The sequence below is a fragment of the Mesorhizobium sp. B3-1-7 genome (genome assembly GCF_006439385.1).
Classification (GTDB): Bacteria; Pseudomonadota; Alphaproteobacteria; order Rhizobiales; family Rhizobiaceae; genus Mesorhizobium.
In genome coordinates this window covers 1-55,559 of record NZ_VFTL01000027.1, presented here as the reverse complement: position 1 = coordinate 55,559, position 55,559 = coordinate 1, and the positions used below count along the sequence as shown (strand labels likewise).

Below are 55,559 nucleotides of genomic sequence, written 5' to 3'. Positions count from 1 at the left end.
CCGACCTCAGCCGGGTCGTAGTCCCCAGTTGCGACGATCCAGTTGTCTCTTAGCGTCACCAGGACAAGGCGAGATCCCTTGGGTAGACCGCTGCTTGATCGGCAAGGTCAGCCCCATCCAGGGCGCAAAACTCACCACCGAGTAGCCAATTCCGGCGCTCACGATCGCCTAAGACCGCGATATACTCGCCGTCGCCGGGATAACCGATGAGACCTATTTCTTCGTCTTCTTCCAACTTACGCATCATGGCCGTCTGACGATTAGGGACAGGAACGCCTGGTAACTCGCGCCAAGAGGGACCACCCCAGCCGGATGCCGGGCCGTCAGGAAGTGCCCGCGCGGTCGCACTTTCCTGAAGCCTAGCCTTATTCACCTGAGCGATCGGCTCTTCGAAGCATTTCATTTGCGCAGGCAACCACAGGGATCGTGAAGCCCTGCTGCCTGGCTTGCGACAACCAAACTTCACGGTTTTCCTGCGAGAGTCCTCTCATTGCTGAGCGTGCCGCGGAAGTGATCTCGAACGCGCCGCAAGATGCACATTGGAATTCGACCTTGCGAAGGGAAACCTCGGCCTCCAGGGCCATCCCAGCGCAAACCGGGCAGTTGGACGGAAAATACCGCCTTTCGAACGACAGGACGTTCACGATGCCGGGCTCTCTGTCTGCGGGCGGGCGGCGCTCGATCGGCCGCAGGGCCAATCGAACCCGCTCCGGCGACACGAGAATGACGCCGGGTGCCGTCGGCCGCAACTGGAGTGCATTCGCTTTCCTTCTGATAGCATCGGCGCTGACTAGCCCTTTGTCTTCGGCGCAACGTTTCTGCGCGTAGCGACTTCGATCTGCTTTGCTTCCACTTCGAGCCGGTCCGGCGCGGCGGAGCCCATCAAGGCGTAAGCCGTGCCTCCCGATTGCCAGTAGACTGTCGGAACCCTGCCGTCAGTGGCAGGGGTTGGAGGAACGGCGTCCTCGCCGTTCATTGGAGCCGCGACGAGCGTGATCCGGCCGACGCTGGGCGTGTCGGCTGTCACTACAAGACTTTGCTGCCCGTTCCAGGGCTGCACCTGTACGTCCTTCACCACCCACCCCGAAGGCAAGGTTGGCATGCTGACGTTGACTGCACCGACCAGCCGTTCAATCTTGTCCTGCTTCGGCTCGTTACCCCTGTTCGGACCTGCATTGAGCTGCGCAACTTTCAAGGCGTCTCTCGCGGCCAGGATGAAGCTTTCATCAGCCGTCTTGCCGCCCTGGCGAAGCGGTACGGTCAGTGAGTTGGCCGACCACCCCACCGCAATGAGAGCGACAGCAGCGACCTGCAGCTTTAGGACAGCTATTAGCTTCTTTTGGCGGAACATTCGCTCCAACTGTTTTGCCTTTTCTAAAGTCGCGCGCGGTGGAAGGGTTCGCCGCGGTTGAGCATTGCGCAAAGCTTCCATGCGCTGAGCGTGTGCAAACACTTCGGCCGCCCGCTCCGGCTCCTGCGCGAGCCGCGCTTGCAGGTCGGATCGCTGCGTCGGCAAGAGTTCGCCGTCGAGGAACCGGTTGATCTCTTCGTCTGAAATCCGGCTATTCGGCCACATCACGGCCTCCCACTATTTTCAAGGAACCCGATGCCTGACCCGTTGCATTCTCCACGCTTTGTTTCAAGGCGACGCGGGCCCTGCTCAAGCGGGACATGACTGTCCCGGCGGGCACACCCAGCAAGTCGGCAGCTTCCGAATAGGTGAAGCCCAGCACGCCGACCACATGAAGAATTTCCGCCTGTTCCGCTGGCATGCCAGAAAGTGCCCGTCCTACGTCGGCCAGTTCGGCGCAATGCTCCTGCGCTGGCGGCGACGTGCGATCCGACAGATCGGCGTAAGAGGCCAGGCGCTGACGGTCGGCCGCCATGCGGCTTGCGCCGGACAAAAAAGTATTCCGGACGATAGCGATCAGCCAGGGCAGCAGCGGACGCGAAGTATCGTAGGACTTGGCCAATGACAACGCACGGACAAGCGCCTCTTGAACCAGATCGTCAGCATCCGAGTCATCGCGCGTAAGCACCCGCGCGTAACGCCATAAATCTTCCAGATAGGGTATGACGTCGAAGTTCACGCTCATACCATTCTGCACAGCCTCCGCTCGGGATCGGCCCAGCGGTCAGGGACGCAACCGCTGGGCCAGATGGGAGCGCTTTCCTCCCGAAGTGCAGGCGTCGAATAGCCATGTGTCATCAATGCCTGCTTCGCTCCCCAGTCCCGACAGCGGCCTCTGGAGGCAGCCAGCCACAGTCGAAGCTCACCCTCAACGCTGCATCTACCGAGCGGGGCCGGAAACTATTCCATTGCGGTTTAAATTTCTTCGGCTGCGGACCTGCGGCACATCGTCAGTAATGCAAGTCACATTCACGGCTTGCGTAAGTCGCGCCACCGTCCGCCGGCGGCGTTTCTTCGGTCATGGAATGTCCTACTCTTTGTTCCAGCGCCCGTCGGATCTGGGGTGCTCAAGATCGCTTGCTCGCTCGGGCCGACTGTTATCGCGGATATATGCGGATGCCCTCGGCCACCGAATTGGCGACATGTTCGCGTGTGATGACGCCGACGACAGCGGAAGCCCGCGGGATGCCGCGTCCGCTCACGACTACCGCCATGAAGGCATTCCTGCGCCATATTCGCTCGATGACATCAGAGGCGACCGCGTCCTCGCCCACGACAGTGAAGTCCCGGCTGGCGATGTCGCCGAGGGTCACGCCGGTGCGCGCACCTTCCAGACCGCGCCGCAGCCCGGTATTGACGCGCAAGACGCCAAAGATCTGATCGCCTCGGGTGATCACAACGTGGCGAAGGCGTCCCTCCGTCTCATGCTCGCGCAAGAATTCGTCGAAGCCCTGCTCCGCCGGCAGAACCATGATGTCGGCGTCCATGACCTCGCGGGCATGACGCACAAGGAACATGTTAGCATGCAGCGCTTTGGGGATGGCGCGGCCACGCCGCACCAACTTGAGCGTGTAGATGTTCTCGCGGGACAGCAGCCGTCGCACACCGACGCTGGTGGCAACCGCAAGGATCATCGGCATGACGATGTCGTATTCGCGCGTCATCTCGAAGGTCATGGTGACGGCGGTCATCACCGCCCCGGTACCGCCACCAACCATGGCGCCCATGCCGACCATGGCGAAGGCCGGAATGCTGACCTGAACGGGAACACCGACCGCCTGCAGCAGCGCCGCGAACCCCCCACCAAGGGTCGCACCCATGAACAGCGAAGGCGAGAAGATACCGCCGGACGAGCCCCCGCCAAGACTGATGGAAGTGGCCACCATCTTGCAGACGAACAGTAAGACCAGCAGCCAGACGATGGATGTGTGGCCCGTCAGGATGCTTTCGATCGTGGCGTAACCGACGCCGTCGACATAGTACTGCCCGAGGGTGACGAAGAGCACATACATCAGCATACCAAGCGCCAGCATGCCGATCACATGACGGGTATAGCGGCCGGGAAGCTTGTCGAACCAGTCCTCGGCCAGATGCAGGCCGCGGATGAAGCCCGCTGCCGCCACGCCCATAATCGCACCCAAAGCCGCATAGAGAACCAGTAGGATGACGGCGTTGGCATCGGCGGGCAACGCCTGCAAGGGAGGTACGAGAAAGGCCGGCTGCTGGCCGAAGAACCAGCGACCGACGAAAGTTGCCGTGCCGGTCGCGATCGCCACTGGCAGAAAAGTACTAACGCTCACTTCCGGCATCATCAGCTCGATGGCGAACATTACGCCGCCGATTGGCGTGTTAAAAGTGGCTGCAATGCCGGCGCCGGCGCCGGAGGCGACCAGGGCAATGCGCTGACCGACCGGCATGTTTATGATCTGGCCAAGCGTCGAGCCCAGCGCCGAGCCGATCTGGATAATCGGCCCCTCGCGCCCGACCGACGACCCCGAGCCAATGGCGACGGCCGAGGCAAGCGATTTCACCAGAGCCACGATCGGCCGGATGTTCCCTTCCTTATAATAGATGGCGTCCATCACTTCGGGTACGCCGTGGCCCTTTGCCTCCGGTGCAAAGTTGGACACGAGGAAGGTGACAATCACCGCACCAACCACGGGCGCCAGGATAACGAACGGTCCCCAGCGACTCGGCGCAGTGAAAACGTTGGCGTCGTAGGCAATGGCCAGCGTGCCGTTGAAGAACAGATTGTGCAGCAGCCCGATCAGATCCCGAAAGACCACCGCGCCCAGCCCGGTGACGATGCCAAGTCCCAAAGCGAGCAGCGAAAGAGAAAGTAGGTTCAGCCGCCGACTTTGCTCGTCGGCTGGTGCCGCCTCGACGGGATAGGAAGTCTCAAGCTTCCTGATCGGACTTTGCGAATTGCTTGGCGCAGACATGCCGTTCCTTGTCATTGGGTTCGCCCGCCCGAAGCCGATGGGCAGCCGGCAACTGGGCCGCGTCTTTTGCAGCCGACAAACGTCAGCCAAATCTGCTGGCCTTTTCAGCTACGATCGAATATGTCATGCCATGACATAAAATGACGGGATTGAGAAGAGTGGCAGAGCGCGAACGACCGGCACTCGGCGATTCAGCACACGAAAACCGTGCGGCACGCCGTCGCGGCCGGAGGGACGTTGTGGCCTCGCAAACGATCGATCCCGCGGATGACACTTTCGATCCCGTCGAATCCACGGCTCTTGACGACAGCGTCTATGAAGGACTGGCCGGTTTTCGCGGGGCGATGCGGCGCTTTCTCGCCTTCAGCGAGGCCACGCTGACCGCCGCCGGCGTCACCTCCCAGCAGTATCAGGCGATGCTGGCAATCAGGGTGCATCCGGACCGGGCAATCATGATCCGGGACCTCGCCCGCGATATGCTGCTGCAGCCGAACGGCGCGGTGCAACTGGTCGACCGTCTGGTCAGCGCCGGTCTGGTCGAGCGTAAGCAAGCTCCCACCGACCGTCGCAGCGTCCTTGTGACGATGACCGTCGAAGGCAGCCACCTGCTGGAGAAGCTTGCCGCGGATCACCTGCGCGAAATGCTGCGGCAGGAACCATTGCTAGCAGAATCGCTTCGGCGGCTACGACATCTGGGCCGATGACCCCATGAGCAGCGATCCTCATCAGGAACCAAGCCTGGAACCCTACGCGCCGGTCAATGTGCTCAAACCGGTCGCCCCTGACATTTGGATCGTGGACGGTTCGGAAATCACCCTCGTCTCGATCGGGCTGAAACTGCCATTCACCACCCGGATGACAGTGATTAGACTGAGCGGCGGAGACCTGATCCTTCACTCGCCGGTGGAGTACTCGCCCGAACTGCGTACGGCGCTTGAAGCATTGGGACCGATCCGTTTCCTCGTTGCACCGAATTCATTGCACTATTGGTGGATACCGGACTGGAAGGCGCAATTGCCGGAAGCAAAGATCTTTGCCGTTCCCGGCCTCGAAAAGCGGGCCAAGAGGCCGGTCCAGGTCGACCAGGCGTTGATGGATAGACAGTCTTCCTGGCCGGACGAAATCGATCTTCTCGTCATTAAAGGCGATGTGCTGACGGAGGCCGTGTTCTTCCATCGCCTGTCGAAGACGCTGATCCTGACGGATCTCATTGAGAACTTCGAACTGAACCGCATCCACAGCTGGTTCTTCCGCCTGCTTGTGCGGCTTTCTGGTGCCGCCGATCCCGACGGCAAGGCTCCGATCGATATGCAATTGACTTTCTTCCGCTCAAGTCAGGCTCTGCGAAAGCGGTTCGGCAGATGATTGTCTGGGCGCCGGAACGCATCATCATCGCTCATGGGCGCTGGTATGAGAAAGACGGAGTGAAGGAGCTCAGGCGCGCCTTCCGGTGGGTCTGAATGGTCAGGTGGCGACTTTTGGGGGCTATCACCATCGCGACGGTTGCGGTTCAGGGACGTGGCCGGCATAGGCGCGCCGGTGCCTTACTAACACGTCCAAAAGCAGTTTCCTGCGCCGATGGACATCCGGCCCGGGCGCAATTTTGGCGCGGCCTCGATAGAGGCCTGACGGCGCAACTCCAGCCATTCTTCGACCTCTTCAAGATCCCACACGACGCAGCGCGGCGTGAGATTGAAGCGGCGGGGAATTCGCCCCGCGTCAATCTCATAGATGGTCACCGGCGTATGCATGGCTAGAAATAGGTAATCGGAAGTTATCGACGATCCTCGGTCAATCAGACGGCGCCATGGGATCCATTCGTTCGAGCGTCCGGTCGTTCAGAACGAATTGATGCCAGAGTGCGATCAGCGCATGCAGGCCTGCCAGCCAAAGGATCAGCGTTCCGCCGGTTCGTGCAAATCGGCAATCTCTCCTGGCGCGCCCTGCACCGACGCCGTCAAGCTCGGCAGATCGATCCCAAGAAAGGAGACCGACGCGCCGATCCGGGAGGCGGCATACCAGCCGCTCAACGGCAGCGCGACGAGAAGAACGTAAAGGTGGCTGCGTCCGGCACACGCTGCGAGGTCAAGCCATGGTTTCTGCGGATCTTCGATCCAGGGCATGCCGCCCAGCCATCGGGCCAGTAGACGAGGAATGACCAACAGCAACACGGTAAGCCCTACTGTAAAGTGAACGTAGGAGTCGAGCAAGGTCACATTGCCACGATCAACGATGCCGCCGACAAGGCGTCAGAGGCGGACGCCCGTCGCAGCCCAGGCAACTAGCCGCCCTCGTGATTGGCCACCAGCGGAAGCCCCGCTGATCATGCACGATCGCGACGAGCCGGTCAGCGCAGCAGTCCTTCGCCCTCAAAATCTTCCCAACCGCGCAGCTTGGGGTGAGGATCCTCGTCCCAACTGCTGTCGATTGAGCCTGCCCGTTCGCGCCCTCTCTTTTGCGCGCGCTTCAGGGCTGCCTTTGCGGCGGCGCGTCTCCGGTTCTCGGCCGCCTTCGCCGCGTCTTCTTCGCGCCAGACGGTGACAAGATCGCGATCGAGCAGATCTTCAACGTGACGTGGATCGAACACGTGGAAGGTGATCTTTCTCGCGCGCCCGCGTAGTTTGATGGTTCTGGTCCCGACGCTCTGCAAGCGACCATCTTTCAGCCAACGGTGCCGCTCGCCGGACGAGATGGTAAGGATGTCCTCGACCTCTCGAGGGATTACCGGGAGGTCTTCGATATTCCGCATGGCCTTGGACACGATCGCCGCTGCCGCTTCAACGTCGGCGTCAGAACCCTCCGGCAGCCTCAAGGTGAGCACCCGGGATTCTACGTGGAGCAGTGTTCTCAAGGGCAAGGGAAGACGCGCGCGCATCTCGAGGAAAATGCCTCTTGACCGGACCGACGATCCAAGCGTCGCCGCCGGGGAAAGAGGCCACTCTCCAGCCAACTTCGCGGTCTGGTCGATTTTTCGGCGCTCGGGCATGGCCGTTAAATAGGGACTGCAGGCACCCAACTCAACGCAGGGGAATGACGATCGGTGGCGCCAATGCGGCGGCAGGATTGCGGACAGGAACGTGGATGCGCGCGTTCGAAGCCGATCAAAATGGAGCGAATTGCCCAACAGGGAGTTAGGCAGGCCAGACGGGAGAGACAAGAATGGGTCCCCCGGCCGCCCCTAACAGCAAGGGCTAAATCACGCCAACCACCCCAGCGGCGGAAGGCCTCAGCCCTGCCTTGGCGCGGAACATAGAGGCGTTGGTGGCGAGACGGAACGCGACGCCGCGGCTGCATCCTTGGTGCAACGAACGGCCGTAGCGATCAGCAACTTCGCCGGCAGCATGATGTTCGTCTATATTCCACCTTGTCTTCTTCGGGGCTTGGACCGCACTCAATCGCGGCGCCGCAATCTTCATCGAGCCGTTTGATCCATCGCTTTTCATCCTGGCCATGTTCGCCTCGGTCGACGCGATCTTTCTGTCGACCTTCATTCTGATCAACCAGAACGCATGGCGGCCGAGGACAAGGCCAGGGCAGACCTTGATCTGCGGGTCAGTCTGCTGAATGAACATGAGGCGACCAAGCTCATCAAGTTGGTGGAAGAGATAGCCAAGCGCCTGGATGTAGATACCAAAGGTGACGACGAACTGAAGGAGCTCAAGCGCCACGTGGCACCCGAAGCCGTCCTGGACAAGATCGAAGAGGTGCGGGAGCGGGAGACGCCAGGTTGACCCCGCAGCCTGTGCCGGCCCTTCGGCACTCGCCAATCCGCGCGAGGTTCGCCTTAGCTGCTACTTTGCCATGAAGCAATTACCCGGATGCGCGAACCACAGTTCTCGTCCGAACACCACCGCCGACGGCCTGCCTTAGAAGCATTAACGGAAGGCGGCCACAGTTCGGTCCCAGGCATTCGCGCACGCCGCGGCGATGCTGCCGATCTGCGGAAAACAAGCCCGCGCTAAAACCCTGTGCGGTGACGAACGGCTTCGAGGCTACCGTCGTCAGTCCCCCCCAGGAAAACCCCCTTGGAGAGCATGCGTCTTTGCAAGGCCTCCGAGACGGCGTGCTGGACAGTCTGTCGTCCGGCAGGTGCCGTTGGTTTGCAAAGCTTCCGCCCACAGTATGCAAGCCCTGTGCAATTGAACTCAGGCGCGCTCTGGCCGTACCGTTTCAGCGATCCTGCCGGCAAGTGCTGCAATAACTCGCTCTCCGGTTTCGACAAAGGATGATGGCGCTGAAACTCTGGTCGGTTTTGTCGGCACGCATGGCAATGCGCTTGAATTCCTTGAGTTTGCAGAAGAAATTTTCGATCAGATGACGCCATTTGTACATCTCGGCATCGAGCGGCAGCGACTTTGCACGACGCGAATGCTGAGAAATGACGACCTTGGCGCCGCGCCCATGCAGAACCTGGCCCATAGTGCCTCCTTCCACTCCAAGGAAAATAATGCACCATTAAAGGTCGGGATGAAACACTTAGGTGGGGCACCAAGTCTCTTAACCAACAGGCCGACGGACAGTTCCAGGTTGAACCCACCATAGCGGCTTGCGTTGCAAGCTCAGAGGAAGCCACGCAGGGAGATAACCGATGCCTCGTATTGCGACCTTCAACGTCAATGGTGTCAACGGCCGCCTGCCGGTGCTTCTGAAGTGGCTTGGCGAGACCAGCTATGACGCGGTGTGCCTTCAGGAGCTGAAGACGCCCGACGACAAATTTCCGATCGAGGCGATCCGAGCCGCCGGCTATGGCGCTGTCTGGCACGGCCAGAAATCCTACAACGGGGTAGCTATACTGGCGCGCGGGAGGAATCCGGTCGAGCGCCGCCGCGGCTTGCCGAGCGATCCCGATGATACGCACAGCCGCTATCTCGAGGCCGAGATCGATAACGTCGTCGTCGGCTGCATCTATTTACCCGATGGCAATCCCGCACCAGGCCCAAAGTTCGATTACAAGTTCCGCTGGTTCGAGCGTCTCCTCACCTACAGCAAATCGCTGCTAGGCGAGCGCACCGTGCTTTGCGGTGACTACAATGTCGTCCCCACGGAGATTGACGCCGTAATACCCGCGCGTTGGTTGGGAGATGCCGTTTTCTTCCCGGAAAGCAGGAACGCCTACGCCCGCATGCTGAGCTTGGGCTGGGTGGACGCGATGCGTCGGGTCCATCCAGGCAAGGGCATCTACACCTATTGGAATTTCTCCTATCGCGGAGGCTACGACCGAAGCTCCGGCCTGCGTATGGATCATCTGCTTGTAAGCCCATCACTTGCGGAGACGATTCAAGCTGCAGGTGTCGATGTCGAGACCCGCGGGTGGGAAAGCCGAGCGACCACGCTCCCGCCTGGATCGATGTGGGCGGATAAGCTGGTCTCGCTGATCCATTCCTGCGCGCCCTCCTCCCGGCCTTTGCGCCTTTCTTCAGATCGTGGCACCGCCGGATAGATCACTGTCCCGTTGTCTCGAAGAAAACGCGCCAGCCGTTGGTACGGCTTTCTCGACCCGGCCATGCCCATCAGGTGGAAGACCCTCTCGCCACGCGCAAGAAGATAATCAGCGATAATGCGGCGGTGGCACCGCCACCAGACTGCTTCCGAGCACATTATCGCGCAGCGACGCGGCCGGAGTGCGAGCAGGCGATCCAATCCGCTTCGAAATTCCGCCGAGAGCGCGTAATCCGCGTAGTGTTGCAAGCTTTGGTTTCTTCACGCGCCGTTCGTTTCGGGCGGAACCGCATCACCTTGCCGCGCCGCCCGCCGAGCGGCACCACAATTTCATACGCGATCTGCGCCTCAGCGAGCGACGTGGCCAGGCATTCCCTATCGAACTGCGGGTAGGCGCGGGACCCGGGCACACGCCTCACGTCGACGACGATGCCGATCCTCCCCCTGCCGAAGAATATCGATGAATTCCTCAATTTTGCGGTTCGAATGCCCAACGATGAAGAAGGGTATACGCGAGCAGTTGGTCGACTGCTTAGAATGCATCCTAGATGACGTCGCGGTCCCTCCAGTGTTCCAAGCACCCCAGGGCCAGACCAATCTCCGGACGAGAGCTGAACTAGCCGGATACGGAGGATCGCCGGTCGCCGTGATCCGTCATGCCGCGCGACAGGAAGCTAGAGATTGCTCGAAAGTCGGCTCGCGTAACTTCCTCGTGACCTGGAACGCGGGCCGGAACAATCGAAGAGACCTCCAGTTTGGGCTAGCCCAATAAGCTTGAGGCAGACCACGTCCAATCGAATGGAGCACCCCATGAGACCCCCTCGCTGCATGACGACCGCGGCCGCTGTTCTTATATTCGCGACTTTCCCTGCTCTCGCCCAGACAAACGGAACCCCTGCGCCTACCCCGGCGACCGAACAGCCCAGAGCCGGGCAGTTGCCGGATGTGAACGGGCAAGCGGGCAGCCCGACGCGTGAAATAATCCGCCAGATGATTGACCAAGCCATCCAGGAGAGGATGCAACAGGATCGAAGCTCCGAGGTGGCCAACAATCGTCAAGAAGATGATGACAACGCTCGGGACGATGCAGATCGCCATGGCGACCGTTGGCATAAAAACCGTGATGGCGGTCCGGCCGGTGAGCACAGGATGGCTGCACACCATGGCCCGCGTATGATGCGCGGCGCAGGAATGCGACTGATGTTCGCGTTTTTGGACACGAATGGCGACGGATCATTGTCAGAGAACGAGGTTCAGGACGCTGTCGGGCGGATCTTCTCTGCAATCGACCAGAATGGCGACGGCAAGATCGACATGGATGAGATCCAGTCCTTCTTGCACGGCTCTGGCGGTGAAGAGATGCAGTAGTAGATCTGGCAGCAACCCGGCCAAGACGACTCTTCGAGAGGCAGGCGTGCCAATCTCGTCCTGCCCGATTGAGATGCTTAGGGGTCCACCCGACAAGCATCACGCCCCCACGGCGGATGCAGAATACCCCTATGCAGCGCATTCATCCATAAACCTAAGCGGTAACGACTGCGCTCGTATCGGCTTCAGAAATTGCCGATGCTGCAAATGCTCCGATCTCGGGCGCGTGGACTGACGCCGAACTGCCAGCCGGCAAGTTTCGGTGATGAGGAGGACTAGCGGTCATCCCGATATGTCGCGCTGACGCCGGCCCTGAGAGTCGTCGAGATCAAGCGCCATCGGCAGTCCGGCGCAGCACAATAGAAGCGGCGGAGCCCCCATCAGAAGCGGCGGAGCCCCCATCGGCGATCTTGACGCCGAAACAACCTCTTCCAATATTTTAGGCGCGTCGCATTACGGACTCTAACCTTGTTGGATCGCGTTTGTGGCGCCGCACCGCATCACGACGGGAGTAAGCAGATGGGATCCGAACTCTCTCATAGCCTCGACTGTGCTTCCAATCAGTATACTTACACCTGCGGCGGCGAGGACGAGCGCCGAGACGCCTTCGCGCGTCCCGTTCTTGTCGATGACGAGTTCCTTGGCGCTCGAAGCATATGCTGCGCTATGGACGCCATAGAGTTTCTTGAGGAATGGCCGATTGAGCAGCGTGGCAGCCTGCACTCCCGCGCCAGCGACTGCTGCTGCGCCGCATATGACGGACACAGCCCAGCCGATCTCGCCCGACAAATGTTCGTCGCTTGGGCTCAGGAGGTGGGGGTAGCTGTCGGCCTATCGTTCGACGCCAAGGCCGGCACCAACACCGGCGAGACTGGCCAGCGGTGATCGGTCGGAGGCTCGCCCGCCGCATTGGTGGTGCCAGAGACCGCGCCGGACACACTGCCGAAGACATTGACTGTGGCCCTTTCGTGCCGGTGGTATCCAAAAGAATGTGTTCCGCAGCGTCCATGAGCGACGCGCAGAAGCTGGCGGCAACGCGGGCAGCGGCCGGCGAGGTCAAACGAGCCGGTGCTCGTCGTCGATCAGCTCAAGTCTGGATGGGGCAGCGTCACCCCATCGCCACAGAACGAGATTCAAGTCGCCGATTGCAGCGCCCTTGGCGAAGCTCGGCACGAGCAGGCCATTATAGCCTTGGGCGACCAGCTCACGGGCAAATCGCTGCGTATGCGCCTCGCCATGGTGTCTCATCAGATCGCGCCATGTCGCGTCGGCGAGAGCCGTCGCATCGAGACCCATTGCTGCAAGAGCGGGGGCGTCGCCAGCATCGAAGACGGCCTCGATCTCGGCACGATAAGCGACCAGCGTCGTCGGCTGCAGGTCGCCCACCTGGTTGGCTTCGCGCACAGCTGTCAGGACCGAGGTCGACGCATAGAGCGCCGGCATGCCTTTGGGATTGAAACGCCCTCCATAGAGTTCGGAACCGCGTCCCGACATGGGCTCGCGGGCATACATCGGATTGAGGGCGCGGTAGAGCCGGCCCGAATAGGTGATGGCGGCGATGGTCAGGCGTAAATCCCCGCATCGACCGCGTCGATGAAGTCGAGGAGCTCAGCGGCTCGACCCTCCCGAACGAGCTGCATAGCCGTCTGCCCCGAAAATCCCGGCAGCGGCTCGGACCGATACCAGGCATAGGCTATAAGCGCGGAGCCAAATCGCGGCTCGACCTTGTTCACGATTTCCACCATCTCGCGCAGGCGGCGCTGCGTCTTGTCTGAGCGCACCCGCTCCCGACGCTGGACCGCATCTTTCCCGAGGCCAGCGGTACGCGCGATCTCCTCGCTCGTGGTGCGGAAAGCGTCCGCAATCTTCTTGGGTGCGAACAACCCATCATCCGCATATTGTGCCAGGCCCATCGCAGCACCTCCGTGCATTGCCAGAAACTCTGACGCAATATAGCGTAAATAGCTCTGGCATTTCAAGACCCGCCCGGCTTCTCCTCGCAACAATGGCTATTCCAGCGATCAGACCTCAACGGCTCCACGGCCGACCACGCAGGGTGCGGCAAAATCGGCCGCTTCCAAAGCGGAAAAGAACATTTGGAACTTCACCGGCGCGAAGCAGAAGGACATGGCGGGCACGAAAAAGCCGGTCGATGGCGCTGGCGACCCATGGAGCTGGACTGCTCTGGACAGCGACAGCAAGCTTATCATTTTTTGGCTGGTCGGCGGTTGCGATTGGCGAATATGCGCTGGCCTTCATGGACGACGTTAAAGAACGTGTTGCGCACCGCGTCCAGCTTACGACAGACGGCCACCGCGCCTATCTCAATGCGGACGAGGAAGCCTTTGGTGCCGACATCGATTACGCCATGCTTGTGAAGCAGTACGGCGAACCGGAAAGTAATAAGTCGCCGGAACGCCGTTATAGCCCCGCCGTCTGCACTGGCGCGACCAAGACGCGGATCGGAGGCAATCCCGATTCGGTGCATGTCAGCACGTCGCATATCGAGCGCGCTAACCTCACCATGCGCATGGCAAACCGCCGCTTCACGCGCCTTACCAATGCGTTCTCAAAGAAGTTCGAGAACTGGAGTGCGCCCCTGGGGTGGACAATGATCAGGCCGCTGTTTTGCCGGTCTGCCGGATCGCACCGCACGGGCGCGACATCACCGTTCCCGGCCGCACGCCCAGAAGGTTGGCAGTCTCTGAATATGTGAAACCCAGCACCGCGACCAGATGCAGTATTTCGGCCTGTTCGGCCGACATTCGCGTTAGCGCTCTTTCGTTGTGCGATATGGCCTCGAACACGTCGCACCCGTTGTGCTCACCCTGCTTGCATCATCTACTCATGTCGCTCCAAAACTATTCCAGTGACAGCCAAAAATTGGATGGCGGGCCACTCGGTGGCTCGGCGAGTACGGAATAAAATCCGTTGCTCGACGGTATGCATGAGGAGCCGGCGTCGATCGGCCGGCTGGAAGCACGAATAAGGCGGGTCGCGATGCGGTTGGGCGAGATCATTGCAAACACGTTGACGGCTATCTTGGTGATATGCGGCCTGGTCGTCATTTTCCTTGTTGGCGGCAGGCCGCTATTTCCGAGGCGCCAGGCAAGAATGGTCGTCCTTCTGCCAGCGGATCCGAACACGACATCTTCGGTGCGCGACAAGCGCCAGCAACTGCCGGCCTTCTTCAATCTTGCGCTTGCACCAAGAAAGCCAATGGTCTTGCGATAGGCGTTCCAGGCGAGCGTCTGGGCTGCAGGCATGCAGTACACCCCAAGCCCGCTCCTCGTAAGGTAGCGTTTAGAGCCTGACGAAGGAGTGAGTTGCTAACCCGATCGAGGCTGTTAGTTGCTGGTCATAGGACAGGGACCTGACGATTGCGCTCTTCCTTGCCGCGGCGGCTGTCGTGGGACTTCTGGCTTTGGCAAGGTTTGAACGGCCAATGCGGGGCAACGTCTAGCCCGTGATGAAGCCGTTAGGCACCCACTAAAATGGCCGTGGGTAGAGCGAGAGATGGCGGACTTCAGAAATGCCACATGCCGCGTCTGTCTGGGCGGCGGCAAAATGTTTTCGTGCAGCGGATGGAAAACGTCCAGCGGCACTTGCTGTCCTGGAGGCACTCAGCGTCAGGGCTGCCCTGGACGCTCCGTCCGTTGCAGCGCATGCGAAGGCACCGGATCCGCCGGCTTTCGCCGACGTCGATGTCGCATGGTCAGACTGCAGGTCTATCCGTACTCGAAGGCAAAATCAGCTGAGACCTTCCTGGCCGGTTCAAGCTCTGATGCCCCCCCGTTAGTGCCAACCGCGCCTGGGCAGCATAGCCACAACGGCTTTTGCTTGCCGAATCCCATCCCACCTAGCCATAATTCGGAATGGACGAACTCTCTATTCCCACGCTCGGGCTCATACTCCTGACGGCTTCGCTTGTCGCCATGATCTCAAGGCGGCTGCGCCTCCCATATAGCGTCGGTCTGGTAGCGGCCGGGATAGCGCTCGGCTTTGTCCCGGGTGGAACCGAGTTGCCACTCAGCCGGGATCTGATCTTCACGGTATTTCTGCCGCCGCTGATTTTTCAGGCGGCGCTTGAAATCGAATGGCGCCATTTCCGCGTCAACCTTCCGGTAACTGCCTTGCTTGCCTTTCCGGGGGTGGCGATCGCCGCCGCCGTGGTAGCGCTTGGCATGCATTGGCTGCTCGGATGGAGTTGGACTGGCGCTAGCCTCTTTGGCGTGCTGATCGCGGCCACGGACCCGGTCTCGGTGTTGGCTGCCTTCAAGGAGATGAAGGTGCAACCCCGGCTTGGGCTTCTGGTCGAATCCGAAAGCCTGCTCAACGATGGCGCGGCGGCAGTCGGTTTCGCCATCTTGGTCGCCGTTGCATCAGGCGCTAACGCCACGCTCGTGGCCATCGCCACTTCCTTCGCCTGGATCGTCGCCGGCGGCATTGTGATTGGCGCGGCCGTCGCAGCGGTGCTCCTTCTCATCGCGGGGCGGACGGAGGATCATCTCGTGGAGATCACTCTCACCACGATCGCCGCCTATGGGTCGTTTCTAATCGCCGAGAAATTCGGCATGTCAGGCGTCCTTGCGACGCTCGCTTCCGGCCTTCTGGTTGGTAATGTGGGCTGGAAAGGCGCGATATCGGCCAACGCGCGAAGCCACGTGCTGGCTTTCTGGGGCTATGCCGCATTCCTCGCCAACTCGATCGTGTTCATCCTGATTGGCGGCCATGAGGCGCATCAGCCTCTCGGGATCTTTGCGGGTAGATCGGCGGTCGCCGTCGCACTCATGCTGCTGGGCCGGATCCTCGCCATCTATCCGCTCTGCGCCCTTCTCAACCCGACTTCGCTGAAGGTGGATCTCAAATACCAGCATGTCCTGGTTTGGGGTGGCCTGCGCGGCTCACTCGCGCTTGCCCTGTCGCTTGCGCTGCCCCATGACATAGCTGAACGCGGGGCTATTATTGTCACCGCGTTTGCCGCGGTGGCGTTCTCGATCTTCGTCCAGGGTCTGACAATGCCCAGGCTTATCAAGAAGCTAGGGCTGACGACTGAGCAAGCCGCATAAGAGCGCGCCCCGCTGCCATGAAGAGGTTCCATAACTTCGGCAGCTGGCACTACACGAGCATGCGGGACGGCTATCCCTCCCCTGGGAGAGGACGAGCCTGAATTCTTTTCAATCAGGGACGGCTCGGTGTGCCCCCTAGTGACAAGGCGCCGGAGCAAAGCGGCGGTCTGTCGACGTGCTATTTATTAGGATCAGCGACCCAGAGGCCTGCGAGAAAGCTCATCCAATTCAGCTTCATCGACTATGCCGGCCTGATAGTAGGCTATAATGCGGGAAGCCCTTTGCTCTCGCTTGTCAGCCGTTTCCGGCAAATCCTTCTGCCGGTTGAAGACCCTGCCGAGCAACGCCAGCTCTGTCGGAGTAAATACGTTTCTCCCAAGGGGCATTGTGACCTCCGAGTGCCCATTCCCCTCACTTGACATTGAAAGATCTAAACTTGCCTTAGTCAAGGCAAATTCCTTGTCCGAGGAGCGGCGGCGGCCGATCGTGGATTGCGCTCGAACTTGTGTTTTTACTTCCTGCATATGTTTGCCCGATGGCGTGTGTGCTGCGTGCGCCTGGGTTCTGCCATCTATGGGATCCTATATGCCGTTCTGATGGTGTCGCTGGTGCGCGATCCCGATGGCGAGGAACGTTCGAGACTCTGAACTCAGCACAATCGGTTCAACAGGCCGCCGCAAGTAGTCTCGATCTGGCCTGGACCGAAATTGGGAGGGCGACCTCCTGGCGCGGGGCGGGGTCTAATCGTCTGATCCCGGCGCTCCGCACTGGCGCGCATCGGCAAAGCGAAAAAGTGCGCGCGAGAGGGTTGTCTCTCACGTATGGGGCGGCATATTCCGAGCGGGATTGGCGAACGGTTCGCGTTGGCGCGCGGGCCATGGATCAATCAAGGTTAGGCGACTTGCGAAATTCCGACCGCGTCCGCATCGATTTCCACCGGTACAGCCTCGGCGTCCGAAGCTGTCAATAGGGATCGGAGGATTCGCAGGAATGCACGGTCGAAGCCGGATTCGGCAACAGCTGCTCGCTGACGCCCACGAACTGAAAGAACGAATCGCCAAGCTGGAACGCGATCTGCTTGTTCCTGGAGGTGCCTCCAAGCCAAGGAAGCTCATGGAGATCGGCTATGAAATAAGGAGCCGTAAGTCGCGCCTGCACAGACTGGAACGCTGCATCTCCGCATTACAATTCCGGCAATCGGCGGCCTTGAGATTACCAAGCGTTCCGTCAGCCGTGGTCGACAGCCCCGTAGCACATCGCCTTTAGGAGCCTCATCCCTTGCTACCTTTGTTTCCTCGGAGACAGTTTGGGACATACTTTTCGGCCTGTTAGCGCGGTGCATTTACAAGAAACAGTGAGACAAATCGATCTCAGCCCCGCGGCGATTGCTCGCAAAGGATGCAGCGCTCCGGTCGATCGTGCGGCTGGGGAAGGAACCGGCTGACGAAACGCCGGTCCGGACTCGGCGCCCCGCCCGGAACCTGGATAAGGCTTGAACGTTCTTGCTGTTGGGAGAAACGTTAGAGCCGGCGAAAGACGTGGGGTCTCAAGGCGCTAGAGCGTTACTGACCAACAGAAGAACGCTCGGGGCTGGGCGAACGGCTGGCTGCTGGCTGGACATGCTCAAATATAGCGCCGTTGCGATCGCGGCCGCGCTGATCACCCTGGCCGCTGTAAACCTGACCCCGGAGCCCCGTGCCATCCGTGCCATCGTTCCGCATCGATTCGACGCGGAGGATCCGCAATTCGCGCGAAGCATGAGCAGCTATTCGCAAGGGCAGATGTTCGAACGGAACGCCGTGCAAACCCTTGTCAATGGCGACAAGATTTTTCCGTCGATGCTGCAAGCGATCGGCGCGGCCCAAGGCAGCGTGGACATGGAAACATATATTTATTGGTCGGACTCGGTCGGTTATCAGTTCGCCACGGCCCTGGCCGCAAAAGCCCGGCAAGGCGTTGAGGTTCGACTGCTCGTCGACGGGCTGGGCAGCCTCCCTTTCGACGAGGACCTGATCCACATCATGACGGGCGCCGGGGTGCGATTCCAGCGCTACCGACCCGTCTACTGGTACACGCTTGACCGGGTGAACAACCGGACACATCGGAAGCTGCTCATCGTGGACGGGCGGGTCGCGTTCACCGGCGGGGTCGGTATCGCGGACAACTGGCTCGGCGATGCGCGCAATCCGAACCAGTGGCGTGACACCCATTACCAAATTCAGGGACCTTCGGTCGCCGCTTTCCAGGCGGCCTTCGCCGAGAACTGGCTGGAGACCGTAGGCGAAACGTTGCAAGGAGACAAGTTCTATCCGTCACCCGAACCTACAGGCGCGCTAAGCACCCAGTTGATCCTTTCATCGCAACCGAACGGCTCCGAGGACATGGAGCTGATGATGCTGACTGCCATCGCCGCGGCGAAGCGTCACTTGCGCATCGGCATGGCCTATTTCGTGCCGGACGAAATCGCGCTGCAGCAGATACTAGACGCCAGGAAGAGAGGCGTTGCGGTCGACGTCATCTTTCCCAATTCGCTGACGGATGTGCCCATCGTGCGAAATGGCTCGCGCTACTTCTGGGGCCACCTGCACGAAGCGGGCGTGCGCATCTATGAATTTCAGCCGACGATGTATCACCCCAAACTGCTAATCGTCGACGACGTCTGGGCGAGCTTCGGTTCCACCAATCTGGACGAGCGCTCGTTGCGGCTGAACGACGAAGCCACCCTCAATGTTTACGGCAAGGATTTTGCGCAGACGCAAATCGACTTGTTCGACAAGGACCTGAAGCGGTCGAGGCAGATCAGCCTGGCCGAGTGGCAGGCGCGCCCGATGAGCGAGAAGTTTACCGACTGGCTGGCCAGCAGGCTTCACATACAGCTATAACGCGTCGGCGAAGGCCGAAGCCACTCGCCCGGCAAGCCCAGCTGAGAGCATTGACGCCCGTCTGAACGTGCCGAAGTCAATCTGCAACTGAATTCCGGAGGCCCGCCGGATGAGCGAAGGTTCATCCTTGCTCCACGACTTGCCGATCAGAGCGGTGACCAATTGTTGGCCGGAAGACATTTTTTTGAAAATCCTGCGCAAAGAGAATGCCGGGACTGACTGCAGGCGCCGAGCTCGGAATAGCGGCCCTGGACGACAGAGCAGTCTATCGGTGTCTCGGCTCAAGACGCTCATCGCTCGTCGGCCACACCGAAGCCCGGTCTAAGCCTCCTCCTTCTTTGCTTTCGCAAAGCCGCGGTCCGTTGCCATGAACCGTTCGAGCATCGGCGCAATCAAGCGCGATGGATCGGCAGATGGCCGCCCGGTCTCGCGCCCAAGGACCTCTGCGTATTTCACCAAATCGCGATGCAGGGGCGCCGGCAGCTCCACCGTAATCTTCACTGGCTTGTCGTCGGCGATCGTTGCGAGTTTCAACTTGGCCATGTCAACCTCCGTGTGGTTCAAGAACAAGATCGCGGGTGACGAGGACGCGAACGGGAAACCCCGGCCGGATCGTGAGCGTCGGCGCGATAGCGAGTTGCCGCTGCACGACCTGCTGGCCTACCTGGCTGACGCTATCGGAAGCGCCGCTTCGCAGAGCACGCACGATATCGCTATCTTGATCAGAAGAACCGGCCTGCGCGCCAACGCTCAGAACGGTCGACAACGCCGCGGCCTTGAACAACTCGCCCCAGTGATAGTCGACATCGTCCTCTAGGCCGGCGTAGCCCTGAGCGTCCGCGCCAGGCTGCCGCTCCAGCACGATGGAGCGTCCGTCGGGAAAGATCAGCCTGTTCCAGACAAGCAGCACGCGGCGCTGCCCGGAACCAATTCCGCTATCGTACTGCCCAATAATACGAGTGCCTTGCGGGATCAGCAGCGAGCGGCCAGTGGGACTGTCATAGACATTTTCGGTTACCTGAGCGCTGATCTGCCCGGGAAGGTCCGACCGGATACCCGTGATAAGCGCGGCCGGGATTACGGCACCGGCTTGAAGCACATAGGGTGACGCCGGAGGCATGACGTGATCCAGGGCCAAGGTACGCCGGTCAGCGGCGGCGGACAGGAAGGAAAGCTGGCGATCCTGCGCATTTGGCTGAGCGTTCTGGCTGGCAAGGTCATTAACAGCAGGGGCGGACGCTTCAGCGGTCCTGGGATCTCCTTGCGCTGTCTGGAAGAAGACGCGCGAGGTTCTGGCCGCTTCCTCTTCGGCTCGCCGGCGCTGCTCGGCTTCGTCAATCGCGGGGCTTGCAATTGAGGGCGGCGCGACGGCCTGTCCCTTGTTCTGGGCATCGAGGATCGGCCTGCCGAGATCGCCAGGCAGCGGCGGCCCAAGGATCGGGCCGGCATAGTCGCGCGGCAGGCTTGCCAGTCCGTCCGCGGGCGGCCGATTGGAGGTAGGGTAGAGCTCCTCGCCCTGCTTGAATGTGTCGGTGTCCTGCAGAGCGTAAATCAGCGCGCCGCCGACACCGAGCGAGGCGACGAAGCCGATTCCTGCGAGCATCTTGCGCGACAGACGCGTCACACGCGGCGGATCGGCGCGAAGCCGCATGGGTTCGACGTCCTTATCGTCCTCATTCATGGCTGCAGCGCTCCCCTGTGCATTGCGTTCGGCACCTTCGACGCGGCGCTGACGCTTGGCCTCCGCCACAATCCATGGTCTGTCCCTCCATCGATGCGCACGATCCTTACCGTCTGCTGCCGCTTGCCAGCGCCAAGACGCAGTTCGGCCGCACCAAAAAGGCGGTCGACGATCAGGACGTTTCGATAGACGCGGCTGTTGGTGATTTCAGCCTCGCCGTCCGGACCGATGACGAAAATCGGCGGCATCTCGCCTTGCACGATGCCGCGCGGAAACTCGACATAGACCCTGCGGCCGTCGTCATAGGCGCTCACCGGCTTCCAGGGCGGGCTGTCCCCGGTGAGGCCGTAGCGATAGTTGCGCACTGAAACGTCCGGTATGACCGGCATTGTGGCGATCGTCTGCGGGAGGCCCGCTTTCACAGCCGGATAGGACCACGCAACGGCAGGCATGTAGGGCTTCGCGCCTGAGCGTAGCTCAAGCATATAGCTGCGCCGGTCCGTGGCGATGATGAGGTTCGTTGTGATGTCCGCCCGCGAGGGTTTCACCAGGACGTGGACGCGTCGGCCAATGCCGGACCCGCTTTCGGTGTCGCCGATGATCCAGCGTGCGGTATCGCCGGCGGCGATCGGACCGTCTCCGGTCAGGCTCTCGCCCGGCTCAAGCGCGATGTCCGTTATCTGGCCAGGTGAGGCGTAGACCTGATAGAGCGCTCCTTCGCTCCATGGGTAGATCTGAATCGCGTTGTAGTAGCCCTCACGGCGCGGTTCCACGCGCGCCGCGGCGTTTGCGTTCTCGACACGGGCGGCCGGCGTTTGCCCGATGGCGCCGCCCCGCGTGGGCGCCCAGCCTGGTGGCACGCGAAGAGGTTTCGGCCGTTGATCGGTCGAGGCGGCCGGAGCCGGCGGCAAGGGCGGAACATAGGTGTCGTAGCTGATCTTCGGCGGCTTCTTCGCAGGCGTGGCGCAACCCGCAAGCAGCGTCGTCCCCGAGACCAGCATGGCCGATAGCAGGTATCTTGAGAGAGTCGTGCCGGCAACAAGACGCGATGTCGGGCTCATTGGCTCATCTCCCGCGACCAGTTGATGGCGTTGACGTAAATGCCGAGGGGATTGGCGCGAAGCCGTTCCGCGTCGCTTGGCATCTGCGTCACGATCGTCAGGATCGCGGTCCAGCGCTCGGTGCCTGAAAGCTGACCGTTTTCGTAGTGGTGCTCGATCCAGGCGACACGAAACGAGGCCGGCGAGGCTCTGATGACCGAAGAAACGTCCACCGCGACCTGCTGCTTGCCGACCTTGGAGAAAGGATCCGCAGCGCGAGCATAGTCGTTGAGCGCCGCCGCACCCTGGTCGGTGGTCCAATCATAGGCGCGCAGCCAGTCCTGGCGCAGGATGATCGGGTCAGCGGGGATGGAGCGTACCTGCTCGACAAAGCGGGCGAGATGCCACGCGATCTGCGGATCGGTCGGCTTGTAGTCGGCGGTTGCGGGCTCGATCGCTTGAGCCTGGCCCAGCTTATCGACCTGTACGACCCAGGGCACGACAGTGCCGCGGCCCGACTGCCAGACCAGTGAAGTGGCGAGCCCCGCCGACAGGACGAGCGACCCGAACGCCATGGCGCGCCAGTTCCGTGCCTGCACGCGTGCGGAGCCGAGGCGTTCATCCCATATCTGCTCCGCCTTTTGATAGGGGGTTTCAGGTCGAGGGCTCTTGCCGTAGTGGACGGCGGGGCGCCTAAAGATGTTCATGGGTCATTCGCCTTGAGAAAGAGAAATCGAGGCTCCGCCGCCATGGCTGTCGCCGGCGCGCACTGCGTGGGCGGCGGTCTGGGCGCCATGGGCGAGGCGCTGGGAGCGATGCAAGCGTCTGGCCCATTCGGGCTGTCCTTTAGCGCTGGGTGGCTTGCCCGCGCCGGACGCAGCCGCCGCGGTTGACGCAGCGGCGCCGCCAATCGTTCCCATGCTCGACGAACCGCCGGTGATTCCGGCGGCCGAACCGGCGCCAGAAGCGAAGTTCGACTTAAGAGATTGACCGGCGTTTGCGGCGGCGCGCTTGAGTGGAGAGGCTGCCGCCGAAGCGCCAGCGTGCGCAATGCCGCCCAAGCCGGACGCGATGCCTGCCATGCCAGACTGGCCGGCGGCGCCAAGCATATAGGCGGCCGAGCCGCCGCCAGCGAGTGACGTCCCGCCACGCGCGGCTGACATCGCTCCCGAGAACGCGGCTGTCCCGCCTCGCGCCGCGAGGCTGGCTGCTCCGTAGCCTGCAACTGCGATGCCGCCCGCGGCAAGGCCAGTCCCGACTGCCGCGCCGGCGCCCAGCTGCGGTCCACCCGCGACGAGGCCGTTGGCGATGCCGGGACCGAAGATGCCGAGGCCAAGCAGCGACAGCGCCGCCAGCACGATCGCCATGGCCTGGTCGACAGTGGGGTTCTCGCCGCCGAAGCCTTGGGTGAATTCGCCGAAGAGGGTCGATCCGATGCCGATGACCACGGCAAGCACCAGAACCTTGATGCCGGACGAGATGACGTTGCCGAGCACGCGTTCGGCCATGAAGGCCGTCTTACCGAAGAGGCCGAAGGGGATCAGCACGAAGCCGGCCAGCGTCGCCAGCTTGAACTCGATCAGCGTCACAAAGAGCTGCACCGCCAGGATGAAGAAGGCGAGCAGAACGAGGGCCCAGGCAAAGAGCAGGCAAGCGATCTGAATGAAGTTTTCAAAGAAGGAGACGTAGCCCATCAGACCGGAGATCGCCTCAAGCAATGGTCGTCCGGCGTCGAGGCCGGTTTGCGCCACCTTGCCCGGGTGTAGCAGGTCCTGTGCCGAGAAGCCGGTTCCACTCGCCTTCAGACCAAGACCGGAGAAACTCTCGAAGACGATTTGGGCGAGGCTGTTCCAATTCGAAATCAGGTAGGCGAAGACGCCGACGAAGAGCGTCTTCTTGACGAGCCGCGCGAGGATGTCGTCGTCGGCGCCCCAGCTCCAGAAGAGCGCGGCAAGCGTCACGTCAATGACGATCAGCGTGGTGGCGACGAAGGCGACCTCGCCGCCGAGCAGGCCGAAACCGCTGTCGATATAGCGGGTGAAGGTGGCCAGGAATTGGTCGATGACGCCTGTATTGCCCATGTCTATCGAGCCTCGTGCAGGCCAGCATCCGGCGACCGCGAAGCGGCGGGTTCGCTTATCGAACTCCCCGAGCGCTTTTTCAGACCGAGGAAGCGATCACGCTGTTCGGCCCACAGCCGCGCACATCCGTCGTCACGCAGGGCAGCCTCGCCAAGGGCCTGGCAGCGGCGCAGGCCATCGCGAAGCGGATTCGACACCGAGGCCGCCGGTATGTGCGCGCCCTCCCCCGCCGGCTTGTCTTCCTTCCGGCTCATCTCGAGCGCCGTCGCCGTCATGGCAACGGCGACGAAGACGACGGCCACGATGCGAGCGAGGGTTTTGCCGTCCATGGCGATCGACCTCAGCGGTTGAACATCTGGACCAAGCCGGCCTGGTAGCCGGAACCTGGGGTCAGGAAGCGGCGGCGTTGCTCACGGCCCTGATCGACCGCGGCAGCACGTTCGGCCTCAGTCAGCGCCTGGGCGCGACCATTGGCGGCTAGCAGGGCGGTCAGGTCCGCGAGCTGCTGGCCCTGAAGCGCAAGTAACTGATTGCCAGCTTGCGTCGCCTGCAGCGCACCGGTCGCCGATTGGCTGGCGCCGACCAACGCCGACAACTGCGCGCGGCCGGTGTCGATGTTTCCGACGACGCCCGCCTGGACGCGCATTGCGTCCTGGAGACCGCCCACTGTGTTTTGCCAGCGCGAGCGCGCGTCCGTGACGAGTTGCTGGTCGGAAGCAGAGAGCGAGACGCTGCTGTATTGCTGCTGAAATGCCTTGTCGACCTGCTGGACGTCGAAGGCGATGTTCTGTGCTTCGCCGAGAAGCTGTTGCGTGCGGTGCACCGACTGTTGCAGCTGCTGCAGCGAGGACAAAGGCAGGCTCGCCAGGTTGCGCGCCTGGTTGATCAGCATCTGGGCCTGGTTCTGAAGGGAGGTGATCTGGTTTGTGATCTGCTGCAGCGAACGCGCGGCGGTCAGGACATTCTGAGAATAGTTCGATGGATCAAACACGATGAAGGCATGCGCTGGCGCAGTCATCATCGGCGAGATCGCGACCGGCGTGGCGAGCGTCGCCGCGACCAGAAGAAGGACGCGCCGGCGGCTTTGACGAACAGTCATGGTTTGGAATCCTTTTCAGGTTCGGTGAGGCTGGGAATGAGGTCGGCGGCCCAGCCGACGTCGCGGGCACGCAGCCAGGCCGACAGGAAGCCGTCGCGGCCATGCTCGGCGATGATGCTGCCGATCAGGGCCTGATCGCTCTTCGAGGACGCGGCGCAAAGCGCAAGCCCGACCTCGGACAGGCCGAGCTCGAAGAGACGGTTGCCGCGACGGGACTGGCAGTAATAATCGCGCTTGGGTGTAGCTCGCGCCAGGATCTCGATCTGACGGTCGTTCAGGCCGAAGCGGCGATAGATGGCGGTAATTTGCGGCTCAATCGCGCGTTCATTGGGCAACAGCAGCCGGGTTGGACAGCTTTCGATGATCGCCGGTGCGATAGCCGAATTGTCGATGTCGGAGAGTGACTGGGTGGCGAAGAGGACGCTGGCATTCTTCTTGCGCAGCGTCTTCAGCCATTCGCGCAGCTGACCGGCGAACGCGTCATCGTCGAGGGCAAGCCAGCCTTCGTCGATGATGAGCAGGGTTGGGCGACCGTCGAGCCGGTCGCCGATGCGATGAAACAGATAGGACAGGACGGCCGGCGCGGCCTGCGTGCCCACCAGACCTTCGATTTCGAACGCCTGCACGGATGCCTGGCCGAGGTGTTCGGCCTCAGCGTCGAGCAGCCGGCCGTTCGGGCCACCAACACAGTAAGGACGAAGCGCCTGTTTCAGGTCATTGGCTTGCAGAAGCACGCTGAGCCCGGTGATGGTGCGCTCCTCGACCGGAGCCGAGGCGAGCGAGGTCAGCGCCGCCCAGATATGCTCCTTTGCGTCCGGCGTGATCTGGATACCCTCGCGCGTCAGGATCGCGACGATCCAGTCAGCCGCCCAGGCGCGCTCGTACGTGTCATGAACGCGGGCGAGCGGCTGCAGCGAAACGGAAGCGTCCATGCCTTCGGTGATAAGACCCCCGAGATCGTGCCAGTCGCCGCCCATGGCGAGCGTCGCCGCGCGGATCGAGCCGCCGAAGTCGAAGGCGAAGATCTGAGCGTTGCGGTAGCGGCAGAATTGCAGGGCCATCAACGCCAGCAGCACCGACTTGCCGGCGCCGGTGGGGCCGACGACCAGCGTGTGGCCGACATCGCCGACGTGAAGGACCAACCGGAACGGGGTCGAGCCTTCGGTCTTGCCGTAAAGCAAGGGAGGACTGACCAGATGCTCGTCCCGTTCCGGCCCCGCCCACACGGCAGAGAGGGGGATCATGTGGGCGAGATTGAGCGTCGAGATCGGCGGCTGACGGACATTGGCATAAGCATGCCCGGGCAACGAACCGAGCCAGGCGTCGACGGCGTTGACGGTCTCGACAATCGCCGTGAAGTCGCGGCCCTGGATGACTTTCTCGACGAGCCGCAGTTTCTCGTCGGCCACGCGCGGGTCGCAATCCCATATGGCAACGGTCGCGGTGACATAGGCCATGCCCGCCATGTCGGCGCCGAGCTCCTGCAATGCCGTGTCGGCGTCGGCCGCCTTGTTGGCGGCGTCGGTGTCGAGGAGTGCTGATGCCTCGTTGGTCATCACCTCCTTCAGGATCGAGGCGATGCTCTTGCGCTTGGCGAACCATTGCCGCCGTATCCTGGTCAAAAGGCGGACAGCGTCCACCTTGTCGAGCAGGATCGCGCGGGTCGACCAGCGGTACGGGAAGGCGAGCCTGTTGAGGTCATCAAGCAGGCCGGGTGTCGTGGCGGTCGGGAAGCCGACGATGGTGAGCACGCGAAGATGCTTGTCGCCAAGCCGCGGTTCGAGTCCGCCGGCGAGCGGCTCGTCGGCCAGCAGCGCATCGAGATAGATCGGGGTCTCGGGGACGCGCACCGCATGGCGCTTGGTCGAGATGGTCGAATGCAGATAGGTCAGCGTTTGGCCGTCGTCGAGCCAGTGGCATTCAGGCATGAACCCGTCGAGCAGGGACAGCACGCGCTCGGTCCGGTCGACAAAAGCGCGGACGATCTCGCCCGGATCCGCGCCCGACTGGTCGCGACCCTCATAAAGCCAGCCCTCGGCGCGCGTGGCGTCTGCGGGCGGCGGCAGGAAGAGGAGTGTGAGAAAGTAGCTCGATACGAAATGAACCCCCTCCTCGTCGAAGTCGGCTTTGCGCTCGGCATCGAGCAGGCCGGAGGCCGCATTGGGAAACTGGCTTTCGGGGTAAGAAGCGGCTTCGTGGCGCTGCGCTTCGACGAAGATGCTCCAGCCCGAGCCGAGGCGACGAAAGGCATTGTTGATGCGCGATGCCACCGCGACAAGCTCCGCCGCTACGGCGGAGTCGAGATCGGGTCCGCGAAACCTCGCGGTGCGCTGAAAGCTGCCGTCCTTGTTGAGCACGACCCCGGGGGCGACGAGCGCCGCCCAAGGCAGAAAGTCGGCAAGGCGAGCAGCAGTCCGGCGGTATTCGGCAAGGCTCAGCATAGCGGCGCCCTCAAACCGACAGATGCCCGGGCAGCCGCAGGTGCCGGCGTCCGACTTCGAAAAAAAGCGGATCGCGCCTGGCAGCCCATACCGCCGTAAAATGTCCGATTGCCCATATGAGAAGACCGACCAGCCAGAGCCGCAGTCCAAGACCGACGGCGCCTGCCAGCGTGCCATTCAGGATCGCGATTGCGCGCGGCGCGCCCCCCAGCAGGATCTGCTCGGTCAGCGCCCGGTGCACGGGCACCGTCCACCCCGACACTGCGTCGAGCTGTTCGAAAGCGGTTGTCATCAGATCAACGCTCCGCCGCCGAACGAGAAGAACGAAAGGAAAAAGCTTGACGCCGCGAAGGCGATCGAAAGGCCGAAGACGATCTGGATCAGCCGCCTGAACCCACCCGAACTGTCGCCGAAGGCCAGCGTCAGGCCGGTGACGATGATGATGATGACGGCGATGATCTTGGACACCGGTCCCTCGACCGACTGCAGGATCTTCTCGAGCGGCTGTTCCCACGGCATCGAGGAGCCCGACGCAAAGGCGACCGGCGCGACCATGAGGTTGAAGGCAATGGCGGCGCTGGCCGCGGCCAGGCTGGCGCGGCAGCGCGAAAGCAGGCGGATCATGAAATTTCTCCTGTATTGATCGGTGTGGCTTCAGCAATGCGATAATCGCCATCGGGGCCCAAACCCTCGACCCTGACCAGTTCGATAAGCCGTCGCGCGGCGCCGCGTCCGGCGAGCACGGCGACAAGGCCGATCGTGTCCGCGATCAGCGCACGCGGGACAGTGACGACGGCCTCCTGGATCAGCTGTTCAAGTCGGCGCAGAGCGCCAGTACCGGAGCCCGCATGAAGGGTGCCGATGCCACCGGGATGCCCGGTGCCCCATGCCTTCAAGAGGTCCAGCGCTTCGGCGCCGCGCACCTCCCCGATGGGAATGCGATCGGGCCGCAGGCGCAGCGAGGAACGAACCAGGTCGGAAAGCGTGGCGACGCCATCCTTGGTGCGCATCGCGACAAGGTTGGGCGCGGCGCACTGCAGCTCGCGGGTGTCCTCGATGATGACGACCCGGTCCATCCCTTTCGCCACTTCGGCGAGCAGCGCGTTGGTGAGGGTCGTCTTGCCCGTCGACGTGCCGCCGGCAACGAGGATGTTTGCGCGGCCGGCAACCGCGGCGCGCAACATAGCGGCGTGGGCAGAAGTCATGATGCCCGCCGCGACATAGTCATCGAGCGTGAACACGGCGACCGCGGGCTTGCGGATCGCGAAGGCCGGCGCGGCGACCACGGGCGGCAGCAGGCCTTCGAAACGCTCACCGGTTTGCGGCAACTCGGCCGAGACGCGCGGGGAACGGGAATGGACCTCGGCGCCGACATGATGGGCGACCAGGCGCACAATCCGCTCGCCAGCGGCAGGCGCGAGCATTTCCCCCGTATCGGTCAAACCTTCCGAGAGCCGATCCACCCAGATGCGGCCATCCGGGTTCAGCATGACCTCGACGATCGCGGGATCGTCCAGGAACCGGGCGATGGCGGGTCCAAGCGCGGTGCGCAGCATACGCGAGCTGCGCGCGCGTCCTTCGGTATCGTTGTGCGAGTTTGCCATCCTGTCCCCGTTGGATCGGGAACTCGTCGAGCAATTCCCGGTCGGGGATGAGCAAGAGAGGCCTGGAGCAGCCCGATTCAACAGCTTTCAACGGCCATCGTAGCGCAGCGAGCAAAAACCGGCGAACGGCGGCGCCGAGGTCAGGAAGCTTTGTGGCGGCGTTTCGCCGCGTTCCAAGATCGGCAGAATATAAACTTTCGCAATACTATGTACATGTTTATTGACACATGACTCTCACCGGGTTTATGAAAGGGCATCGATGACCTGGCCGAACGGGCGATCGTTCCTTTCACGGCGCGGAGGATTGTCATGCGGTTCGGATTGGAGAGCTCGGTTTCGCGGCGCCAAACAGGCTTTTCCAAATATGCTCGAGGCGCCACGACCGTCGCAACGCCGCGCCCCTTGACGGCAAAGGGCGGCGAAGCTTCATGAGCATGCTCGACATCTGGCTTGGGATCCTGCAAGGGCTGCGCATAACGGCAGCGGTCACAGCTTATGGCTTGGTCTTCGCAGTGCCCTTCGCGCTTATTTTCGGGGTCGCGCAGTTTCTGACCACCGGCTTGACGCGCTTTCTGGTCACGGCAGTAATCGAATTCTGGCGCAGTTCGGCGGTCGTCGTCCTGCTCTTCGTCTTTTACTACGTTCTGCCGGTCATGGGGGTCACTTTATCGGCAATGACCGTCAGTGCATTGGTGCTCGGCCTCAATAGCGGCGGCTACGCCAGCCAAGCGGTGCGGGCCGGGCTCCAATCTCTTCCTGCCGGCCAACGCGAGGCTGGCATGGCGCTCGGCCTCTCGCGCCCGGCGATCCTGCTTCTGATCGAGCTGCCCCAGGCGTTGGTCGCCATGAGCCCCACATTCGTCAACAACCTCATTCAGCTCGTCAAGGCGACTTCCCTTGTCTCGTTGGTCACGTTGACGGACATGACCTTCCGCGCCAAGGAAATCTCGCAGACCGAGTACGACCCGGTCGCGATTTATTCGGCGCTGCTGCTAGCCTTCTTCGTCGTCTGTTATCCGATCGCGCTCGCCGGCCGCTGGCTCGAGGCGCGGGTCAGTCCCGAAAGAGGAACGCCTCGTGGGATTTAACTTCGGCTTCGCGCTCTCGACCATCCCGACCATTATCGGTGCGATCGGGGCCACCCTGCTCGCCACGGTCTTGAGTTGCCTTGGCGCTTCGGCGCTTGGCTTCACTTTCGAAATGATCCGCCGCGGCGGGGGTGCGCCTGGCCTCGCCGTGCGCTTCCTGATCGACTTCATCCGCTCGACGCCGGTTCTGGCCTGGCTCTATTTCCTGTATTTCGTCATGCCCTTCTACGGGATCCGGCTTGGCGCCATGACGGTGGGCATATTGGGGCTCAGCCTATACTACAGCGGTTATCTGGCCGAGGTGTTCAAGGCGGGCATCGACGCTATTCCGAGGGGCCAGCAGGAAGCAGCCAGAGCCTTGTCGCTCACGCGCCGCGACACGGTCATCTTCGTCATCGCACCCCAAATGCTGCGCAACATCGCCGCGCCCCTGGGCAACTACCTGGTTTCGATCCTTAAGGCGACGCCTTATCTCGCGATCCTGGCGGTGCCGGAAATGCTCGGGCGCGCCTTCGATATCGCTTCCGAAACCTATCGCTACGCTGAGCCGCTGACCGTCGCCGGCGTTCTGTTTCTCGCCCTGGCGCTGATCGTTTCTTATGGAGTGAAGCGCATCGAGAAGTTCCTGCTTGCGAGCGGGCGTCGCTGATGCTCGACCGGCGCGCGCTTCCGACCTCGAGGCATGAATCCCTCCCCCTCGTGCGGATCGACGGCCTCAACAAGTGGTTCGGTGCCCTGCACGTTTTGAAAAACATAGATCTGACCTTACGGCCGGGTGCACGCGTCGTTGTTTGCGGACCGTCCGGGTCCGGCAAGTCGACATTGATTCGCTGCATCAACGGTCTTGAGCGTTTCCAAAAGGGGACGATAGAGTTTGAAGGGAGAAGTCTGGGAAAAAGCGATCGCGATGCCGCGACGGCGCGCCGGCTAACCGGCATGGTGTTCCAAAGCTTCAACCTCTTCCCTCACCTCACCGTGCTTGCCAACTGCACGCTGGCGCTGCGCCGGGTCCTCTTGAAATCGGCGCACGAGGCCGAAGAGATCGCCATGCGGCATCTGACGGCCGTGCACATCCCCGAAAAGGCGCGGGCCTATCCGGCCCAGCTGTCGGGCGGTCAACAACAGCGAGCGGCGATCGCGCGCGCGCTCTGCCTCGATCCCCGCATCATGCTGTTCGATGAACCCACCTCGGCGCTCGACCCGGAAATGATCAAGGAAGTGCTCGACGTCATGATCGCGCTCGCGAAAACCGGCGTGACCATGGTTTGCGTGACGCATGAAATGGGTTTTGCACGCGAAGTCGCCGATGAGATCATTTTCATGGACGAAGGCAGCATCGTCGAGCATGCCTCTTCCAACGACTTTTTCTCTAGAGCCGCTCACCCGCGCACGCGGCTGTTCCTGGATACTATCCTGAGCCATTGAGAACAGATTGCGTATGGACCGGCGTGCCGGCAATGGACGTGCACGAACGCCAACAGGGCGATCGGCAGGTGCGGAATCGCCGAGCAGGTTACCAGTCCGGCGCGAACGCGTAGCCGGAAGAGCGGACGGTCCGGATCACATCGCCTCCCACGCATGCCCGAAGCCTTTTGCGCAACCTGGCAATATGAACGTCAACACCCCGTATATCGGTTGCGGCGGCGTGTTCAGGCCATGCGGTCGCGACCAGTTCCTCCCGGCTGAAGACCTTGCCAGGTTGCGCCAGAAGGCTGCGCAAAAGCTTGAACTCGATCGGCGGCATAACGATCTCTTTTTGCTTGAAGAATGTCCGGTGGGTCTGTCGCTCCAGCCGGAAATCGCCCTGCACCAGATCGCCTGTCTTGGTTTCGCGCGAAAGCTTCGCGACACCTGCTTTGCCATGCAGCCAGGTCAGAAGCTGCTCGGGCGCAAACGGCCGCGAAAATATCTCGTCGACGCCAGCCTTGATAAGGTCCAGGTGCAGTTTGCCGGAACGAGGCGCGACGAGACCTGCAAGAGGCGTTGCTCTTGTCGCTTCGGACGACTTCAGCGACAGGCATTGCTTGGCGATTGCGCGGTCGCCCGGATGACAGTCCAGGATAACGGCAAGCGGCGTTTCGGCCACGATGGCAGGCGCAATCTCCTTGTCTGCCGTGATGAGGCGGGTTTCGAAGCCGGCGACTGAAAGGATGTGCCCGAAAACCAGAAAGAAATCCGGGTCCTTCGAAGAGATCAGGACCAGCGGCGTCATGAGTCCATCAACCGAATTCGGTGCATCATAGGGCTGACTACCGCGCAAATGGGCGCGATGACAATATCCCCTGGCGTGCGAACCTTTAGCTGCCGGTGGCAATCAGCCTAGATTTTATCCGCAAGTATGACGCCGCTGATGCCATAAGCGCGGCGCGTCTGCTCAATGGCCTCAGGCGTGACATCGATCAGCAGCGCGATGATGTCTCCATCCGGATGCTTGAGAGCGTTGCCGAGTTCGAAAAGCGACCAGCCGAGCGCGCGCAGGCGTTTCGGCCAGAATGTCTCGCACACCACGCTGATCTGTCGAATCCCCAGACTCTGCGCCGTCTCAAGAAGACCGCACAGCACGATGCCGGCGATCGGCGACGACGCTCCGTGCGTGCGAAGCGATGGGACGACAAAAAACCGCGTCCATTCGAAAATTTCGGCCGCTCTCGGAGGCGTGCCGCCGGCGAGAACCGGGAAGACCTCGCTCATCAGATGCGGCTCCAGCGTCGGAACAAGACGGGAGCCGCCGACGATCTTGCCGTTGGTATCGAGCGCCAGCACATAAAGCGCATGCTCGTTGTCGAAGGCGTCGATCTCGATGTTGATGGGCCGGGCGACGGCGCGCCATCGTCTCTGCTTGACGTAAATGTCGTACCGGATGCGGAAATAGCGCTCCAGCACTCTTCTATACTGCTTCCTGTTTTCCCAAGTGACCAGATGAATACGGACCATGTCGCCTCCAAAATTGGAGGTCGTAGGAAAACGCGCTTCGTGCCCGTATAATGGTATTCAGGTATTGCTAAATCTGGATTTCCTGTCGTCGCAGAGCTTTGACGATGGCGTGGGACACGTTGATGGCGTCGAGCTTTCCTCGAATGTTGCGTTGATGGCTCTCGACCGTGTTTCTGGTAACGCCGAGGATGCAAGCGATGTCTTCCGTGGATTTGCCTTGTGCGCTCCACTCCAGAAGCTCGCGCTCGCGCGCCGTCAACGGCGTGGGCTGATCTCCCCCGCCAGGTGTTCCTAACGCTGAAAGGCTTCGGAACGTATGTACGCACAGCGTCTCGATGAAGGGCATGGCGCTCGGCGGTAATTCAATCCGGTCACTCGCGGCGGTGACGACGCCGGGACCTGACAGCGGGACGTGTACCGGGACGCAGATGCCTTCTTTCATCCCGAACTCCGCCGCCTCGTCCATCACCAATCTTGCGCGTTTAAACAGTCTTGCGGCTGGAAGGTCGCCCCACAGGAAGGGCTGTGGCGAGTGCCGGCACTGAGCAACGCAAGGATCATGCAAGAAATGATCCTCCGAGACATATCGAAGATACCATTCGGGAGGCCAGCCGTCCCCCAGGATCTCGCGTTGCCAGTCCGCGTCGTGCGGCCCCGGCAGGCCGGTGATCAGAAAATTGCGCAATCCATACCGCCCCATAACGGAGCGAAACTCCTGGAGGATTGCATCAGTCGACCGCGCAGTGTCGATCCTTGAGATTGCTGCGTAAAGGTCAGCAACACCTTCGCTCTCCATTGGCAGACCTCGACAAAAGCCAAGCCGCACGCCGCGCCACAACTTATGCGCGTCTCCACGATCTTCAATGGGAGCTAGAGCGAATGTACACTGCAGGAGTCAATTAGACGGCTAAAGTCGACAAAAGTGGAAATGTGCTCAATATCTCGAAAGAACACCTGAGCCTTCATTCTGTCGACTTCGCAGCCCCTTGTTTCGTCACACGCACAGCTCGCCGATTCGATGGAGCGGCCGCGATCAACTCTTGCGGCTCGACATCCAAGGCCTTCGCCAGGATCTCGACTGTATCCAGCGTGGCGTTGCGCCGACCGGCCTCAACGCTGCTGATATAGGCTCGCGTGCGGCCCGAAACGAAAGACAACTGCTCCTGAGACAGTCTTCTTTCTCTGCGTAGCCGCTGCACGTTCAAACCAAAAACGCCGCGCAGTTTCATCGAACAACGGATGCTACGACGCGCACTATGGTGCGACACACTATAGTGCACATTCCGCATTGACAGCTGCACCGTTCGCTGTTTGAAACAACGAGCGAATTCATCGTTTCCTGACGCAGGAATAGCCATGCCGAGCCGGCCGTTTCGCAACCTCGCGCACAACATGTCCGCGCATTCTTCGGGAGAGATCAGCCGTCCCGGGATGAACAAAAGCCGGGTCCTTAAATTCGTCTGCATCCGATGCGGCGCTCCCTACCCCGCCGATGTCACCATCGACTCCAAGGGGTGCGCGCGGTGCCAGAACACCGCGCCGGCAAATCTTCGGCCGGTTTATCCGGACCCGCATCCTGATCCCTTGGACGGCGCCACCCCCTCGCGCTCGCTATGGCGTTTTGCGCATAGTCTGCCTTGCACAGCCGCGGATGCAGTGAGCCTTGGCGAGGGTTTGACACCGTTGCTTGCGGCGCCACGCATCGGCGCGTTCCTCGGTGTGCCCAACCTCGCAATCAAGGACGAAGGCCGAAACCCGACGTGGTCGCATAAGGACCGCTTTTCGACGGTCGCGGTCAGCGTGGCGCGCGCACGTGGCGCGAAGATCGTCGCGACCGCCTCCTCCGGCAACGCCGGCGCTTCGTTGGCGGCCTACGCTTCCAGAGCCGGGCTGAAGTGCGTTGTCACGACTTTCGCCGGGTCGGCCGGCGCGATGCTGGCTCAGATCCGAAAATATGGCGCGACGGTGCTGCCCTTGGTCAACAAAATGGACCGATGGTCCGTGCTGGAACAGGCGGCTGCCCGCTATGACTGGTTCATCGCCTCGCCCTATCACGGTCCGGTCGTCGGCAGCCATCCACTCGGCATCGAGGGCTACAAGACGATTGCCTACGAGATCGTCGAGCAATCGGATGGCACGGCGCCAGACTGGTGCGTCCTGCCGGTCTGCTATGGCGATGCATTGTCGGGCGTGTGGGCGGGCTTTTGCGAGTTGTACGCGCAAGGGACGATCACGCAGCTGCCCCGTCTCGTCGCCGCGGAGGTGCACGGGTCATTGGCGGACGCGCTTGCCAGCGGCGCCGATGCCTTGAGTGAACGCAAAATGCTCTTCGACAGCCTCGCCGTATCGATCGGCACGCCGCGCAGCACCTTTCAGGCTCTGAAGGCTCTGCGCGAATCCGGCGGACACGCCGTCCCCGTCGACAATCACGGCCTGATCGCGATGCAGGAACGTCTTGCGCGGGACGAAGGGATCTTTGCCGAACTGGCGTCTGTCACGCCGCTGATCGCCATATCGACGTTGAAGAATCAAGGTATCATCGCAGCCACAGACCGCGTCGTGGCCGTTGTGACCGCCAGCGGTCTCAAGGACCTCGATCGGTCCACTGGATCGAACGAACACGATCAGATCTTCCAGACGACGGAAGACGCCTGGCGCTGGCTCGACAAAAGCGGGCTGGATCTCGTTTCATAGATTCTCCACCGCACCAATAGCCGATGGCACCTCACTTGCTGTCTGCGTTTTCAGCACATCGTCGAGACTACGGCGCAGCCAAAGAAAACGCGTCCATTGCGCCTCTGCGGCCGGTGCGATTGTCGTCAGCGTCCTCGGCTCGGACAAGTCCTTGCAGGGCCAGCCAGGCAGGGTCGAAAGCCAGTCGTCATTGTAGACAGTCTCGGCATGGCGATGGCCTTCGTCAGGCATGATGACCGCTACTTGCGCGTCCGGCAGGGTCGTTGCAACCCATTGCGCCACCAACGCGGCGGCGCCGCTGGTCGGCCCCATGAATATACCGTGCTCGCGCAGCAAACGGTGCGCGCTCAGATACGCCGGATAGGCGCCAACCCAGTGGATCTCGTCGACAAGCTCATGCCTGACGTTTTTCGGCAGAACGCTGTTGCCCAAGCCCCGCAGCATGCGTTTGCCGACGGGCTGCCCGAACAGAATGCTGCGATGGGTGTCGACGGCAAACACCGTCAGATGGGGAAAGACCGTTCGCAGAAAGGACGCGGTGCCGCATAGCGAACCGCCAGTGCCGACGCAGCCGACCAGGCAGTCAACCCTGCCCACCGCCCGGATGAACAGTTCAGCTAGCCGCGCGTAGGCGAGCCAATTTCCCGGACTGTCGTATTGGCGGGTCCAGAAGCCGTCCGGCTCCTTGGCCAGGATTTCCTGCAGGCGCTCAAGCCGGCCAGGCTGATTGCCGTCACCGCGCGGATCGTCAAGTGCAATGACCGTGGCGCCGATGCGCTCCAGCCGGGCTTTGTATTTGGCATCGATAAGCGTTGAAGCGGTGACGAGGGTAAGGCGATAGTCACGCGCCGCCGCGAGCAGCGCCACCGCCATGCCGAAGGTGCCGGACGTCGTCTCGACAATGTGGGACCCCGCCTTCAGTTCGCCATTCGACGCTGCCCTATCCAGGATGTAGCGGGCCGGCATCAGCTTCATCAATGGAAAAGCCGCCGCCACCAAATTTGGCGCCAGGCGAGCAAGGCGTGGGGTCTCAAGATCCCTGAAATAGTCCACTCCGAGGGTCACCATGTCCAGCCCTCCGCATTGACCAGATGGACCTCGACTTCCTTGAAGCCGGCGCGCCTTATCTGTTGCGCGACCAAAGCTGCCCGTCGCTTCAGATTCAATGCGAAAAGATCGAAAATCAGACCAAACAACGAGCCGCTATGGGCGACTTGCACCCCGCACGCTCCAGCCCGCCTGGCGATTTCGGCGATCTCGTCGAAACCCTCTTTCGGCAAGTGCCGTTGACTGATCAAGGCGCTGGCCGAGGCGGCACGTCCAAGAAGATTCGGATCCTGAAGGTAGACCGCCCGCGCCACCAGCGCCCGAAGCACGCCGAATTCCTGGATTTCGGCGCTGTCGTAACGCGCCGGCGGCAGCTGCAATGTGTCGACCGGGACGCCGCCATTCGCCTTGAACCCGACCAGTAGCAGCGGCGGCAGCGAGCCGCCGAAATTCTCGATCACCGTGCCCTCGCGTTGCGCGAACAGGACCGCATGCTCATCGAATGCGATCGCGTCGCTGGCGCGCTCGGCGGCAACGGCGAGACGCCCGATGCTCGAGGGCCGCAACTGGACCTTGTGGGCCGCGGCTACAGCGCGAATGGAAGCGACGACGTCCGCGGTCGATGAGCCGTAGCCGTGCCCCACGGGAATCGAGCTTTGAAGTGTCAGCACGCCACCGCCGGTTACCTTCAAGAAATCGAGCGTGAGCCGCGCGGCTGACGACGCCTTGACCTTATGATCAGGGTGGACAATGACCGCATCGCCGTCGGTTCTGGCAAAGGTGGCCTCGGACCTCAAACCGGCGACCGGCAGCGTAACGAGCCCGCGATGAAGGCGCCCGCCATCATCCTTGAAGACGCCCTGGATGAGTTCGCCGTGATGCGCTATCGCCGCTCCCGTCCCGATCGAAGACCGCAGCGTTTCACGGCTCATAAAATCGCCGGCGCCAGCCATTTTCAGTGCTCCCCCACGCTCTCTCGCAGCGGAGGAGGATGGCGCCGACGGCTGACACCCGCCCTCAAGGAATTCCGGTATTGACGGCTTCCTGTCGAACGAGCCAGCCGGAGGCGATGTGGGATCGATCGTCAGGCGGCGGAGCCGAGGTGCCTCAGCGGCCGGCCAACCGAAACCGCTTGAGCCGCGGCCATAATACCTTGCGCGTCGATCCCGTAATGCCGGTAGAGATCCGCGATCGTGCCGGTCTGGCCGAAATGCTCGACGCCCAAAGCGCGCGTACGGTGGCCATGGACCGACCCCAGCCAAGCGAGCGTCGCGGGGTGCCCGTCCAAGAGCGTAACGATGGCGCAGGAAGCCGGAAGGCCGGCCAGAAGGCGCTCGACATGACTTGAGGCGCGCGGATGGCCGTATTGGCGCGCCCGGGCCGCGGCTGACCAGCCGGCGTTCAGCCGATCGGCCGAGGTCACGGCCAGAAGCCCGACATCGCGCCGATCGCCGGCCATCAAGCCCAGCGCCTGTACCGCTTCCGGCGCGACTGCCCCGGAGTAAGCTATCACCAGGTCGGCGTTCGGGCCGGGCAGGCGCAGCCAGTAGGCGCCATCGACGATGTCGCGCGCCAGCTTGCTTTCCATCGGGCGTGTCGGCTGCTCGATCGAGCGCGTCGAGAGCCTCAGGTAGACCGAACCCCCGGTTTGATCACGCAGCCAGGTATGGTCGTCAGGCTCGGCTTCGCCGGTACGCTGCATATACTCGAATGCCCAACGCAGGATGATTGCCAGTTCATCGACATAGGCCGGCTCGAACATCGCGAGACCGTCCTGCGCCATGCCGATCAGCGGCGTGGCGATCGACTGATGCGCTCCGCCTTCGGGAGCCAGCGTCACGCCGGAGGGCGTCGCGGCCAGGATAAAGCGGGCGTCCTGGTAACAGGCATAATTGAGCGCATCGAGGCCCCGCTCGATGAAGGGGTCATAGAGGGTTCCGACCGGAAGCAGTCGCTCGCCGTGAAGCGAGTGCGACAGGCCGAGCGCCGAAAGCATCGTGAAAAGGTTCATCTCGGAGATGCCCAGCTCGATATGCTGTCCGGACGGCGCAAACGTCCAGTTGAAGGTGGAGGGGATGCGCTCCTCGCGGAAAATGTCCGCCTGATCGCCGCGCGCGAACAGACCCCGCTTGTTTACCCAGGCGCCGAGATTGGTCGAGACGGTGACGTCGGGGGATGTCGTGACGACACGGCTTGCAAAATCGCTGTCCGACTTTGCGATCTCGTGCATCAAAAGCCCGAAACCTTGTTGTGTCGACATGGACGGCTGAGCGCCGAAGCTGATGCGCGCTGGCACCGGAATAGCTGTGGCATTGTGACGACGCGGGGCTGCCTGCGCGAAAGGCGACGACGCGAGGAAGGATCGTATCGCAGCCTCGTCGTAGGCGAGGCCCTCGAACATGTCCCATTCGCGGCCCTCGCCCACTCCCATACCTTGGCGCAGGGCTTCGACTTGCGCCGGTGTCATCAATCCGGCGTGGTTGTCTTTGTGGCCGGCGAGCGGCAGGCCGAAGCCCTTGATCGTATAGGCGATGAAGCAGGTCGGGCGATCATGCCCGCGCGCTTCTTCGAAGGCATCGATGATGGTCTCAAGATCGTGGCCGCCGAGGTTTGCCATCAATACGGCAAGCTCATCGTCGCTGCGCTTCTCGATCAGGCGGCTGACCGGTCCCTGATCGCCCAGACCGTCCAGCAGGCGCCTGCGCCATGCAGCGCCGCCCTGGAAGGTCAGCGCGGAATAGAGCTGATTGGGACATGCGTCGATCCAGGCCCGCAGCTTTTCGCCGCCCTCCTCCTCGAAGGCGGCCTGTTGCAATGTCCCGTGTTTGAGGATCACCACATCCCAGCCGAAGTTGCGAAAGATGGTTTCGAAACGCTGCCACAGGCCTTCGCGCACCACCGCGTCCAGGCTCTGCCTGTTGTAGTCGACGATCCACCAGGTGTTGCGCAGGCCGTGCTTCCAGCCCTCGAGAAGCGCCTCGAAGATATTGCCTTCATCCATTTCGGCGTCGCCGAGCAGAGCGACCATCCGGCCTTCCGGCTGATCGGTCTTCCACCCTTTTGCGCTGACATAATCTTGGACCAGGGAGGAGAACAGGCTCTGCGCGACTCCCAGTCCAACCGACCCGGTCGAGAAATCGACATCGTCGATATCCTTGGTTCGGGACGGATAGGACTGCGCGCCGCGATAGCCACGAAAATTCTGCAGCTGCTCGAGCGTCTGCTTGCCGAACAAATACTGGATGGCATGGAAAACCGGGCTGGCATGCGGCTTGACGGCGACGCGGTCCTGCGGCCTCAGGATCTTGAAGTAGAGCGCCGTCATCAAGGTCGAGGCGGACGCCGAAGACGCCTGGTGGCCGCCGACCTTGAGGCCGTCCGTCGACTCGCGAAGATGATTGGCGTGATGGATCATCCAGACGGCCAGCCAGAGGACCTTGCGCTCAAGCTCGGAAAGGATCGTCATCGTCGGCTCCTGTGAAATCGCGCCTCAACGATACCCGCGTCGACCGTCCGAATGTGGCTATTCTTGCGCAAAGCGATTGATGATATTGGCTCATCCAGCCAATTGCTGCCCATAGATGAGGGAAACATGCCAAATCCGGCGCTTGACGCAATCGACCTGAAGATCATCGCCGCGCTGCAGAAGAACGCCAAGGCGACTTCGAACGACCTCGCCGAAGCCGTCGGTCTTTCGCCCTCGCCTTGCGCCCGGCGCGTCAGGCTCCTGGAGAACGCCGGCGTCATCAAGGGCTACACCGTGGTGGTCGACCAGAAGAAGCTCGGCCTGCCGATCAGCGCTTTCGCGTCGATCAAGCTTGAACGGCAGCGCGAGGACGATCTCGACCGGTTCTCGCAAGCCGTGCTGCGCTGGCCGGAGGTGGTCGACTGTTATCTGATGACCGGCCAGCGCGACTACCTGATGCGCATCGTGGTGCGCGACCTTGAAGCCTATGAGCGGTTCATCAAGGACAAGCTGACGCGGCTGGACAATATCGCTTCGATCGAAAGCAGTTTCGCCCTGGGTCAGGTCAAGCGCTCGGAAGTGCTGCCAATCTGATCGAGCGAGTATTCCGCGACGGCCATCGCGGCAGCAGCCGGTCTGCGTGACCTTGCGCTGATCGAGGGCGGATGCGCCTCAAGATCGGCGGTCCCTGGCCGCATCCTCGATCAATCTCGCCAGCAACTGGCGGAATCGTTGGTCAGACTTATCGCCAATGCTTCCTATATCTTCCGCCACCATGCCGGGCGCAGAAACTGACGCCTCCCCACTTATCGAAACGCTGACCTTGAAGGCCCTTGCGTGGTTTTTCTCCACTGCTCCACTCCCGTAGATTCGGAATTCAACAGACGGAGCAATGGCGCTATCCTCGGGGCGTGGGATGGGTTCTATATCGATGGTCACCTCTCCCGCCACGTCTGCCTTGGCCGCTTCCAACGACGCAACGACGACCTCCGTTAGCCAAGCTCTGGCTTGGGCGCCAAAGTCCACCTTTGGAGTATGCCCATCCGCGCTCTCGTCCTGCCGACGGCGAGCTTTCTTGCCCCGCTCAAGGGCCTCTTTGAACTTGGACATTTCTGGCCGCCTCCGACCTGTCATCGCATGAGATACCGCAGATCCGGCCGCAGCTCTCCAATTTAAAGAACGCACACGATCGCTCGATGTTGCGCCTGGACGAAATTGGTGCTTTGGGCACGCATACCTGATGGCGCTCGTCAGGCTAGCTTACTGAGTGCAAGGCTGGACCCCGGTTCTGATGGCCTTTCGCAAGCGCACGTCGGCATCGAAGTGGGCGGAGGTCTTAAATGTGATTTGGGCCGCGTGGTTACTCGCCTTCGCTTCCAAGAAGGATGAACTAAGCGCCGCAAGTTAAGCGGCTTCTCACTACGCTGCCTTTCGAACAGCAGCCCTGAATGGATGGTCGATGGTGAAGGCGTCCGGCCGGATTCCCCGCTCGATCTGCGTCCATGTGACAGGATGGGCAATAGGAAAGCCGGGCCGCGCTCGTGGCGAGAACGTACCGACTGCAGTATTGCCGCGCCCGTTGCGAAGATAGTCGAGGAAGATGCGACCCCGTCGGGCTGCTGGATCGGCTGACAAGAGGTAACGGTCCGGCTTAGCATCGATGAGGCACTGGGCAAGCGATTTAGCCAGTTGCCGCGCCCTGTCGTGGGTCACACCCGAAGCCAGCGGAGCCGTCAGGTGAATGCCTTTGCCCCCGGTGACCTTCGGCCAGCTCCGCAACCCAGCAGCTTCCATGATGTGACGTACCGACAGCGCCGTCTCGATCACCGCATCCCATGGCACGCCTTCGCCAGGATCGAGGTCGAGCACGAGCTGGTCAGCATGCTCGATATCGTCAATCGTAGCGTTCCAAGGATGTAGCTCGACGGCATCCATTTCGACCAACCCAAGCAGCCCGTCGAGACCATCTACCCAGACCCGAACACCTTCGCCGCCCTCGCGCTTCTGAACGCGTAGCTGGTGCACCGGTCCTGGTATCGGGGGCAGCGGTCCCTTGTGATAGAAGGTGGCCCCCTGCGCATGACGTACCAGCTTCAGTGGTCTTCGTCCCAGATGGATCAGGGCTCGGTCAGCCACCGCCGCCAGTAGCCCATCAGCTCTTCCCTGGAAGGTGCAACAGCATCGGGTAACAGCTGGAGAATGTTCTCGCGAGGAACGCCATGTTGGCCCTCCAACCTGCGCTTGGAGGGGGACGGCGGCTTCGCCGGGATCACCTGGAGATCCTCGCGCAATCCCTTGAACACGGTCTCGCGCAAGATGCCTCGGTCTGTCACGCCACTGAATTGCACCTCCGCCAGCACCTCCGGCCGGACCCACGTTGCCTTGGGTTTTTTGATGGGCTCCGAGAGAGGTGATTTGCTGATGATGAGCGGATCAAGCCGCTCGCGAACCCGCCGGGCTGCCTCCAGCGTATAGCGAGCAGCCGCTCGCCCTGCCATCTGCCGATATAGAGCGAAGCAATGCGGCGTGGCTGCGCGCCAAGCTTTTCAACGAAAGCGACAATCGGGAACGTGTCGCTCTTGACGCACTTCACCTTGAGCCAGCTCGCTTGGACGCCGGAGCGATAGGGAGAGTCAGCCCGCTTTGAGACGATGCCCTCCAGGCCCATGCGGCAGGCATGGTCGAAAACTTCACTGCCGCTGATTTCCAGATGTTCGGCATAGGTCAGCGTTGGAGCCGTTTCCTGCAGGAGCCTGTGCAGAGCAGCTTTGCGCTCAATCAGCGGCTGCTGTCGAAGGTCGCGGCCGTTGAGGTACAAAAGATCGAACGCAAAGAACATGAGCTTCGGCGAGTTCGGATTTCCCAGTTCCCGCTCGAGCGCTTGAAAGTCCGGCAGGCCGGTGTTGCCGAGAACCACAGCTTCTCCGTCAATGATCGCGGATCGGACCGGCAGGTTCGCCGCCGTCTGGACGAGCCGTTTGTACCGATGCGACCAGTCATAGCCGCGACGCGTGAAAGCACGTGCCCCGCCACCTTCAACGATAAGCTCAGTCCGGTAGCCATCGTATTTGATTTCGTGCAGCCAGTCCGTGTCGGCAGGAGCGTTCTCGACCAGCGTCGGTGACTGAAATTCGATGAAGGCGCGGTGACCGGTCGATTTACGCATGCACTCGAACTCCTGAACCGGGATTCAAACCGGGCCGGAGCAATCGGTTCCGAAGAGTTTAGCAAAATTGAATATGATCGCGGCCGCCGGCGCGGTCGGCTGCTGCTTCTGAAGCTTTTAGAAACCTTGTAGCAATGATCGTGCGCTGAGCCTTATTCGCTCAACGGTCAATCCAGCGGTGAGCCGCCAAAGAGGGCTCGAGTAGGAAGACCGAACGGTGAAAAGCGCGCCTGACCGAGAGTCTGCTGATCTGCATCGTCTGCGGGGTTGGGGCCTGGAAAATTGAAGACTCCAAATATTCGGCCCGGTCACCTCGCCTCCCATTGTTTGAGAGGCGGCAATATTTTGTACATATTTTGTATATCTATATTGACGCATTGGCTGCCCTCAACGTAGCGTTGAACGGCTGGGGCCGAACCCCTGCGCGCAACTCAATCTCATGGGAGGACTGCACGATGAAATTTCGAGCCCGATCGGCCGCCATTGGCCTGGCCTGTATCGCCTATGCCGCGATTGTTGGATCCGTGCTGCCGGCCACGGCGGAAACGACAAAGGAACGCATCTTGAGAGAGGGCAGGATTGTGATCGGTATCCACAACCGTTCGCCATGGGGCTACAAGAAGGAAGGAACCGGCGAGTTGCTCGGCTGGCATCCGGACCTGCTCAGAGCAGCGTTCGCCGATCTCGGCGTCAAGCAGATCGACTTCGAGGTCACCGAGTTCGGTGCGTTGATCCCTGGCTTGATGGCCGGGCGTTTCGATGCCGTGGCGTCCGGCTTGTCGATAACGCCGCCGCGATGCCAGCAGGTCGCCTTCGGCGCTCCCGATCTGAGGCAGGACGACGCGGCGATCGTACTCGCCGGCAACCCCAAGGCGATCCATAGCTATGCGGATCTTGCCAAGAAATCCGACACCATCATGGGCGGCGGCCGCGGCAGCAATGTCATCCAGAACGCCATCGCCGAGGGCGTCCCTCAGGATCGGATCCTGCAGTTTCCCGATGTCGAGACCAACATCGCGGCACTGCGCGCCGGCCGTATCGACGCCGCGGTATTTTCTTCCCCGACGGCAATCGGGCTGCTGGCCGGCAAAAAGAGCCCCGATCTGGAGCGCGCCAACCCATTCACGACCGACGAGAAGTCTATCAGCTACGTCGCGATCGCGTTCAGGAAGGATGATGGTGACCTGCGCGACCTTTACAACCAAGGGCTGGCCAAGGTGATGTCGAACGGCACGATTGCCAGCATCATGGCGAAGTACGGATTTGGCCCCACCGAAAACGTGCCGCCAGGATTGACGACCTCGCAGTTGTGCGGAGCCGCCAACTGACTGGATCAGCAGCAGAAGCGGTCCAGCACCAACAGGACCGGGTGACGCCGCGCGAGCTCGCGCGGCGGCCTCTGTGCGCCGACAGGCCCTCACATCACTGTCGTTCAGGATCGCTGGATGGCGCGATGTCTTCGGGGATTTCTTGCCGCAAGCTCGGCCCCTTGGCCAGGCGCCTGCCAAGCGCGGAAACGAAAGCTTCATAACGCTCGCTTGCCTTGGCGCGCGCTGCCTGGGCCATCGGCTCAGGCAAGGCCGGAGTGGTGGCCAGCCAGAAGCGAATGAATACCGCGTGCGTTTCAACCGAGATGCCGACATCGCGCTCCAACCGCGCGATCCGGCGATCGATCCGGTCGAGACGCCTGGAGATCGCCGCCTCGCGTTGCGCGTCGGCATCCGGAGAGAGGAAGGAGGCGATCGCCGCTTCAGCGATGAGCGACTGCGAGCGATCGCGCCGGGCGGCATATTCGACCAGCAATGCCATCACGGCAGGGTCGAGATACACGGAAATCTGGACCTTTTTCTTTCTTGCCGTCACAACCTTCACAGCTCCATGCCGTCGTCCGGATCGAGCGCGATCTGACGCGCCACGCCCCGAACAAGGCGAGCCATGCGGCTGCTGCTCGCGGCGAGATCATCCGCCTCGTCAGGCGCTTCGATCTCGAATTCGTTGACGGGCGGCAGCTCCGCCGCAGCCGGCAGAAGTGGATCGAGCTCGGGCTGACGTCGCAATTCGGACTCGGTCGATTCGCCATGGACTTTCGCCACGGCAATTGCGGCTGCCGCACCCGGTTGCGGAAGCGGCAACGGAATCGTCGTCCAATCGTCAGGCTCCGCCACGGCTCGACCCGTGATAGCCGGTGGCGGCATGATGCGCTCCCGCAACCGCGGGTCTTCGAAATAGCGCGCCTTCTTCGCCCGGATCGGCGGCGTCCCCGCCAGCATGACGATCTCGTCGCCTGCCGGCAGTTGCATGATCTCGCCGGGTGTCAGCAATGGCCGCGCCGTCTCCGAGCGCGAGACCATGAGATGACCGAGCCATGGCGAGAGCCGGTGACCGGCATAGTTCTTCATCGCCTTCAGCTCGGTTGCCATACCAAGGGCGTCCGAGACGCGCTTGGCGGTGCGCTCGTCATTGGTCGCGAAGCTGACCCTTACATGACAGTTGTCCAGAATAGAGTTGTTCGGGCCGTAGGCCTTCTCGATCTGGTTGAGGGACTGCGCGATCAGGAAGCTTTTCAACCCATAGCCGGCCATGAAAGCGAGCGCGGATTCGAAGAAGTCGAGCCGTCCGAGCGCCGGGAACTCGTCCAGCATCAGAAGCAATCGATGCCGATCCGCCCTCGCCTGCAGATCCTCGGTCAGACGGCGGCCGATCTGGTTGAGGATGAGACGGATCAGCGGCTTGGTGCGGCTGATGTCGGATGGTGGAACGACGAGATAGAGCGTCGCCGGACGAGGATCGGCGACCAGGTCGGCGATGCGCCAGCCGCATGCGCGCGTCACCTCCGCCACCACCGGATCGCGATAGAGCCCAAGGAAGGACATGGCGGTCGAGAGCACGCCGGAGCGTTCATTGTCCGACTTGTTCAACAACTCACGGGCTGCGCTGGCGATGACCGGGTGCGGACCACCCTCCCCAAGATGCGGAGTCGTCATCATCGCGGCCAGGGTTGATTCGATCGGCCGCTTCGGATCGGACAGGAATGCCGCGACGCCAGCAAGCGTCTTGTCCGGTCCGGCATAGAGCACATGCAGGATCGCGCCGACCAGCAGCGCGTGGCTCGTCTTTTCCCAATGATTGCGCCTTTCGAGTGAGCCTTCGGGGTCGACCAGGATGTCGGCGATGTTTTGCACATCGCGGACTTCCCATTCACCGCGGCGAACCTCGAGCAAAGGGTTGTATGCATCCGATCTTGCATTGGTCGGATCAAACAGCAGAACCCGGCCGTGGCGGGCGCGGAAGCCGGCGGTCAGACCCCAGTTCTCGCCCTTGATGTCATGGACGATTGCCGAGCCAGGCCAGGTCAGCAGCGACGGCACAACAAGCCCGACACCCTTTCCCGAACGCGTCGGCGCAAAGCAAAGCACATGCTCGGGCCCGTCGTGGCGCAGATAATGAGTTCCATAGCGCCCCAGCACCACGCCGTCGGGGGCAAGCAGGCCTGCCGCCTGCACCTCGCTTCTTTCGGCCCAGCGCGCGGAGCCATAGGTCGCGACCTCCCTCGCCTCGCGGGCACGCCATAGCGACATGCCGATCGCTACGGCGATCGCGATGAAGCCGCCCGAGGCGGCAATCAGACCGCCGCGCGCGAAGATGGCTGGTGCGTAGGCGTCGTAGAAATACCACCACCAGAAGATGGCGGGCGGATAATAGACTGGCATGCCGCCAATGACGAACCAAGGCGCTCCCAGCCGTTCCTGATAGCCCAGCTGCCAGGCGGACCATTGCGTCGAGGCCCAGATCGTGAAGAGCACGATCAAGATGACCACGACAATCTGTCCCCAAAGGACTTTCGTTCCCGACATTCGCTTCTCCTTGTGGCGAGAGGTCAGCAAGGTTGGCGCGAGATTCAACAGCGGGCTCACGCCGATCGCGTCGCGTCGTACTGTCGGCAAGGAAGACAGGGAATCGGGAAGCCCAAGAGCCCGGGCGCGAGCGAGGGCGCCGTCCTCCTGGATTGCGCATTTGAGCATCAAACATCATACGCGATTGCGTATATCCGATCTCTATACGGAGTTGCGTATACGGTAGATTTATACGCGATCACGTATATTGCCAAGTCATACGCGATCGCGTATATATGCTCAGGAGACTATCATGACCGAACAGATCGCTCGTAACGAAAAGCAACTCGGCGCCATTCTGCGTCGCGCCCGCAGGCAAGCCGACCTCACGCAAGAGACGCTTGGCAGCCGGATCCACCTGCGTCAGGCCACCGTGTCTCGCCTTGAAGCCGGCGAGCCGGCAGTGCAGCTCAGTACGTTGATGGCTGCGCTCTCCGCCCTCGACCTTGAACTCGTCGTTCGCCCGCGCAGCAAAAGCAGCGCGACCGAGATCGCGGACCTGTTCTGATGGCGCGGCGACCGGCTCACACGCCGCTCAATGTCTTCGTGAACGGTCGGCTGGTGGGCGTGCTGCGCAGGCAATCCACCGGCGCCGTGGACTTTCAATATGCCCGCGAATGGCTGGACTGGCAAAGCACTTTCCCTGTCTCGCTTTCGCTTCCCTTGCGGGAGGACCGCTATATCGGCGCGCCTGTAGTCAATGTCTTCGACAACCTGCTTCCCGACAATGACGCCATCCGCAAGCGTATTGCTGAACGCGTCGGGGCGGATGGCACCGACGCCTACAGCATGCTTGCCGCCCTGGGCCATGACTGCGTCGGCGCATTGCAATTCCTGCCTGATGGCGTCGATCCCGGCAGTCCTGGTAGCAGCGACGGCAAGCCGGCCAGCAAAAAGGATATCGCCGGGATAATCGCAAACCTCGCGGTCGCCCCACTTGGCCTCGGCGAGGATGAAGATTTCCGCATCTCGATCGCGGGCGCCCAGGAAAAGACGGCGCTGCTACGCAAGGACGGACGCTGGTACAAGCCGGTCGGCACGGCGGCGACCACCCACATCCTGAAACCGCAGATCGGCAGGTTGCCGAATGGCATCGATCTCTCCAACAGCGTTGAGAACGAATATCTGTGCCTTAAGCTGATCGACGCGTTCGGCGTTCCCGCCGCCAGAACTGAGATCGCCGACTTCGGGGAGCGCCGTACGCTGATCGTCGAGCGGTTCGATCGGTTGTGGGCCAGGGATGGCCGTCTCATGCGCCTACCACAGGAGGATATGTGTCAAGCACTGTCGGTCCCGCCGACACGCAAGTACCAGTCAGAGGGCGGTCCCGGCATGCCGTCGATTATCGAGCTTCTTAAGGGCAGTGACCGGCCCGAAGACGACATCTCGCTGTTTTTGCGTGCTTGCATAATATTCTGGCTCATTGGCGCGACCGACGGCCACGCCAAGAATTTCAGCATTTTTCTCGGGCCCGGCGGGCGGTTTCGGATGACGCCGCTCTATGACGTGCTGACCGCGCAGCCCAGCCTTGATGCTGGTCAGATCCCTCGCAAGAAATTCAAGCTGGCGATGTCTGCCGGCAAGAGCCGGCATTATTCCATACATGAAATTGTGCCCCGCCATTTCATGCAGACCGCCGACGTTTCCGGCGTGGGGACGTCCCTGATGCGCAAGGTCCTCGAAGACATCTCCGAAAATGCCGAGAGGCGGACCGAGGCCGTGATTTCTTCGTTGCCACGTCACTTTCCCGCGCAGCTCGTCGAGTCGGTCAGATCGGCGATAATCAGGCGCGCGATCATCCTCGCCGAGACACGCTGATCAAGCTCAGAGGGCGGCCGGACAAGAATTCTGGGCTGCCCGACCGCACATCCGATATCGACATCCCCTGCGGCGCAGCTAAGACTGCCTCTTCTCGGACCCACGGCATCGCTAACTTCCGAAATCTTGGCGCAGCTTCGCCCCTTTCGCCAGGCTGTCTCGCACCGTGATGAAGGCCTGGTAGCGTTCGCCCGCCTCCTGCGCGCGCAGGCGCATAAGTGGACGGGCAAGCCGGCGCGATCGACCAGCGCGGCCCGAGGTGCGGCCGAACGCCAAGTCTCCATGCCGCGATTGTGTCGCCGTCGAAGTCGTCAACACCACGCTCAGGAAAACCGTGGGGATCTGCTCCCAAAGGATTTGGCGGCGGACATGGCAGGATCCATTCTTTCAGCTGCTAGAGACCTAGCCCGCGCTTGCGGGCAAAGCTCCAATCGACACCGCCGTGGCCGCGAGTGCTGCCGCTGACATGCTGGCCAAGGTGCTTCTCGAGCGAAGGCGTCCAGGGCACGAGCTGGAACCCGAGGCCATCATCGATCATGGCGAAACGGCCGGACGCGAGCGCAAAGCGCTGGCTGTAGGTGCCGGACACGGATTCGCCACTTGCCGCACGGTTGAAGGTGCGCCCGGATTGGGTCCCGATCCTGCCGCCCAGCGCATTGAGTTCCCTTCGGCGCAGCGTGTCGATCAAGTTGCCGGCAAAGACGGTCCCGCCCGGCTGCCGCTCAGCCAGCCCTAGTCCGATCAGATGCTCGACGCGCCGATCGAGCGCCTGGCGCACCTCGGCGCCGAAGCCGCCGTCGGAAAGAGCCGCCGCAGGACGGGCAAGCGCCTGCCGGTCGAGCCAGGTTGCCCCCTCAGCAACCACCTGTCTGTCGACATCGAGGTCGGAGCGCACGGCAAGCGCCAGCCGCGGGCGTCCCTGAGCGTCCTCGAATTTGCGCAGTTCGACGATCGCACCCGGCGCACCGTCGCCCGCCGCCTCGAGATCGGCGAGCCGCACGTGATGGCAACGACCGTCGACGCCATCGATGATTGCATAGGCACTGCCGCTCAGTTCGTCATCCAGTCCGCGCTCGATCAGACGGCCGCTAATCGTCTCGCCGATGGTCTCTGCGGCCAGCACATAGCTGGCGCTCGCGCGTTCGATGCCGCGGGCTGAGAATGCGCGATGCAGGCGTTTGATGATATCGGCGCGCTCACCCATCTGGCGCAGCGTCGCCTCGGCTCTCTCGCTGAGGATCCATTGGCCAGGACCGAGTTGCTCGGCGAGGCCCAGCGTTTCCAGCCTGCGTAGCCGCCCGATCTTTGGCGCGATAAATTCGTCAGGCTGGCGATCGGCACGCGGTGCTAGATCGATGACGCCGTTGTCGCGTGCGTCGCGGAGCAACTGGCGGTCCAGCCCGGTCCACCGCTCGGCCTCGACCTGGCGCTCGACATGCCGGCGGACCTCAAGATCCGACCGGGGGCCAAGCTCCTGCGTGACGAGCTCGCTGGCGCGATCGCGCATGCCGCGGCTGATGTAGTCGCGCGAGATCACCAGGTCCTGACCGTCGTCGGCCCGTCCGCGCAGGATGACGTGAACATGCGGATTGTCGGTGTTCCAATGGTCGACCGCGATCCAGTCGAGCGACGTGCCGAGATCCTTCTGCATGCGACCCATGAGATCACGGGTGAAGGATTTCAGGTCGGCCATCTCGGGGGCATCCTCGGGCGAGACGATGAAGCGGAAATGATGCCGGTCGTCCTTGCAGCGATCGACGAAATCCGGGATCGACGCATCGTCGACCTCCGGTCCGAACATGCGGGCTTTCGCGTCGTCGCGTGTGACCCCCTCGCGCTGCAGATAGTTGAGGTGGGTCGCCAGCGGCGCGCCACGTTTCGAATGGCGAACCACGCGGGTCTTGATCGTGACGAGGCGGGAGCGGCCGGTGAGGAAGCGATTGGCCTGAAGGCTCGCTGCCCTGCCCCGCCCGAACCGCGAACTGTTGCCTGTCCCGATCCGGCCTGATCGCGACACGCTGCCGCCAGCCTTTTGCGCCGCCGCAAGCGCCTGGGCGACGAAGGGCCGCGACGATTGGGCTCGCGTCGAGCGAATGCGGCCCGGACGGATGCGGAACTCGTGCTCATCGGACACGGCACCCCTCCCCACCTTGCCATTTGCGCAGCGAATACAATGATTTGCATGTTCCCAGCACATTGCCCCGAGCCGCTGCAATGTGCGGGAAGCGGCAAAAAACCCAGCAAATGCAACCAACCGACCGCAGCACAATGTGCGCCCTTTTATCTTGCCATCCCTCGGTTGTTGCCTCGGGCCCTATGCGCCTCAAAGGCTGCGACGTCCAAAGAGATGCCGCGGGGCGATTTGACGGACACTTCGTCATCGCTGCGATGTCCGCACGTCGGACCCAGCGAACAGTTGGCGCGGCTGCGAACTGGCCGCGAAAAGTTCGCGCACCAACGGTGACGATGAGACCTCGACGGAAGCGTGTTCTCCGGACGAAAGACCGGAACCGGCCAGGGACCCGGACCGCACTATGAACAGCGGCGCGGCCTTCCGGGTGATGGCCTTGCTATGGCTGGCGGTGAGCGCGCCGGGCGCATCACCGCCGCCCGACAAAGGGCGAAGCTTTGCAACATAGGTCCGGGTTTCAGCCGGCAGCGGGCGGCCCCTCAAAGAAGCTTCGTATCGCCGCGGCCCCGCATTGTAGGCGGCGAGAAAGCCCGGTGAACCGTATCGATCATAGAGCTCGCGAAGATAGGCGGTGCCGGCAAGGATGTTGTCGTGCGGATCATAGGGATCGCTGCCGAGTTGGTGACGAAAGCGCAGCTCGGCCCAGGTTTCGGGCATGATCTGCATCAGACCCACTGCACCCTTTCGCGACACGGCGCGTGGGTCGCGGGCGCTCTCGAGGTGCATGACTGCCCGTATCCAGAGCTGAGGAACGCGGAAGCGATGCGACGCCTCGGCGATATGCGCGGCATAAGGATCGTCCGCCGATTTGTGGGAGACCGGCGCGGATTGTGCGGCGGCCCCCGTGATCGCGTGGCAGAGGATCAGGGTGCCAGCGACAAGCCAACGTGCTTGCCTCCGACTAGGCAAGCAACTGACGGGACGGCGTTCGTGCGCGCAATTCGGCGCCGACGGCCCGCTCATCGAGCGCGCTCCGGCCGCCATCTCGGCCGGATCCAGCGCAGCGACCAGGAACCGTCGTCGGATCGGAAGAGACCGGCGCGAAAGCGTCGACCAAACAGCGGATCCTCCAGTCGACAAGACAGATAGTCGCCAGCCGTCTGCCCGGTTTCCTTCCAGGCCGCGCCGACCTCGGGGCCGCTGCCATCGCCGATGTGGATGCGGAAATCCGGCGCATTGCCGTTGGACGTCCTGATCGGGACAAGCACCAGCTCGACGTCCACGAGCAGTGTTCGAATGCGTCCGGAGTAACCGCATTCCGTTTCCTGGAAGACGCCGATCTCGGCCATGGACTATCTCCTTCCTCTTGTTGGCTGTGCTGAATTTCAGTTCGCCGGAGCGAGCCAGGTGTAGTGGTCATCGCCCCTCTCGTCGGTCCAAAGCGGCATCGCGCGCCCGACGATCGAACCCACCGGGAAAGGGCCGAAATAGCGGCCGTCGAGGCTGTCCTGGACCTTCCGGTTCATGACGAAGATTTCGTCGGCGGCGATGATGCGGCAGCCCTGCCAGTCAGGCAGCGCCCGCCCCTTGCGGTCGCGCTCGAGCGCAGCACCCATCGCAAGTCCGTCCACCGTGATGACGCGACCGATGCGGCAGACTTGCTGTCCTGGAAGCCCTTCAATGTGCTTCAGCATCGGCACACCGCGCGGAAGATAACCGCGCTTGGCGGCAAACCGAGCGACGGTCACTGGCGGTTCAACGACGGCGAGCGCGCCAGCCGTCGCAACGGCCATTTTCCTGATCGCATAGAGCCCGATCGGCGCACTGGCCGACGCGTTCCATAGCAGCAGCGTCGGCATCTCCACGGCAGCCGGAGCGACCGTCGCGACGACGGCCGCAAGCATCGCGACCATGCAAGCGGCGCGGCTCACGATGTCGCTCGCCTGCGCAACAGAAAGGCGCGGTGCTGCTCGAGCGAATAGGCATACGGCGTTCCGCCGGCAGCCAGTCGGTTGTGGATCTGACGCCAGTAGTCAGGGGCGGCGTCGACCGGATCGAGGCCAAGAGCCTCGATCGCATCGATCAGCTGGAGAACCCGCTCGACCTTGTCCCACCCTGCGATCTTGAGCAGGATCTCGCCGCCTGGCCGGATGTAAGGCAGCGTCTGATAAGGTTCAGCGGGCAAGACGGCGCGCACGATGTCGATGCGCGAAACGATGGTGCCAAAGTCATTCGCCGCCCAGCGGAGGAACGCAAAGACACTGCCCGACGCAAATCCGACGACGCGGCGCCGCTTGTCGATAATCGTCTCGTGAGCAGGGCGACCGAAGCGGATGCGATGTTCGATCCGCTTGTCGATCCAGATCAGCTCGACCGTAGTGAGGCCGCCCCGCGGCGTCGATTGGGGAGACGGCGTCATGTGCCGTCTCCCTCGCGCCGCCTAACGCACCGCCGCTTCTGCTCCCCGCCGCCAGTCCGCGGCTTGCGCGCAAGACCGTTAGATTGAGAGTTAGACTCTAAGTTAAGAGCGCGATTTCCCATTTCGGGCCCGTCCTTTAAGGCCGATGGCGGTTCCTGAAAGCACGAGGATGCGGTTCCCGATGGCACGATGGTTCGGGTTCCCGATGGCACGATCCTGTCAACAGGCCTCGGCGCCGGTTCGAAAGCCAGCAACACGCGGCCGCTGGCTTCGACCTCCGTGAACAGAAGGTACCCGGGAAGCGGTTGGCGGCGCACGATGTCGCGCAGCTCGAAGGCGAAGCGCTTGAGCGGCGAGAGGCTGCCGGACTTCCGATGCAGATGCCGGATGTCGAAACGCCAGCCGGCGCGCTGCCTCCCGCCATGCTTGCGCACCAGCCGGTAGAGCCACCGCTCCAGCCCGCCCGTCAGCCCGAAATAGGCGCGATCTATGGTCAGGATCAGCGCGTCGTCCATGACGGCGCGATAGAACCAATCGGGCAGGATCAGTTCGACGCCAAGCGGGCGGCCGTCTCGGCCGGAGCGCTCCTGCCATTCATTGATCCACGAGAAGCGATGGCGACGGCCTTCAGAGGGCTGGCGAATGGAGGTGACGACGCTTGTCGACTGCAGGCGATCAAGCGCCGCCTTGAGGCGCAGGTAGTCTCGCTTCGAGACGCCGCGGCCGATGAACGTAAGCATTTCGTATGGCGTCGCGGCCATCAGGCGCGAGGTGCGCAATCCGGCATCCCGAGCGCTGACGATCTGGCTCGCGGCCCAGATCAGGATATCGGCATCCCAGATCGTCGCCATGCCGTGATCGGGCATCGCTTCGACACGGATCGCCACATCGCCTGCCCGAAAGTCGATCGGCGCGACGCGCCTGGATTTGGCGAGGGAGAAGAAGGGATAGGCCATGAGGTCCTGCGCATCGCGTGGCGCGACAACACCGGGCAGCGCCTGGAACAGGTCGAGCTGTTCGCGCTCCAGTGGTGGGCGTGGTCGTGCCGACAAGGGTGAGATCAGCGGGCTCAGCGCCTTTCGCGCCCGGCATAGGGGATCAGGCGGGCGGCCTGAGGCTTGGCGGGCAGCACCGAGCCATGCGGATCGGATGTCGATGTCATCGCGCCGCGCTGAACCCAGAGCTGGAGGTCGTCGACTGAGTAGACGACGCGGCCGCCGAGTTTGCGGTAGGCAGGCCCGGTGCCGTAGGTACGATGTTTCTCAAGCGTACGCGCCGAGAGGCTGAGGAAATGCGCGGCTTCCGAAGTGCGCAGGTAGCGCGGCGGCAGTGGCGCGGCGTCGGCGTTCATGAGGTGTCTCCTTCCGGCCGTTGCGGTTGAACGGCGATCGAGGGCCAGGATGGAGGAGCAAGGGGACGGTGATCAGGTGTGCAATTGAGGGGCGCTATTTCGCACCGCTACGAGGCCTTCGGGAGTGGCGGCGGCGCCTCCAGCGAGCGGCGGTACGCTCAACCATCTTCGCGCCATCGTGCAGCGCATCCGGTAACAGAAACTGATCGGACGGACCGGCGCGGCGGAAGGCTTTCGCGGCATCAGGAGACGCCTCGCCCGATACCGGGCGAGGCGTCTGCCGATTCACTCGCCGTTGCGGCGGTTGGGGCGGGACCAGATGAGGCTATGGCCCTCACCTTCCTCGTCGGCGAAGAGGTTGGCGTAGATCGGAGCGGTGAAGCTCGGATCGTCGAGCTTGAGCCCGAGATAATCGCGACCCTCGTTGGAGCGCTTGGACCAGGCGGCGCCGATCTCGGCCTTGCCGACCACGACGCGGTGGCTTGGTGCGTTCTC

At 62.2% G+C, this 55,559-nt stretch carries 56 protein-coding genes and 6 pseudogenes; 18 read left to right on the top strand and 44 right to left on the bottom strand.

What is annotated here, in order from left to right:
* Positions 1 to 55: 55 nt before the first annotated feature.
* From FJ417_RS21895 to FJ417_RS21880, 4 genes are all read right to left on the bottom strand, one after another.
* Positions 56 to 247, bottom strand: a complete 192-nt coding sequence (locus FJ417_RS21895; RefSeq protein ID WP_140784880.1) for a hypothetical protein — start codon at positions 245 to 247, stop codon at positions 56 to 58.
* Between the two features lie 543 nt (positions 248 to 790).
* Positions 791 to 1,576: a hypothetical protein gene (locus tag FJ417_RS21890; RefSeq protein ID WP_140784879.1), complete on the bottom strand. Its 786-nt coding sequence runs from the start codon at positions 1,574 to 1,576 to the stop codon at positions 791 to 793.
* Complete coding sequence (locus FJ417_RS21885; protein ID WP_140784878.1) at positions 1,563 to 2,096, bottom strand: sigma-70 family RNA polymerase sigma factor; 534 nt, start codon at positions 2,094 to 2,096, stop codon at positions 1,563 to 1,565. The genes FJ417_RS21890 and FJ417_RS21885 overlap by 14 nt, the downstream gene beginning before the upstream one ends.
* 412 nt (positions 2,097 to 2,508) lie before the next feature.
* A complete protein-coding gene (locus tag FJ417_RS21880) occupies positions 2,509 to 4,368 on the bottom strand; it encodes a chloride channel protein (protein ID WP_246682886.1) in 1,860 nt (619 codons plus the stop codon).
* A gap of 224 nt (positions 4,369 to 4,592) precedes the next feature.
* Here FJ417_RS21880 and FJ417_RS21875 point away from each other — a divergent pair, with 224 nt between their 5' ends.
* Positions 4,593 to 5,057, top strand: coding sequence for a MarR family transcriptional regulator (locus FJ417_RS21875; RefSeq protein ID WP_246682887.1), 465 nt, complete (start codon positions 4,593 to 4,595; stop codon positions 5,055 to 5,057).
* A gap of 4 nt (positions 5,058 to 5,061) precedes the next feature.
* Positions 5,062 to 5,718 (top strand): DUF4336 domain-containing protein, encoded by a 657-nt coding sequence (locus FJ417_RS21870; RefSeq protein ID WP_246687510.1) that lies wholly within the window; start codon positions 5,062 to 5,064, stop codon positions 5,716 to 5,718.
* Between the two features lie 182 nt (positions 5,719 to 5,900).
* Here the strand turns inward: FJ417_RS21870 and FJ417_RS21865 are convergent, their stop codons facing one another.
* The 3 genes from FJ417_RS21865 to FJ417_RS21855 all read right to left on the bottom strand — a co-directional run bounded on the left by FJ417_RS21865 (position 5,901) and on the right by FJ417_RS21855 (position 7,339).
* Positions 5,901 to 6,092, bottom strand: a complete 192-nt coding sequence (locus FJ417_RS21865; protein ID WP_246687509.1) for an AlpA family phage regulatory protein — start codon at positions 6,090 to 6,092, stop codon at positions 5,901 to 5,903.
* Positions 6,093 to 6,248: 156 nt separating this feature from the next.
* Positions 6,249 to 6,563, bottom strand: a complete 315-nt coding sequence (locus tag FJ417_RS21860; protein ID WP_140784876.1) for a hypothetical protein — start codon at positions 6,561 to 6,563, stop codon at positions 6,249 to 6,251.
* 137 nt (positions 6,564 to 6,700) lie between these two features.
* Positions 6,701 to 7,339 (bottom strand): hypothetical protein, encoded by a 639-nt coding sequence (locus tag FJ417_RS21855; protein WP_140784875.1) that lies wholly within the window; start codon positions 7,337 to 7,339, stop codon positions 6,701 to 6,703.
* A 368-nt stretch (positions 7,340 to 7,707) separates the two neighbouring features.
* On the opposite strand from FJ417_RS21855, the gene FJ417_RS33955 reads away from it, so the two are divergent.
* A complete protein-coding gene (locus FJ417_RS33955; RefSeq protein WP_348639950.1) occupies positions 7,708 to 7,917 on the top strand; it encodes a DUF1003 domain-containing protein in 210 nt (69 codons plus the stop codon).
* Positions 7,863 to 8,084, top strand: coding sequence for a hypothetical protein (locus FJ417_RS33950; RefSeq protein WP_348639947.1), 222 nt, complete (start codon positions 7,863 to 7,865; stop codon positions 8,082 to 8,084). The genes FJ417_RS33955 and FJ417_RS33950 overlap by 55 nt, the downstream gene beginning before the upstream one ends.
* Before the next feature lie 439 nt (positions 8,085 to 8,523).
* Here FJ417_RS33950 and FJ417_RS21840 read toward each other — a convergent pair.
* Positions 8,524 to 8,703: pseudogene (locus tag FJ417_RS21840) on the bottom strand (hypothetical protein); the annotation flags it as partial.
* A 238-nt stretch (positions 8,704 to 8,941) separates the two neighbouring features.
* Between FJ417_RS21840 and xth the strand changes: the two are divergent.
* Positions 8,942 to 9,714: pseudogene (xth, locus tag FJ417_RS21835) on the top strand (exodeoxyribonuclease III).
* 192 nt (positions 9,715 to 9,906) lie between these two features.
* Here the strand turns inward: xth and FJ417_RS33835 are convergent.
* Together FJ417_RS33835 and FJ417_RS33830 are read right to left on the bottom strand one after the other, a co-directional pair.
* A pseudogene (locus FJ417_RS33835) lies at positions 9,907 to 10,041 on the bottom strand (DUF488 domain-containing protein); the annotation flags it as partial.
* A gap of 74 nt (positions 10,042 to 10,115) precedes the next feature.
* A pseudogene (locus tag FJ417_RS33830) lies at positions 10,116 to 10,202 on the bottom strand (hypothetical protein); the annotation flags it as partial.
* Between the two features lie 418 nt (positions 10,203 to 10,620).
* Between FJ417_RS33830 and FJ417_RS21825 the strand changes: the two are divergent.
* Together FJ417_RS21825 and FJ417_RS21820 are read left to right on the top strand one after the other, a co-directional pair.
* Positions 10,621 to 11,160, top strand: coding sequence for an EF-hand domain-containing protein (locus FJ417_RS21825; RefSeq protein ID WP_246682892.1), 540 nt, complete (start codon positions 10,621 to 10,623; stop codon positions 11,158 to 11,160).
* Between the two features lie 519 nt (positions 11,161 to 11,679).
* Positions 11,680 to 12,045 carry a DUF982 domain-containing protein gene (locus FJ417_RS21820; protein WP_140784872.1) on the top strand — a complete coding sequence of 122 codons (366 nt, stop codon included), beginning with the start codon at positions 11,680 to 11,682 and terminating at the stop codon, positions 12,043 to 12,045.
* A gap of 171 nt (positions 12,046 to 12,216) precedes the next feature.
* Here the strand turns inward: FJ417_RS21820 and FJ417_RS21815 are convergent, their stop codons facing one another.
* Positions 12,217 to 12,711, bottom strand: coding sequence for an RES family NAD+ phosphorylase (locus FJ417_RS21815; RefSeq protein ID WP_140784871.1), 495 nt, complete (start codon positions 12,709 to 12,711; stop codon positions 12,217 to 12,219).
* A gap of 11 nt (positions 12,712 to 12,722) precedes the next feature.
* Positions 12,723 to 13,073, bottom strand: a complete 351-nt coding sequence (locus FJ417_RS21810) for an antitoxin Xre/MbcA/ParS toxin-binding domain-containing protein (protein WP_140784870.1) — start codon at positions 13,071 to 13,073, stop codon at positions 12,723 to 12,725.
* 151 nt (positions 13,074 to 13,224) lie between these two features.
* On the opposite strand from FJ417_RS21810, the pseudogene FJ417_RS33605 reads away from it, so the two are divergent.
* Positions 13,225 to 13,747, top strand: a pseudogene (locus FJ417_RS33605) (IS1 family transposase); the annotation flags it as partial.
* Positions 13,748 to 13,775: 28 nt separating this feature from the next.
* Here the strand turns inward: FJ417_RS33605 and FJ417_RS21800 are convergent.
* Entirely contained in the window at positions 13,776 to 13,925 is a 150-nt protein-coding gene (locus tag FJ417_RS21800; RefSeq protein WP_140784868.1) for a sigma factor-like helix-turn-helix DNA-binding protein, read from the bottom strand.
* Between the two features lie 96 nt (positions 13,926 to 14,021).
* Entirely contained in the window at positions 14,022 to 14,426 is a 405-nt protein-coding gene (locus FJ417_RS21795; protein WP_140784867.1) for a hypothetical protein, read from the bottom strand.
* A gap of 609 nt (positions 14,427 to 15,035) precedes the next feature.
* Between FJ417_RS21795 and FJ417_RS21790 the strand changes: the two genes are divergently transcribed.
* Both FJ417_RS21790 and FJ417_RS21780 read left to right on the top strand, forming a co-directional pair.
* Positions 15,036 to 16,229 carry a cation:proton antiporter gene (locus FJ417_RS21790; protein ID WP_140784866.1) on the top strand — a complete coding sequence of 398 codons (1,194 nt, stop codon included), beginning with the start codon at positions 15,036 to 15,038 and terminating at the stop codon, positions 16,227 to 16,229.
* Between the two features lie 1,619 nt (positions 16,230 to 17,848).
* Positions 17,849 to 19,111 carry a phospholipase D-like domain-containing protein gene (locus FJ417_RS21780; protein WP_140784865.1) on the top strand — a complete coding sequence of 421 codons (1,263 nt, stop codon included), beginning with the start codon at positions 17,849 to 17,851 and terminating at the stop codon, positions 19,109 to 19,111.
* A gap of 321 nt (positions 19,112 to 19,432) precedes the next feature.
* On the opposite strand, the gene FJ417_RS21775 is transcribed toward FJ417_RS21780, so the two are convergent.
* Genes FJ417_RS21775 through trbB form a run of 11 tightly spaced genes read right to left on the bottom strand, consistent with a single transcriptional unit; the run spans position 19,433 to position 29,057 of the window.
* Complete coding sequence (locus tag FJ417_RS21775) at positions 19,433 to 19,654, bottom strand: DUF2274 domain-containing protein (RefSeq protein WP_140784864.1); 222 nt, start codon at positions 19,652 to 19,654, stop codon at positions 19,433 to 19,435.
* 1 nt (position 19,655) lies between these two features.
* Complete coding sequence (locus FJ417_RS21770; protein WP_140784863.1) at positions 19,656 to 20,792, bottom strand: TrbI/VirB10 family protein; 1,137 nt, start codon at positions 20,790 to 20,792, stop codon at positions 19,656 to 19,658.
* Positions 20,789 to 21,853 (bottom strand): P-type conjugative transfer protein TrbG, encoded by a 1,065-nt coding sequence (trbG, locus tag FJ417_RS21765; RefSeq protein ID WP_140784862.1) that lies wholly within the window; start codon positions 21,851 to 21,853, stop codon positions 20,789 to 20,791. Before trbG ends, FJ417_RS21770 begins: the two co-directional genes overlap by 4 nt.
* Positions 21,850 to 22,539 (bottom strand): conjugal transfer protein TrbF, encoded by a 690-nt coding sequence (gene trbF / locus FJ417_RS21760; RefSeq protein WP_140784861.1) that lies wholly within the window; start codon positions 22,537 to 22,539, stop codon positions 21,850 to 21,852. Before trbF ends, trbG begins: the two co-directional genes overlap by 4 nt.
* A 3-nt stretch (positions 22,540 to 22,542) precedes the next feature.
* Positions 22,543 to 23,913 (bottom strand): P-type conjugative transfer protein TrbL, encoded by a 1,371-nt coding sequence (gene trbL / locus FJ417_RS21755; RefSeq protein ID WP_140784860.1) that lies wholly within the window; start codon positions 23,911 to 23,913, stop codon positions 22,543 to 22,545.
* Positions 23,914 to 23,915: 2 nt separating this feature from the next.
* Complete coding sequence (gene trbK-alt / locus FJ417_RS21750) at positions 23,916 to 24,242, bottom strand: putative entry exclusion protein TrbK-alt (RefSeq protein ID WP_140784859.1); 327 nt, start codon at positions 24,240 to 24,242, stop codon at positions 23,916 to 23,918.
* Between the two features lie 11 nt (positions 24,243 to 24,253).
* Positions 24,254 to 25,012: a P-type conjugative transfer protein TrbJ gene (gene trbJ / locus FJ417_RS21745; protein WP_140784858.1), complete on the bottom strand. Its 759-nt coding sequence runs from the start codon at positions 25,010 to 25,012 to the stop codon at positions 24,254 to 24,256.
* Positions 25,009 to 27,453 carry a conjugal transfer protein TrbE gene (gene trbE, locus FJ417_RS21740; protein WP_140784857.1) on the bottom strand — a complete coding sequence of 815 codons (2,445 nt, stop codon included), beginning with the start codon at positions 27,451 to 27,453 and terminating at the stop codon, positions 25,009 to 25,011. Before trbE ends, trbJ begins: the two co-directional genes overlap by 4 nt.
* Before the next feature lie 10 nt (positions 27,454 to 27,463).
* A complete protein-coding gene (locus tag FJ417_RS21735) occupies positions 27,464 to 27,745 on the bottom strand; it encodes a VirB3 family type IV secretion system protein (protein WP_140784856.1) in 282 nt (93 codons plus the stop codon).
* A complete protein-coding gene (locus FJ417_RS21730; protein ID WP_140784855.1) occupies positions 27,745 to 28,077 on the bottom strand; it encodes a TrbC/VirB2 family protein in 333 nt (110 codons plus the stop codon). The genes FJ417_RS21735 and FJ417_RS21730 overlap by 1 nt, the downstream gene beginning before the upstream one ends.
* Entirely contained in the window at positions 28,074 to 29,057 is a 984-nt protein-coding gene (trbB, locus tag FJ417_RS21725; protein ID WP_140784854.1) for a P-type conjugative transfer ATPase TrbB, read from the bottom strand. The genes FJ417_RS21730 and trbB overlap by 4 nt, the downstream gene beginning before the upstream one ends.
* 428 nt (positions 29,058 to 29,485) lie before the next feature.
* Here trbB and FJ417_RS21720 point away from each other — a divergent pair, with 428 nt between their 5' ends.
* The 3 genes from FJ417_RS21720 to FJ417_RS21710 are packed head-to-tail and all read left to right on the top strand — an operon-like array spanning position 29,486 to position 31,570.
* Positions 29,486 to 30,145, top strand: a complete 660-nt coding sequence (locus tag FJ417_RS21720; protein ID WP_140784853.1) for an amino acid ABC transporter permease — start codon at positions 29,486 to 29,488, stop codon at positions 30,143 to 30,145.
* Positions 30,135 to 30,794, top strand: coding sequence for an ABC transporter permease subunit (locus FJ417_RS21715; RefSeq protein WP_140784852.1), 660 nt, complete (start codon positions 30,135 to 30,137; stop codon positions 30,792 to 30,794). Before FJ417_RS21720 ends, FJ417_RS21715 begins: the two co-directional genes overlap by 11 nt.
* Positions 30,794 to 31,570, top strand: coding sequence for an amino acid ABC transporter ATP-binding protein (locus FJ417_RS21710; protein WP_140708204.1), 777 nt, complete (start codon positions 30,794 to 30,796; stop codon positions 31,568 to 31,570). The genes FJ417_RS21715 and FJ417_RS21710 overlap by 1 nt, the downstream gene beginning before the upstream one ends.
* An 88-nt stretch (positions 31,571 to 31,658) precedes the next feature.
* Here the strand turns inward: FJ417_RS21710 and FJ417_RS21705 are convergent, their stop codons facing one another.
* From FJ417_RS21705 to FJ417_RS21690, 4 genes are all read right to left on the bottom strand, one after another.
* Positions 31,659 to 32,357, bottom strand: coding sequence for a response regulator transcription factor (locus FJ417_RS21705; protein WP_140784851.1), 699 nt, complete (start codon positions 32,355 to 32,357; stop codon positions 31,659 to 31,661).
* Between the two features lie 107 nt (positions 32,358 to 32,464).
* Positions 32,465 to 33,028 (bottom strand): acyl-homoserine-lactone synthase, encoded by a 564-nt coding sequence (locus FJ417_RS21700; protein ID WP_246682893.1) that lies wholly within the window; start codon positions 33,026 to 33,028, stop codon positions 32,465 to 32,467.
* Between the two features lie 118 nt (positions 33,029 to 33,146).
* Complete coding sequence (locus FJ417_RS21695) at positions 33,147 to 33,875, bottom strand: LuxR family transcriptional regulator (protein WP_140708208.1); 729 nt, start codon at positions 33,873 to 33,875, stop codon at positions 33,147 to 33,149.
* 166 nt (positions 33,876 to 34,041) lie between these two features.
* Positions 34,042 to 34,308: a helix-turn-helix transcriptional regulator gene (locus tag FJ417_RS21690; RefSeq protein ID WP_140708210.1), complete on the bottom strand. Its 267-nt coding sequence runs from the start codon at positions 34,306 to 34,308 to the stop codon at positions 34,042 to 34,044.
* A gap of 202 nt (positions 34,309 to 34,510) precedes the next feature.
* Between FJ417_RS21690 and FJ417_RS21685 the strand changes: the two genes are divergently transcribed.
* Positions 34,511 to 35,773: a threonine synthase gene (locus tag FJ417_RS21685; protein ID WP_140784910.1), complete on the top strand. Its 1,263-nt coding sequence runs from the start codon at positions 34,511 to 34,513 to the stop codon at positions 35,771 to 35,773.
* Here FJ417_RS21685 and FJ417_RS21680 read toward each other — a convergent pair.
* The 3 genes from FJ417_RS21680 to FJ417_RS21670 all read right to left on the bottom strand — a co-directional run bounded on the left by FJ417_RS21680 (position 35,768) and on the right by FJ417_RS21670 (position 40,286).
* Positions 35,768 to 36,841 (bottom strand): PLP-dependent cysteine synthase family protein, encoded by a 1,074-nt coding sequence (locus FJ417_RS21680; RefSeq protein ID WP_140784849.1) that lies wholly within the window; start codon positions 36,839 to 36,841, stop codon positions 35,768 to 35,770. The two genes, FJ417_RS21685 and FJ417_RS21680, sit on opposite strands and share 6 nt — an antisense overlap.
* The gene (locus FJ417_RS21675; protein WP_140708214.1) at positions 36,835 to 37,773 is read right to left on the bottom strand and encodes a kinase; all 939 of its coding nucleotides are present in this window, start codon (positions 37,771 to 37,773) and stop codon (positions 36,835 to 36,837) included. The genes FJ417_RS21680 and FJ417_RS21675 overlap by 7 nt, the downstream gene beginning before the upstream one ends.
* 131 nt (positions 37,774 to 37,904) lie before the next feature.
* Entirely contained in the window at positions 37,905 to 40,286 is a 2,382-nt protein-coding gene (locus FJ417_RS21670) for a transketolase (protein ID WP_140784848.1), read from the bottom strand.
* A 126-nt stretch (positions 40,287 to 40,412) separates the two neighbouring features.
* On the opposite strand from FJ417_RS21670, the gene FJ417_RS21665 reads away from it, so the two are divergent.
* A complete protein-coding gene (locus FJ417_RS21665; RefSeq protein WP_041002492.1) occupies positions 40,413 to 40,880 on the top strand; it encodes an Lrp/AsnC family transcriptional regulator in 468 nt (155 codons plus the stop codon).
* 78 nt (positions 40,881 to 40,958) lie between these two features.
* On the opposite strand, the gene FJ417_RS21660 is transcribed toward FJ417_RS21665, so the two are convergent.
* A complete protein-coding gene (locus FJ417_RS21660; RefSeq protein WP_140784847.1) occupies positions 40,959 to 41,396 on the bottom strand; it encodes a hypothetical protein in 438 nt (145 codons plus the stop codon).
* A 309-nt stretch (positions 41,397 to 41,705) separates the two neighbouring features.
* A pseudogene (ligD, locus tag FJ417_RS21655) lies at positions 41,706 to 43,452 on the bottom strand (DNA ligase D).
* Positions 43,453 to 43,829: 377 nt separating this feature from the next.
* Between ligD and ehuB the strand changes: the two are divergent.
* Entirely contained in the window at positions 43,830 to 44,780 is a 951-nt protein-coding gene (gene ehuB, locus FJ417_RS21650; protein WP_246682894.1) for an ectoine/hydroxyectoine ABC transporter substrate-binding protein EhuB, read from the top strand.
* Between the two features lie 94 nt (positions 44,781 to 44,874).
* Here ehuB and FJ417_RS21645 read toward each other — a convergent pair whose 3' ends face one another.
* A complete protein-coding gene (locus FJ417_RS21645) occupies positions 44,875 to 45,315 on the bottom strand; it encodes a CopG family transcriptional regulator (protein ID WP_140784846.1) in 441 nt (146 codons plus the stop codon).
* A 5-nt stretch (positions 45,316 to 45,320) separates the two neighbouring features.
* Positions 45,321 to 47,306 (bottom strand): conjugal transfer protein TraG, encoded by a 1,986-nt coding sequence (locus FJ417_RS21640; RefSeq protein ID WP_140784845.1) that lies wholly within the window; start codon positions 47,304 to 47,306, stop codon positions 45,321 to 45,323.
* 292 nt (positions 47,307 to 47,598) lie between these two features.
* Here FJ417_RS21640 and FJ417_RS21635 point away from each other — a divergent pair, with 292 nt between their 5' ends.
* Both FJ417_RS21635 and FJ417_RS21630 read left to right on the top strand, forming a co-directional pair.
* Positions 47,599 to 47,853: a helix-turn-helix transcriptional regulator gene (locus FJ417_RS21635; protein WP_140645573.1), complete on the top strand. Its 255-nt coding sequence runs from the start codon at positions 47,599 to 47,601 to the stop codon at positions 47,851 to 47,853.
* Positions 47,853 to 49,163 carry a type II toxin-antitoxin system HipA family toxin gene (locus FJ417_RS21630; RefSeq protein ID WP_140784844.1) on the top strand — a complete coding sequence of 437 codons (1,311 nt, stop codon included), beginning with the start codon at positions 47,853 to 47,855 and terminating at the stop codon, positions 49,161 to 49,163. The genes FJ417_RS21635 and FJ417_RS21630 overlap by 1 nt, the downstream gene beginning before the upstream one ends.
* A 394-nt stretch (positions 49,164 to 49,557) precedes the next feature.
* Here the strand turns inward: FJ417_RS21630 and FJ417_RS21625 are convergent, their stop codons facing one another.
* The 8 genes from FJ417_RS21625 to FJ417_RS21590 all read right to left on the bottom strand — a co-directional run.
* The gene (locus FJ417_RS21625; protein WP_181183271.1) at positions 49,558 to 51,297 is read right to left on the bottom strand and encodes a VirD2 family relaxase/mobilization nuclease; all 1,740 of its coding nucleotides are present in this window, start codon (positions 51,295 to 51,297) and stop codon (positions 49,558 to 49,560) included.
* Between the two features lie 243 nt (positions 51,298 to 51,540).
* Positions 51,541 to 52,317: a lytic transglycosylase domain-containing protein gene (locus FJ417_RS21620; RefSeq protein WP_140784842.1), complete on the bottom strand. Its 777-nt coding sequence runs from the start codon at positions 52,315 to 52,317 to the stop codon at positions 51,541 to 51,543.
* Positions 52,314 to 52,643 (bottom strand): DUF736 family protein, encoded by a 330-nt coding sequence (locus FJ417_RS21615; RefSeq protein WP_140784841.1) that lies wholly within the window; start codon positions 52,641 to 52,643, stop codon positions 52,314 to 52,316. Before FJ417_RS21615 ends, FJ417_RS21620 begins: the two co-directional genes overlap by 4 nt.
* A 36-nt stretch (positions 52,644 to 52,679) precedes the next feature.
* The gene (locus tag FJ417_RS21610) at positions 52,680 to 53,225 is read right to left on the bottom strand and encodes a S26 family signal peptidase (protein WP_181183270.1); all 546 of its coding nucleotides are present in this window, start codon (positions 53,223 to 53,225) and stop codon (positions 52,680 to 52,682) included.
* Positions 53,222 to 53,713 (bottom strand): DUF2840 domain-containing protein, encoded by a 492-nt coding sequence (locus FJ417_RS21605; RefSeq protein WP_140784840.1) that lies wholly within the window; start codon positions 53,711 to 53,713, stop codon positions 53,222 to 53,224. Before FJ417_RS21605 ends, FJ417_RS21610 begins: the two co-directional genes overlap by 4 nt.
* Positions 53,710 to 54,765: a replication initiator protein A gene (locus FJ417_RS21600; protein ID WP_140784839.1), complete on the bottom strand. Its 1,056-nt coding sequence runs from the start codon at positions 54,763 to 54,765 to the stop codon at positions 53,710 to 53,712. The genes FJ417_RS21605 and FJ417_RS21600 overlap by 4 nt, the downstream gene beginning before the upstream one ends.
* 17 nt (positions 54,766 to 54,782) lie before the next feature.
* The gene (locus FJ417_RS21595) at positions 54,783 to 55,064 is read right to left on the bottom strand and encodes a helix-turn-helix domain-containing protein (RefSeq protein ID WP_140784838.1); all 282 of its coding nucleotides are present in this window, start codon (positions 55,062 to 55,064) and stop codon (positions 54,783 to 54,785) included.
* Between the two features lie 285 nt (positions 55,065 to 55,349).
* On the bottom strand, positions 55,350 to 55,559 hold a 210-nt coding region (locus tag FJ417_RS21590), incomplete at its 5' end, for a DUF736 family protein (protein ID WP_140784837.1).

Coding starts and splice junctions, on each gene's coding strand:
- FJ417_RS21695 (WP_140708208.1), bottom strand. CDS start 33,875: ATGGAGAGCGAAGGTGTTGCTGACCTTTACGCAGCAATCTCAAGGATC.
- FJ417_RS21630 (WP_140784844.1), top strand. CDS start 47,853: ATGGCGCGGCGACCGGCTCACACGCCGCTCAATGTCTTCGTGAACGGT.
- FJ417_RS21635 (WP_140645573.1), top strand. CDS start 47,599: ATGACCGAACAGATCGCTCGTAACGAAAAGCAACTCGGCGCCATTCTG.
- FJ417_RS21885 (WP_140784878.1), bottom strand. CDS start 2,096: ATGAGCGTGAACTTCGACGTCATACCCTATCTGGAAGATTTATGGCGT.
- FJ417_RS21790 (WP_140784866.1), top strand. CDS start 15,036: ATGGACGAACTCTCTATTCCCACGCTCGGGCTCATACTCCTGACGGCT.
- FJ417_RS21775 (WP_140784864.1), bottom strand. CDS start 19,654: ATGGCCAAGTTGAAACTCGCAACGATCGCCGACGACAAGCCAGTGAAG.
- trbJ (WP_140784858.1), bottom strand. CDS start 25,012: ATGACTGTTCGTCAAAGCCGCCGGCGCGTCCTTCTTCTGGTCGCGGCG.
- FJ417_RS21595 (WP_140784838.1), bottom strand. CDS start 55,064: ATGAACGCCGACGCCGCGCCACTGCCGCCGCGCTACCTGCGCACTTCG.
- FJ417_RS21685 (WP_140784910.1), top strand. CDS start 34,511: ATGAACAAAAGCCGGGTCCTTAAATTCGTCTGCATCCGATGCGGCGCT.
- FJ417_RS21780 (WP_140784865.1), top strand. CDS start 17,849: ATGCTCAAATATAGCGCCGTTGCGATCGCGGCCGCGCTGATCACCCTG.
- FJ417_RS21615 (WP_140784841.1), bottom strand. CDS start 52,643: ATGGCCGAGATCGGCGTCTTCCAGGAAACGGAATGCGGTTACTCCGGA.
- trbB (WP_140784854.1), bottom strand. CDS start 29,057: ATGGCAAACTCGCACAACGATACCGAAGGACGCGCGCGCAGCTCGCGT.
- FJ417_RS21890 (WP_140784879.1), bottom strand. CDS start 1,576: ATGTGGCCGAATAGCCGGATTTCAGACGAAGAGATCAACCGGTTCCTC.
- FJ417_RS21675 (WP_140708214.1), bottom strand. CDS start 37,773: ATGGCTGGCGCCGGCGATTTTATGAGCCGTGAAACGCTGCGGTCTTCG.
- FJ417_RS21720 (WP_140784853.1), top strand. CDS start 29,486: ATGAGCATGCTCGACATCTGGCTTGGGATCCTGCAAGGGCTGCGCATA.
- FJ417_RS33950 (WP_348639947.1), top strand. CDS start 7,863: ATGGCGGCCGAGGACAAGGCCAGGGCAGACCTTGATCTGCGGGTCAGT.
- FJ417_RS21870 (WP_246687510.1), top strand. CDS start 5,062: ATGAGCAGCGATCCTCATCAGGAACCAAGCCTGGAACCCTACGCGCCG.
- FJ417_RS21730 (WP_140784855.1), bottom strand. CDS start 28,077: ATGATCCGCCTGCTTTCGCGCTGCCGCGCCAGCCTGGCCGCGGCCAGC.
- FJ417_RS21605 (WP_140784840.1), bottom strand. CDS start 53,713: ATGACGCCGTCTCCCCAATCGACGCCGCGGGGCGGCCTCACTACGGTC.
- FJ417_RS21795 (WP_140784867.1), bottom strand. CDS start 14,426: ATGCCTGCAGCCCAGACGCTCGCCTGGAACGCCTATCGCAAGACCATT.
- FJ417_RS21665 (WP_041002492.1), top strand. CDS start 40,413: ATGCCAAATCCGGCGCTTGACGCAATCGACCTGAAGATCATCGCCGCG.
- trbK-alt (WP_140784859.1), bottom strand. CDS start 24,242: ATGGACGGCAAAACCCTCGCTCGCATCGTGGCCGTCGTCTTCGTCGCC.
- FJ417_RS21820 (WP_140784872.1), top strand. CDS start 11,680: ATGGGATCCGAACTCTCTCATAGCCTCGACTGTGCTTCCAATCAGTAT.
- FJ417_RS21825 (WP_246682892.1), top strand. CDS start 10,621: ATGACGACCGCGGCCGCTGTTCTTATATTCGCGACTTTCCCTGCTCTC.
- trbL (WP_140784860.1), bottom strand. CDS start 23,913: ATGGGCAATACAGGCGTCATCGACCAATTCCTGGCCACCTTCACCCGC.
- FJ417_RS21660 (WP_140784847.1), bottom strand. CDS start 41,396: ATGTCCAAGTTCAAAGAGGCCCTTGAGCGGGGCAAGAAAGCTCGCCGT.
- FJ417_RS21640 (WP_140784845.1), bottom strand. CDS start 47,306: ATGTCGGGAACGAAAGTCCTTTGGGGACAGATTGTCGTGGTCATCTTG.
- FJ417_RS21770 (WP_140784863.1), bottom strand. CDS start 20,792: ATGAATGAGGACGATAAGGACGTCGAACCCATGCGGCTTCGCGCCGAT.
- FJ417_RS21880 (WP_246682886.1), bottom strand. CDS start 4,368: ATGACAAGGAACGGCATGTCTGCGCCAAGCAATTCGCAAAGTCCGATC.
- trbG (WP_140784862.1), bottom strand. CDS start 21,853: ATGAGCCCGACATCGCGTCTTGTTGCCGGCACGACTCTCTCAAGATAC.
- FJ417_RS21735 (WP_140784856.1), bottom strand. CDS start 27,745: ATGACAACCGCTTTCGAACAGCTCGACGCAGTGTCGGGGTGGACGGTG.
- FJ417_RS21855 (WP_140784875.1), bottom strand. CDS start 7,339: ATGCCCGAGCGCCGAAAAATCGACCAGACCGCGAAGTTGGCTGGAGAG.
- FJ417_RS21710 (WP_140708204.1), top strand. CDS start 30,794: ATGCTCGACCGGCGCGCGCTTCCGACCTCGAGGCATGAATCCCTCCCC.
- trbF (WP_140784861.1), bottom strand. CDS start 22,539: ATGAACATCTTTAGGCGCCCCGCCGTCCACTACGGCAAGAGCCCTCGA.
- FJ417_RS21800 (WP_140784868.1), bottom strand. CDS start 13,925: ATGTCGGCCGAACAGGCCGAAATACTGCATCTGGTCGCGGTGCTGGGT.
- FJ417_RS21620 (WP_140784842.1), bottom strand. CDS start 52,317: ATGAGCGGGCCGTCGGCGCCGAATTGCGCGCACGAACGCCGTCCCGTC.
- FJ417_RS21810 (WP_140784870.1), bottom strand. CDS start 13,073: ATGGGCCTGGCACAATATGCGGATGATGGGTTGTTCGCACCCAAGAAG.
- FJ417_RS21680 (WP_140784849.1), bottom strand. CDS start 36,841: ATGGTGACCCTCGGAGTGGACTATTTCAGGGATCTTGAGACCCCACGC.
- trbE (WP_140784857.1), bottom strand. CDS start 27,453: ATGCTGAGCCTTGCCGAATACCGCCGGACTGCTGCTCGCCTTGCCGAC.
- FJ417_RS21690 (WP_140708210.1), bottom strand. CDS start 34,308: ATGAAACTGCGCGGCGTTTTTGGTTTGAACGTGCAGCGGCTACGCAGA.
- FJ417_RS21705 (WP_140784851.1), bottom strand. CDS start 32,357: ATGACGCCGCTGGTCCTGATCTCTTCGAAGGACCCGGATTTCTTTCTG.
- FJ417_RS21895 (WP_140784880.1), bottom strand. CDS start 247: ATGATGCGTAAGTTGGAAGAAGACGAAGAAATAGGTCTCATCGGTTAT.
- FJ417_RS21670 (WP_140784848.1), bottom strand. CDS start 40,286: ATGACGATCCTTTCCGAGCTTGAGCGCAAGGTCCTCTGGCTGGCCGTC.